Origin of the sequence: Emcibacter sp. SYSU 3D8 (assembly GCF_039655875.1) — a bacterium.
Classification (GTDB): Bacteria; Pseudomonadota; Alphaproteobacteria; order SMXS01; family SMXS01; genus RI-34.
The window spans coordinates 452,362-509,693 of record NZ_JBBYXK010000001.1 but is presented as its reverse complement, the minus strand read 5'-3'; the positions used below and the strand labels follow the sequence as shown (position 1 = coordinate 509,693).

52 protein-coding genes (1 of these 52 running past the window's edge) are annotated in these 57,332 nt (G+C 63.8%); 30 read left to right on the top strand and 22 right to left on the bottom strand.

Features of this window, described 5'->3' with window-relative positions:
• Positions 1–62: 62 nt before the first annotated feature.
• Entirely contained in the window at positions 63–1,073 is a 1,011-nt protein-coding gene (locus WJU21_RS02515; protein ID WP_346321798.1) for an NADP-dependent oxidoreductase, read from the top strand.
• A gap of 40 nt (positions 1,074–1,113) precedes the next feature.
• Here WJU21_RS02515 and WJU21_RS02510 read toward each other — a convergent pair whose 3' ends face one another.
• Together WJU21_RS02510 and WJU21_RS02505 are read right to left on the bottom strand one after the other, a co-directional pair.
• On the bottom strand, positions 1,114–1,506 hold the full coding sequence (locus tag WJU21_RS02510; RefSeq protein WP_346321797.1) for an MAPEG family protein: 393 nt from the start codon (positions 1,504–1,506) through the stop codon (positions 1,114–1,116).
• 85 nt (positions 1,507–1,591) lie between these two features.
• Positions 1,592–1,939, bottom strand: coding sequence for an antibiotic biosynthesis monooxygenase (locus tag WJU21_RS02505; RefSeq protein ID WP_346321796.1), 348 nt, complete (start codon positions 1,937–1,939; stop codon positions 1,592–1,594).
• 175 nt (positions 1,940–2,114) lie between these two features.
• Between WJU21_RS02505 and WJU21_RS02500 the strand changes: the two genes are divergently transcribed.
• The 3 genes from WJU21_RS02500 to WJU21_RS02490 all read left to right on the top strand — a co-directional run bounded on the left by WJU21_RS02500 (position 2,115) and on the right by WJU21_RS02490 (position 6,753).
• Complete coding sequence (locus tag WJU21_RS02500) at positions 2,115–3,350, top strand: cytochrome P450 (protein WP_346321795.1); 1,236 nt, start codon at positions 2,115–2,117, stop codon at positions 3,348–3,350.
• Positions 3,351–3,500: 150 nt separating this feature from the next.
• The gene (locus WJU21_RS02495; protein ID WP_346321794.1) at positions 3,501–5,069 is read left to right on the top strand and encodes a fatty acid--CoA ligase; all 1,569 of its coding nucleotides are present in this window, start codon (positions 3,501–3,503) and stop codon (positions 5,067–5,069) included.
• 118 nt (positions 5,070–5,187) lie between these two features.
• The gene (locus WJU21_RS02490; RefSeq protein WP_346321793.1) at positions 5,188–6,753 is read left to right on the top strand and encodes a long-chain-fatty-acid--CoA ligase; all 1,566 of its coding nucleotides are present in this window, start codon (positions 5,188–5,190) and stop codon (positions 6,751–6,753) included.
• A gap of 55 nt (positions 6,754–6,808) precedes the next feature.
• Here the strand turns inward: WJU21_RS02490 and WJU21_RS02485 are convergent, their stop codons facing one another.
• Complete coding sequence (locus WJU21_RS02485; protein ID WP_346321792.1) at positions 6,809–7,198, bottom strand: RidA family protein; 390 nt, start codon at positions 7,196–7,198, stop codon at positions 6,809–6,811.
• A gap of 233 nt (positions 7,199–7,431) precedes the next feature.
• Here WJU21_RS02485 and WJU21_RS02480 point away from each other — a divergent pair, with 233 nt between their 5' ends.
• From WJU21_RS02480 to WJU21_RS02450, 7 genes are all read left to right on the top strand, one after another.
• Positions 7,432–8,934: an aldehyde dehydrogenase family protein gene (locus WJU21_RS02480; protein ID WP_346321791.1), complete on the top strand. Its 1,503-nt coding sequence runs from the start codon at positions 7,432–7,434 to the stop codon at positions 8,932–8,934.
• Between the two features lie 43 nt (positions 8,935–8,977).
• Positions 8,978–9,823, top strand: coding sequence for an enoyl-CoA hydratase (locus WJU21_RS02475; protein WP_346321790.1), 846 nt, complete (start codon positions 8,978–8,980; stop codon positions 9,821–9,823).
• Positions 9,824–9,868: 45 nt separating this feature from the next.
• A complete protein-coding gene (locus WJU21_RS02470) occupies positions 9,869–11,173 on the top strand; it encodes an aromatic ring-hydroxylating dioxygenase subunit alpha (RefSeq protein WP_346321789.1) in 1,305 nt (434 codons plus the stop codon).
• A 99-nt stretch (positions 11,174–11,272) separates the two neighbouring features.
• Entirely contained in the window at positions 11,273–12,556 is a 1,284-nt protein-coding gene (locus WJU21_RS02465; protein ID WP_346321788.1) for an aromatic ring-hydroxylating dioxygenase subunit alpha, read from the top strand.
• 83 nt (positions 12,557–12,639) lie between these two features.
• Positions 12,640–13,944 carry an aromatic ring-hydroxylating dioxygenase subunit alpha gene (locus WJU21_RS02460; RefSeq protein ID WP_346321787.1) on the top strand — a complete coding sequence of 435 codons (1,305 nt, stop codon included), beginning with the start codon at positions 12,640–12,642 and terminating at the stop codon, positions 13,942–13,944.
• Between the two features lie 8 nt (positions 13,945–13,952).
• Positions 13,953–14,342, top strand: a complete 390-nt coding sequence (locus tag WJU21_RS02455; RefSeq protein WP_346321786.1) for a Rieske (2Fe-2S) protein — start codon at positions 13,953–13,955, stop codon at positions 14,340–14,342.
• A 101-nt stretch (positions 14,343–14,443) separates the two neighbouring features.
• Complete coding sequence (locus tag WJU21_RS02450) at positions 14,444–15,202, top strand: ThuA domain-containing protein (protein WP_346321785.1); 759 nt, start codon at positions 14,444–14,446, stop codon at positions 15,200–15,202.
• Positions 15,203–15,256: 54 nt separating this feature from the next.
• On the opposite strand, the gene WJU21_RS02445 is transcribed toward WJU21_RS02450, so the two are convergent.
• On the bottom strand, positions 15,257–15,622 hold the full coding sequence (locus tag WJU21_RS02445; protein ID WP_346321784.1) for a limonene-1,2-epoxide hydrolase family protein: 366 nt from the start codon (positions 15,620–15,622) through the stop codon (positions 15,257–15,259).
• A gap of 97 nt (positions 15,623–15,719) precedes the next feature.
• Between WJU21_RS02445 and WJU21_RS02440 the strand changes: the two genes are divergently transcribed.
• Both WJU21_RS02440 and WJU21_RS02435 read left to right on the top strand, forming a co-directional pair.
• Positions 15,720–16,292, top strand: a complete 573-nt coding sequence (locus tag WJU21_RS02440; RefSeq protein ID WP_346321783.1) for a carboxymuconolactone decarboxylase family protein — start codon at positions 15,720–15,722, stop codon at positions 16,290–16,292.
• 338 nt (positions 16,293–16,630) lie between these two features.
• Entirely contained in the window at positions 16,631–17,002 is a 372-nt protein-coding gene (locus tag WJU21_RS02435) for a hypothetical protein (protein WP_346321782.1), read from the top strand.
• Positions 17,003–17,323: 321 nt separating this feature from the next.
• Here WJU21_RS02435 and WJU21_RS02430 read toward each other — a convergent pair whose 3' ends face one another.
• Positions 17,324–18,418 (bottom strand): NAD(P)-dependent alcohol dehydrogenase, encoded by a 1,095-nt coding sequence (locus WJU21_RS02430; protein WP_346321781.1) that lies wholly within the window; start codon positions 18,416–18,418, stop codon positions 17,324–17,326.
• A gap of 125 nt (positions 18,419–18,543) precedes the next feature.
• Between WJU21_RS02430 and WJU21_RS02425 the strand changes: the two genes are divergently transcribed.
• The 3 genes from WJU21_RS02425 to WJU21_RS02415 are packed head-to-tail and all read left to right on the top strand — an operon-like array spanning position 18,544 to position 21,576.
• Positions 18,544–19,794 carry a cytochrome P450 gene (locus WJU21_RS02425; RefSeq protein WP_346321780.1) on the top strand — a complete coding sequence of 417 codons (1,251 nt, stop codon included), beginning with the start codon at positions 18,544–18,546 and terminating at the stop codon, positions 19,792–19,794.
• Between the two features lie 4 nt (positions 19,795–19,798).
• Positions 19,799–20,818 carry an alcohol dehydrogenase catalytic domain-containing protein gene (locus WJU21_RS02420; protein ID WP_346321779.1) on the top strand — a complete coding sequence of 340 codons (1,020 nt, stop codon included), beginning with the start codon at positions 19,799–19,801 and terminating at the stop codon, positions 20,816–20,818.
• A 2-nt stretch (positions 20,819–20,820) separates the two neighbouring features.
• Positions 20,821–21,576, top strand: coding sequence for an aldolase/citrate lyase family protein (locus WJU21_RS02415; RefSeq protein ID WP_346321778.1), 756 nt, complete (start codon positions 20,821–20,823; stop codon positions 21,574–21,576).
• Here the strand turns inward: WJU21_RS02415 and WJU21_RS02410 are convergent.
• Genes WJU21_RS02410 through WJU21_RS02395 form a run of 4 tightly spaced genes read right to left on the bottom strand, consistent with a single transcriptional unit; the run spans position 21,573 to position 27,159 of the window.
• Positions 21,573–22,592: an ABC transporter substrate-binding protein gene (locus tag WJU21_RS02410; protein WP_346321777.1), complete on the bottom strand. Its 1,020-nt coding sequence runs from the start codon at positions 22,590–22,592 to the stop codon at positions 21,573–21,575. The genes WJU21_RS02415 and WJU21_RS02410 overlap by 4 nt on opposite strands.
• Complete coding sequence (locus WJU21_RS02405; protein WP_346321776.1) at positions 22,589–24,784, bottom strand: fused MFS/spermidine synthase; 2,196 nt, start codon at positions 24,782–24,784, stop codon at positions 22,589–22,591. Before WJU21_RS02405 ends, WJU21_RS02410 begins: the two co-directional genes overlap by 4 nt.
• Before the next feature lie 28 nt (positions 24,785–24,812).
• Positions 24,813–26,009 carry an acyl-CoA dehydrogenase family protein gene (locus WJU21_RS02400; RefSeq protein ID WP_346321775.1) on the bottom strand — a complete coding sequence of 399 codons (1,197 nt, stop codon included), beginning with the start codon at positions 26,007–26,009 and terminating at the stop codon, positions 24,813–24,815.
• 25 nt (positions 26,010–26,034) lie between these two features.
• Entirely contained in the window at positions 26,035–27,159 is a 1,125-nt protein-coding gene (locus WJU21_RS02395) for an acyl-CoA dehydrogenase family protein (RefSeq protein ID WP_346321774.1), read from the bottom strand.
• Between the two features lie 192 nt (positions 27,160–27,351).
• On the opposite strand from WJU21_RS02395, the gene WJU21_RS02390 reads away from it, so the two are divergent.
• From WJU21_RS02390 to phoB, 7 genes are all read left to right on the top strand, one after another.
• Entirely contained in the window at positions 27,352–28,635 is a 1,284-nt protein-coding gene (locus tag WJU21_RS02390) for an ATP-binding protein (RefSeq protein ID WP_346321773.1), read from the top strand.
• A gap of 150 nt (positions 28,636–28,785) precedes the next feature.
• Positions 28,786–29,820 carry a substrate-binding domain-containing protein gene (locus WJU21_RS02385; RefSeq protein ID WP_346322440.1) on the top strand — a complete coding sequence of 345 codons (1,035 nt, stop codon included), beginning with the start codon at positions 28,786–28,788 and terminating at the stop codon, positions 29,818–29,820.
• A gap of 122 nt (positions 29,821–29,942) precedes the next feature.
• Positions 29,943–31,328, top strand: a complete 1,386-nt coding sequence (pstC, locus tag WJU21_RS02380; protein ID WP_346321772.1) for a phosphate ABC transporter permease subunit PstC — start codon at positions 29,943–29,945, stop codon at positions 31,326–31,328.
• A complete protein-coding gene (gene pstA / locus WJU21_RS02375; RefSeq protein WP_346321771.1) occupies positions 31,321–32,610 on the top strand; it encodes a phosphate ABC transporter permease PstA in 1,290 nt (429 codons plus the stop codon). Before pstC ends, pstA begins: the two co-directional genes overlap by 8 nt.
• Before the next feature lie 6 nt (positions 32,611–32,616).
• Positions 32,617–33,429 (top strand): phosphate ABC transporter ATP-binding protein PstB, encoded by an 813-nt coding sequence (pstB, locus tag WJU21_RS02370; RefSeq protein WP_346321770.1) that lies wholly within the window; start codon positions 32,617–32,619, stop codon positions 33,427–33,429.
• Positions 33,430–33,458: 29 nt separating this feature from the next.
• Positions 33,459–34,178, top strand: coding sequence for a phosphate signaling complex protein PhoU (gene phoU, locus WJU21_RS02365; protein ID WP_346321769.1), 720 nt, complete (start codon positions 33,459–33,461; stop codon positions 34,176–34,178).
• Positions 34,179–34,206: 28 nt separating this feature from the next.
• Entirely contained in the window at positions 34,207–34,899 is a 693-nt protein-coding gene (phoB, locus tag WJU21_RS02360) for a phosphate regulon transcriptional regulator PhoB (protein WP_346321768.1), read from the top strand.
• Here phoB and WJU21_RS02355 read toward each other — a convergent pair.
• From WJU21_RS02355 to WJU21_RS02345, 3 genes are all read right to left on the bottom strand, one after another.
• Complete coding sequence (locus WJU21_RS02355) at positions 34,872–35,117, bottom strand: hypothetical protein (protein WP_346321767.1); 246 nt, start codon at positions 35,115–35,117, stop codon at positions 34,872–34,874. The two genes, phoB and WJU21_RS02355, sit on opposite strands and share 28 nt — an antisense overlap.
• Positions 35,118–35,220: 103 nt before the next feature.
• On the bottom strand, positions 35,221–35,646 hold the full coding sequence (locus tag WJU21_RS02350; protein WP_346321766.1) for a YbaN family protein: 426 nt from the start codon (positions 35,644–35,646) through the stop codon (positions 35,221–35,223).
• Positions 35,647–35,775: 129 nt separating this feature from the next.
• Positions 35,776–39,414, bottom strand: coding sequence for a vitamin B12-dependent ribonucleotide reductase (locus WJU21_RS02345; RefSeq protein WP_346321765.1), 3,639 nt, complete (start codon positions 39,412–39,414; stop codon positions 35,776–35,778).
• Positions 39,415–39,856: 442 nt separating this feature from the next.
• On the opposite strand from WJU21_RS02345, the gene WJU21_RS02340 reads away from it, so the two are divergent.
• The 3 genes from WJU21_RS02340 to WJU21_RS02330 are packed head-to-tail and all read left to right on the top strand — an operon-like array spanning position 39,857 to position 41,210.
• Entirely contained in the window at positions 39,857–40,237 is a 381-nt protein-coding gene (locus tag WJU21_RS02340) for an NADH:ubiquinone oxidoreductase subunit NDUFA12 (RefSeq protein WP_346321764.1), read from the top strand.
• Positions 40,238–40,266: 29 nt separating this feature from the next.
• Positions 40,267–40,776: an outer membrane lipid asymmetry maintenance protein MlaD gene (gene mlaD / locus WJU21_RS02335; protein WP_346321763.1), complete on the top strand. Its 510-nt coding sequence runs from the start codon at positions 40,267–40,269 to the stop codon at positions 40,774–40,776.
• A complete protein-coding gene (locus WJU21_RS02330) occupies positions 40,773–41,210 on the top strand; it encodes a DUF2155 domain-containing protein (protein WP_346321762.1) in 438 nt (145 codons plus the stop codon). Before mlaD ends, WJU21_RS02330 begins: the two co-directional genes overlap by 4 nt.
• Here the strand turns inward: WJU21_RS02330 and aat are convergent.
• From aat to aroQ, 4 genes are all read right to left on the bottom strand, one after another.
• Complete coding sequence (gene aat, locus WJU21_RS02325) at positions 41,162–41,812, bottom strand: leucyl/phenylalanyl-tRNA--protein transferase (RefSeq protein WP_346321761.1); 651 nt, start codon at positions 41,810–41,812, stop codon at positions 41,162–41,164. The genes WJU21_RS02330 and aat overlap by 49 nt on opposite strands.
• Before the next feature lie 89 nt (positions 41,813–41,901).
• On the bottom strand, positions 41,902–43,245 hold the full coding sequence (accC, locus tag WJU21_RS02320; protein ID WP_346321760.1) for an acetyl-CoA carboxylase biotin carboxylase subunit: 1,344 nt from the start codon (positions 43,243–43,245) through the stop codon (positions 41,902–41,904).
• Positions 43,246–43,249: 4 nt separating this feature from the next.
• Complete coding sequence (gene accB, locus WJU21_RS02315) at positions 43,250–43,696, bottom strand: acetyl-CoA carboxylase biotin carboxyl carrier protein (protein ID WP_346321759.1); 447 nt, start codon at positions 43,694–43,696, stop codon at positions 43,250–43,252.
• A 16-nt stretch (positions 43,697–43,712) separates the two neighbouring features.
• The gene (aroQ, locus tag WJU21_RS02310; protein WP_346321758.1) at positions 43,713–44,168 is read right to left on the bottom strand and encodes a type II 3-dehydroquinate dehydratase; all 456 of its coding nucleotides are present in this window, start codon (positions 44,166–44,168) and stop codon (positions 43,713–43,715) included.
• A gap of 81 nt (positions 44,169–44,249) precedes the next feature.
• On the opposite strand from aroQ, the gene thiS reads away from it, so the two are divergent.
• Positions 44,250–45,224 (top strand): sulfur carrier protein ThiS, encoded by a 975-nt coding sequence (gene thiS / locus WJU21_RS02305; protein WP_346322439.1) that lies wholly within the window; start codon positions 44,250–44,252, stop codon positions 45,222–45,224.
• 148 nt (positions 45,225–45,372) lie between these two features.
• Here thiS and WJU21_RS02300 read toward each other — a convergent pair whose 3' ends face one another.
• The 4 genes from WJU21_RS02300 to WJU21_RS02285 form a co-directional block, all read right to left on the bottom strand.
• Positions 45,373–45,675: a hypothetical protein gene (locus WJU21_RS02300; protein WP_346321757.1), complete on the bottom strand. Its 303-nt coding sequence runs from the start codon at positions 45,673–45,675 to the stop codon at positions 45,373–45,375.
• A gap of 1 nt (position 45,676) precedes the next feature.
• A complete protein-coding gene (locus tag WJU21_RS02295) occupies positions 45,677–46,441 on the bottom strand; it encodes a DsbA family protein (RefSeq protein ID WP_346321756.1) in 765 nt (254 codons plus the stop codon).
• Between the two features lie 4 nt (positions 46,442–46,445).
• Positions 46,446–47,870, bottom strand: a complete 1,425-nt coding sequence (locus WJU21_RS02290) for a M48 family metalloprotease (RefSeq protein ID WP_346321755.1) — start codon at positions 47,868–47,870, stop codon at positions 46,446–46,448.
• Positions 47,871–47,968: 98 nt separating this feature from the next.
• Positions 47,969–50,449, bottom strand: coding sequence for a ribonuclease E/G (locus WJU21_RS02285; protein ID WP_346321754.1), 2,481 nt, complete (start codon positions 50,447–50,449; stop codon positions 47,969–47,971).
• A 560-nt stretch (positions 50,450–51,009) separates the two neighbouring features.
• Here WJU21_RS02285 and WJU21_RS02280 point away from each other — a divergent pair.
• The 3 genes from WJU21_RS02280 to prfB all read left to right on the top strand — a co-directional run bounded on the left by WJU21_RS02280 (position 51,010) and on the right by prfB (position 55,879).
• Positions 51,010–52,155: an N-acetylmuramoyl-L-alanine amidase gene (locus WJU21_RS02280; RefSeq protein WP_346321753.1), complete on the top strand. Its 1,146-nt coding sequence runs from the start codon at positions 51,010–51,012 to the stop codon at positions 52,153–52,155.
• 123 nt (positions 52,156–52,278) lie between these two features.
• Positions 52,279–54,720, top strand: coding sequence for a penicillin-binding protein 1A (locus WJU21_RS02275; protein WP_346321752.1), 2,442 nt, complete (start codon positions 52,279–52,281; stop codon positions 54,718–54,720).
• A 27-nt stretch (positions 54,721–54,747) separates the two neighbouring features.
• Positions 54,748–55,879 (top strand): peptide chain release factor 2 gene (gene prfB / locus WJU21_RS02270; RefSeq protein WP_346321751.1). Its coding sequence is split into 2 segments (ribosomal slippage): positions 54,748–54,816 and positions 54,818–55,879, totalling 1,131 coding nucleotides; the frame shifts between segments, so codons are not numbered across the junction.
• Positions 55,880–55,992: 113 nt separating this feature from the next.
• Here prfB and WJU21_RS02265 read toward each other — a convergent pair.
• Together WJU21_RS02265 and WJU21_RS02260 are read right to left on the bottom strand one after the other, a co-directional pair.
• Positions 55,993–56,457, bottom strand: coding sequence for a polymer-forming cytoskeletal protein (locus tag WJU21_RS02265; protein ID WP_346321750.1), 465 nt, complete (start codon positions 56,455–56,457; stop codon positions 55,993–55,995).
• Between the two features lie 46 nt (positions 56,458–56,503).
• Positions 56,504–57,332, bottom strand: partial view of a M23 family metallopeptidase gene (locus WJU21_RS02260; RefSeq protein ID WP_346321749.1) — the 3' portion only. It continues 476 nt past the right edge of the window; the window shows 829 of its 1,305 coding nt (coding positions 477–1,305); its start codon lies beyond the right edge, outside the window — the gene reads right to left on this strand; the stop codon is at positions 56,504–56,506.

Here is a 57,332-nt window from a genome sequence, read left to right as displayed (position 1 = left end):
CAGCCACTTTCGTGCTACGTTCCCGACCGGAAACAACAGTCACGAATGAAGGGGAGCGGGACATGTCCAACCGCAGCAATCGCCAGTTTCTGATCGCCGCCCGGCCGGAGGGCATGGTCAAGGAAAGCGACTTCAAATATGTCGAATCTCCGGTGCCCGAACCGGGACCGGGCGAGTTCCTGATCCACCAGGATATCGTGGCTGTCGAACCGGCTCTGCGCGGCCAGATGGAGAACCGCGCCAATTATGCGGCGCCCCTGCAGATCGGCGACGTGATGCGCGCGCTCGGCGTGGGCACCGTGGTGGAGTCCAACAACCCGGACTGGGCGGTGGGCCAGCGGGTGCAGGGCCTGTTCGGGTTCCAGGACTATATGGTTTCCGACGGCAAGGGCATGGTCAGCCGCGTACCGGACGGGGTTGCGGGCGAGGCCGCGCTCTATGTGTTCGGCGGCACCGGCTTCACCGCCTATTACGGCATGGCCGAGGTCGGCAAGCCCACGCCGGGATGCAATGTGCTGGTGTCGGGCGCGGCGGGCGCCGTCGGCTCGCTGGCCGGGCAGATCGCCAAGATACTGGGCGCGGGGAAGGTGGTCGGCATCGCCGGTTCCGACGAGAAGTGCCGCTGGCTGGTCGACGAACTCGGTTTCGACGCCGCCATCAACTACAAGAGCGAGGACGTCGCCGCGCGGGTCATGGAACTGTTCCCCAAGGGCCTTGATATCTATTACGACAATGTGGGTGGCGAGATCCTCGATATCGCGCTGGCCAACCTGGCCATGAATGCGCGGGTCGTGATCTGCGGCGGCATCTCGCGCTACAACAAGGCCGGCCCCATCGAAGGGCCGAAGAACTACTTCAACCTGGTCTATTCCCGCGCCACCATGACCGGCTTCATCATCGTCGACCATGCCCACCGCTACAAGGAATGGACCGAGATCATGGGCAAGTGGATCGCCGACGGGAAGCTGAAGTACCGCATCGACATGCTGGAAGGCTTCGAGAACCTGCCGAAGGGCCTGATCCGGCTGTTCACCGGCGGGAACATCGGCAAGCAGCTGATCCGCATCGGCTAGCACTTGTGGTGACGGGCGGCCACCGGCCGCCCGATCGGCCTCAGATCAGCTTGAGCACAAAGCCCACAAGCGAGCCCAGCACCAGGATATAGATCGGCGGCATGCTCAGCAGCAGGCCTTTGACGCGCTGCTCCGGCGCGGCGTAGTAGCCGAACGCGTACCACAACCTGCCCACCGGCCAGACCGCGCCGATACCGGCGGCCCAGAGCGGATCGACCGCCCAGGCAAACAGCCAGATGCCGGGCAGGAACAGCACCAGATGCTCCAGCGTGTTCTGATGCGCCCGGACATAACACTCATATTCGGGCGGGCCGCTATGGGAGGGCGCCTTGACCTTGAAGGTCGACCGGGCACGGCCGGCCTTGAACAGGGTGAAGTAATAGACGAGCAAACCAATGCAACTCACTATGCCAACGTAGATAAAGTCTTCCACGATATCTTCTCCCCAGGCAGCAGGCGCCGGCCGCAGGCGCTGCGTGCGCCCACGTTCCGGCAATGTGATCGGTGATCGATTGCGGCTATTTCTCGGTAAAGAAGTCGGCGCGCGGCTTGCCCTGCGGGTCGTAGACCGGCTCGGACAGGTCGACACGGTACTTCTTCACGTCGGCTGACTTGAGACCCGACTGCCCCAGATGGGCGGCCATGTCCGTGTACCAGTGATCGGCCAGGTGAACGGCCAGGTCTTCCTGGGTCGTCCATTCCTCGAACACATAGACGCGGCCCGGATTGAGCGGGTCCAGCGTCCAGGCATAATGGACGCAGCCTTTTTCGGTATAGGCGCCCTCGATATGCTTGCGTCCGCTGAGGATCGCCTGTTCGGCAGTGGCGGGATCGAACTCGAGTGTTCCGGCGACGATGACTGTCATTTGAAGCTCCTTTTCAAGCGCGGGTGCCTATTCCTGCACCAAGGCCGACATTGGACGCAAGAAGCCAGAAGGGCACGATCCTTCTGCGCGAGCGCACGCCGATTATGCAACGCAACGGATGGACCGGCATGATAAAAGCAGCAATGCCGAACTTAAAATCCGCCGGGAGCACGCGATGAACAAGGCCCTAGATGAATTCAACTTCTTCGATCCGGAGGTGATGAAATGTCCCTTCGCGTTCTACGAGAAGGCGAGGGCCGAGGCGCCGGTCTACAGGATGCCGGGCGCCGACGTCTATTTCATCACCCAGTACGCCGACGTGAAACTGGTCGCGCGCAAGCCGAAGCAGTTCTCCAGCGAGTTCGGCCGACTGATGCAGTCCGCCGAGCCGGACCCGAGGGTGGCGGCGGAATACGCCAAGGGCTATCCGGGTGTCGCAACCATGCTGACGCGCGATGCGCCGGCCCATAACCGCTACCGCGCGCTGGTCAATCCGGCGTTCTCCGAAAAGCGGGTGCGCGAGCTCAGGCCGCATATGGAAGAGATCGTCCGCGATCTGATGGCCAACCTGCCATCGAGCGGGCCGGTTGACTTCTTCGCCGCCGTCGCCGTGCCGCTGCCGGTCTGGGTGATCGCCGACGCGCTGGGCGTTTCCCGCGACGACCTGCCCAAATTCAAGCACTGGTCCGACTGCTCCGTCGCCCAGTTCTCCCTGGTCACCACGCCCGAGCAGGACATCTACATCGCCCAGCAGATCGTCGAGTTCCAGCGCTACTTCGCCGAGCGCATCGAGGAACGCCGGAGCAATCCGTCCGACGATGTCGTGTCGGCGCTGGTCCACGCGCAGATCGAGGGTGAGCGACCGCTCGACGTGCCGGAGATGCTGTCGATCATCCAGCAGATCCTGGTGGCCGGGAACGAAACCACCACGGCGACCCTTGCCGCCGGCATGGTGCATCTTGTCCAGCGGCCCGACGTTCTGGAGAAGATTCGCGCCGACCGGACGTTGGTCGACCGCTTCATCGAGGAAATCCTGCGCCTCGAATCCCCGTCGGCGGGCATGTGGCGGATCGCCCTGGAAGATACCGAGGTTCACGGCGTGATGATTCCCGCCGGCGCCAAGGTGATGATCCGCTGGGATTCCGCCAACCGGGACGAACAGGTATTCGCCTGTCCGAACGATGTGGACCTGCAGCGCGAGAACAGCCTCGATCATCTGGCGTTCGGTTACGGCATCCATATGTGCCTGGGTCATGTGCTGGCACGGCAGGAGCTGAACATCGCGTTCAACATCATTCTCGACGAACTCAAGAGCTGGAAACTGGCCAAGGGACACGAGGAACTGGTCTATCTGCCCAACGCGCTGCTGCACGGGCTGGGCGAGCTGCACCTGGAAATCGAAAAGTTCTGAGGGCGGGCTCCAGCCCGGCTGGACCCGGCGAACGGTGCACCTGTGACGCTCCCGATGGCTGGCGCCTTGCGGAATCGATGTGCTGCGTGTTGCCGCGGCATGGACGACTTCGTACAGTCGCGCGAGGGGAACACTACATGAGGACCGACCATGCCTATCGATGAGCTTCAGGTGCTCGCCGACATCCCGCGCCATTGGGCGGCCCACCGCCCGGCCAAGGCCGCGACCGTGTTCGAGGATGCAACCGTGTCCTGGAAGGACTTCGACCGCTACGCCAGCCAGGTGGCCAACGGCATCATCGAGGCAGGCGTGGAGCCGCAGACGCGGGTCGCCTATCTGGGCAAGAACTCGGACCTTTATTTCCAGCTGCTGTTCGGCGCCGCCAAGTCGAACACGGTGATGGTCGGCATCAACTGGCGCCTCGCGCCGCCCGAGGTCGAGTACATCGTCAACGACGCCCGCATCGAGGTGCTGTTCGTCGAGGAGGAGTTCTTCGGCCTCATCGGCGAGATCCGGGACCGGCTGCCGACGGTAAAGCTGTTCGTGGCCATGTCCGGACGCGGCCATGGCTGGGAGACCTATGCCGACTGGCGCGACGACCAGCCGGACGAGGACCCCATGCTGCCCATCGACGCCGAGGACATCTGTGTCCAACTCTATACCTCCGGCACCACCGGCCGTCCCAAGGGCGTGCAATTGCCCAACCGCGGTTTCATCGTCCAGCGCTACGGCGATGAACTGGCCGGCGACTGGGGCAAGTGGCATGACGACGACGTGATCATGATTCCCATGCCGGTGTTCCATGTGGGCGGCACGGGCTGGGGCTTCCAGGGCTTCTACAACGGCGCGACCCAGGTGATCCTGGGCCAGGCCGATCCGGGCCTGATCATCGAGACCATCCAGAAACACCGGGTCACCAAGGTGTTCGTGGTTCCCGCCGTGCTGCAGTTCATGCTGGCGCACGAGGCGTCGAAGACCGCCGATTTCTCCCATGTCCGCGTGGTGCTCTACGGCGCGTCGCCCATTCCCGAGGATGTGCTGGTCCGGGCGCTCGCCACCTTCAAGTGCCCGTTCGTCCAGCTCTACGGCATGACCGAGACCAGCGGCTCGGTCACCTTCCTGCCACCCGAGGTGCATGTGCCGGGCTCGAGCAAGCTGCGCAGTTGCGGCATCCCGTTCCACGGCATCGAGATCATCATCGGCGACGCCGACGGCAAGGCCCAGCTGCCCGGCCAGGTCGGCGAGATCATGATCCGGGCGCCCGGCATCATGAAGGGCTACTGGAACATGCCGGAGGCCACGGCCGAGGCGGTGCGGGACGGCTGGTACCATTCGGGGGACGCCGGCTACATGGACGACGAGGGCTTCATCTACGTCTACGACCGGGTCAAGGACATGATCGTCTCCGGCGGCGAGAACATCTATCCTGCCGAGATCGAAAGCGCCCTGTCCAAGCATCCGGCCGTCGCCGACATCGCCGTGATCGGCGTGCCCAGTGATCGCTGGGGCGAGGAAGTGAAGGCGGTGGTGGTGAAGGAGCCGGGCTCGCATGTCACCGAACAGGAGCTGATCGACTTCGCCCGCACCCAGATCGCCGGGTTCAAGACGCCCAAGAGCGTGGACTTCGTCGAGAGCCTGCCCCGCAATCCCTCCGGCAAGCTGCTGAAGAAAGAGTTGCGCGAGCCCTACTGGGCCGGGCGTGAACGGCGGGTAGGGTAAACATCAGCCGTCATCCCGGGATGACGATTTGAGTTTGGATCAGACACACGTGCCTATTGCCCATCCGGGAGGCTCCCCGTAATAGAGGCAAACTGACAATTCCCGCAGGAATCCTACGATGCTCATCGACGGCATCCATGTGCTCGCCGACGTTCCGCGCCATTGGGCGCGCCTTCGCCCGCAGCGGACATGCACCATCTTCGAGGACCGCTTGGTGTCGTGGGCCGAGTTCGACCGGTACTGCACCCGCGTCGCCACCGGCCTGATCGCCGAGGGCGTCGGGCCGCAGGGGCGGATCGGCTATCTGGGCAAGAACTCGGACCTCTATTTCCAGCTGCTGTTCGGCGCGGCCAAGGCCAATGTGGTGATGGTCGCCATCAACTCGCGCCTGGCGGCGCCGGAGATCGAGTATATCTGTGGCGACGCCCAGGCCGAGATCCTGTTCGTCGAGCCGGAATTCCTTGGCCTGGTGCGCCGCATCGACGCGGGCAGCGTCCGCAAGATCATCGTCATGGGTGCGGCGCAGGACGGCCTCGAGGAATATGATTCATGGCGCGACCGGCAGTCCGATGTCGATCCGGTGGTGCCGTCAGTGCCCGAGGATGTCTGCGTCCAGCTCTATACCTCCGGCACCACCGGCGTGCCGAAGGGCGTGCAGATCATGCATACCGGCCTGATCGCCCAGCGGCTGGGCTATCTCAGCACCGGCGAGGCCTGGGCCCAGTGGGGCGATGACGAGGTGGCGATGATCCCCATGCCGGTATTCCATGTGGGCGGCACGGGATGGGGCTTCCAGGGCTTCTATCACGGTGCGACGCAGGTGATCCTGGCGCAGGCCGATGCCGGCGCGATCATCGAGGCGATCCAGAAGTACAAGGTCAACAACGTCTTCGTGGTGCCGGCCGTGCTGCGCACCATGCTGTCGCACGAGGCGGCGAGGGGCGCCGACTTCTCTCATGTCCGCGTGGTCCATTACGGCGCCTCGCCGATCCCCGAGGACGTGCTGGTGCGCGCCATGGCCACCTTCAACTGTCCGTTCGTGCAGCGCTACGGCATGACCGAGGCGAGCGGCACCATCACCTACCTGCCGCCGGAGCAGCACGTGGCGGGCTCGCCCCGGCTGCGCAGCTGCGGTATCCCGTTTCCGGGGTCGCAGGTGATCATCGGCGACGGGAACGACGAGGAGCTGCCGCGCGGGCAGGTGGGTGAGATCCTCATCAAGGCGCCCTGGCTGATGAAGGGCTACTGGAACATGCCCGAGGAAACCGCCATGGCCATGCGGGGCGGCTGGTACCATTCGGGCGACGCCGGCTACATGGACGAGGAAGGATTCATCTACATACACGACCGGGTGAAGGACATGATCGTCTCCGGCGGCGAGAACATCTATCCCGCCGAGGTGGAAAGCGCCCTGTCGCACCACCCGGCCGTCTCCGACGTGGCGGTGATCGGCGTGCCCAGCGAGCGTTGGGGCGAGGAGGTCAAGGCCGTCGTGGTCCTCGAACCCGGCGCAGCCGTGACCGAACCGGAGCTCATCGCCTTCGCCCGCACCCGCATCGGCGGCTACAAGGTGCCCAAGTCGGTGGATTTCATCGACGTACTGCCGCGCAACCCCTCAGGCAAGTTGCTGAAGAAGGAGTTGCGGGAGCCGTACTGGGCCGGGCATGTGAGGCGGGTGGGGTAGGGCGCTCTACCTCAAATATCGTCATTCACGCGGGCGCGTGGATGACGATATTTTTTTAGTTGTACGCCGCCGTCGCCTTGATCTCGACGGCGATGCCCGGCAACGCCAGCTCCACCACGCCGATGGCCGTCCAGGACGGGAACGGCTCGGTGATGTATTTGGCCTTCACCTTCATGAACTTCCCCAGATGCGCCTGGAGACCCACATGGAAGGTGTGCAGGTCGACGATGTTGTCGAACGACAGGCCGGCCTCGTGCAGGATCTCGCCGATCTGTTCGAAGGCGCGGGTGAACTGGGCCTCCAGATCGGCGATGGCGTTGCCGTCCGGGCCGACGCCGATCTGGCCAGACAGGATCAGCAGGTCGCCGACGCGGGTCGCAGGGGCGAACTGGAACGCTTCGTAACTGCCCCGCATGCTGGCGGGAATGATGGGTTTGCCGACCATTGAACAATCTCCCCTAAATTTCCATTCACGATTGACTTTTGTAGTCCATGGCCTAGTTTGCCAAGGAAACCGGCGGCTACCATAGCAAGCCGGCAAGGCGATAAATATGGAATTTGCCCGGACCGGGCCGTAGACTGCCGCGCGAAGCAGGGTGGGGAGGGAAGACCCACGCCGGCTTTTCCAGACATTGGCACAGGGAAGCCTTGCCTTCCCGTATTGACGTGGAGAAGACCATGGCGGATGCAGCGCTCGAGCAGGCGGCGACCAACCCGAAGGTCGGCGCGTTCCTCGCCCAGAACCGCAAGAACCTGATCAACAACGAATGGGTCGACGCCCGCGATGGCGGCACCTTCGACGTGGTCAATCCGGCCACAGGGGGCGTCATCGCCCGTTGCGCCGCGTCCGAGAAGGCCGATGTGGACGACGCGGTCAAGGCCGCGCGCCGCGCCTTCGAGACGCCCGACTGGGCCGCCATGCCGCCGTCCAAGCGCGCCCGCCTGATCTGGAAACTGGCCGACCTGATCGAGGACAATATCGAGGAACTGGCCGAGTTGGAGACGCTGGACAACGGCAAGCCGTTCTCGCTGTCGAAGATGGTCGACGTCATGTCGTCGGCCGAGGCGTTCCGCTACTACGCCGGCTATTGCACCAAGATCGAGGGCAAGACGGTGACGCCGTCCAACCCGTTCCAGCAGTTCCACGCCTATGTCCGGCGCGAGCCGATCGGCGTCTGCGGCCAGATCGTGCCGTGGAACTTTCCGCTGCTGATGGCGTCGTGGAAGCTGGCGCCGGCGCTGGCGACCGGCTGCACCGTGGTGCTGAAGCCCGCCGAGCAGACGCCGCTGACCGCCATCAAGCTGGGCGAGCTGATCGTCGAGGCCGGGTTTCCGCCCGGCGTCGTCAATATCGTCACCGGCTTCGGCCACACCGCCGGCGCGGCGATCTCGTCGCATCCCGATGTCGACAAGGTCGCCTTCACCGGCTCGACCGATGTGGGCCGGCTGATCGCCGCCTCGGCCGCCCAGAGCAACCTGAAGAAGGTCACGCTGGAGCTGGGCGGCAAGTCGCCGACCATCGTCTTCGCCGACGCCGACATGAAGCGCACCGTGCCTGGCCTCGCCAACGCGGCGTTCTTCAACAGCGGCCAGGTTTGCATCGCCGCCACCCGGCTCTACGTCGAGAAGTCGGCGTTCGACAGCGTGGTCGAGGGCCTGTCGGCTGCGGCGCAGCAGTTCAAGGTTGGTCCCGGCATGGCGGCCGATACCCGCATGGGGCCGCTGGTGTCGCAGGAACAGCACGACAAGGTGTCGTCCATGATCCAGGCCGGCCTCGACGAGGGCGCCGAGATCGCCAGCGGCGGCAAGCGGGTTGGCAATTCCGGCTACTTCATCGAGCCGACCATCCTGGTCAACACCACCCAGGAGATGCGCGTCAACCGCGAGGAGATTTTCGGTCCGGTGATCACGGTTCAGCCGGTGGCCGACCTGGACGAAGTGGCGCGGCTCGCCAACGACACGCGCTATGGGCTGGCGGCCAGCATCTGGACCCGCGATATCAGCCGGGCGCACCGTCTGGCGGCGCAGATTCGTGCAGGCAGCGTCTGGATCAACTGTCACGGCGCATCCGACATGTCGCTGCCGTTCGGCGGCTACAAGGAATCCGGCTGGGGCCGGGAGATGGGCTTCGACGGGATCGAGGCCTATACTGAAGTGAAATCGGTGGCTGTCGCCCTCTGACGGGGATATTCGGCGTGCGGCGCTACATATTGGGAGTATGGGAATGAAGAAGGAATTCGAGACCGCGACCTACGAGGTCGTGGCGCCGCACATTGCCCGGATCATGCAGAATCGGCCGGCCCAGCGGAATGCGCAGAACAACCGGCTGACCTATGATTTGAACGCCTGCTTCGATCTCGCCGCGCGGGACGAGGACATCAAGGTGGTGCTGTTCGGCGGCGAGGGGCCGCATTTCTCGTCCGGCCACGACCTGCGGGGCTTCGGCCCGCGCGAGGACACGGCGATCGGCACCTGGGTGCCCTCGACCGAAGGCGGCGTCCACAGCCGCTACAGCTTCGAGCAGGAAGTGTTCCTGGGAATGTGCCGCCGCTGGCGCGATTTTCCCAAGCCGACCATCGCCATGGTGCAGGGCAAGTGCATCGCCGGCGGCCTGATGCTCGCCTGGGTTTGCGACATCATCATCGCCAGCGACGATGCCGCCTTCATGGATCCGGTGGTCAATATGGGCGTCTGCGGCGTCGAGTATTTCAACCATCCCTACGAGCTGGGTATCCGCAAGGCCAAGGAGCTGCTGTTCACCGCCGATTGGTGGAGCGCCGATGAAGCGCGGCGCCTCGGCATGGTCAATCATGTGGTGCCGCGGCCGGAGCTGGAGGAATTCAGTCTTGCCATGGCGAAAAGAATTGCGGAAAAACCGGCGTTCGCGCTTAAGTTAACCAAACAGGCGGTCAACGTCGCGCAGGACAACATGGGGCAGCGCTCGACCATGGACACGGTCATTGCCCTGCACCATATGTGCCATGCGCACAATTTCGAGATGGAGACGCGCGCCGTACGCCGTGAAGGGCTGCCGGAGCAGTTCAGGGAAGATATCAAGGCCGCCGAGTAAGCGGCTGGCCCCGCAAGGGGAAACGAGGTTCAGAAGGAGTTCAAGATGGTTGCGATTACCCGGGTCAAGGAAAGCGTTCATACGCCGGCCGAGAAGGCGCCCGAGCCCAATCTCGGCTCGGAGATCATTCCCAAGGAGCGCTATATTTCCAAGGAGTTCATGCAGCTCGAATGGGACCGGCTGTGGACCAAGGTCTGGCTGGTTGGCTGCCGCGAACAGGAAATCCCCGAGACCGGTGACTACATCACCACCGAGATCGGCCCGGAATCGCTGCTGATCGTCCGCGGCGAGGACGGCAAGGCGCGCACGTTCTACAACGTCTGCAACCACCGCGGAAACCAGGTGAAGTTCGACCAGTGCGGCAACTCCCGCACCCTGCAATGCGCCTATCATTTCTGGGAATATGACCTGACTGGCAAGCTGATCAGCGTACCGGACGAGCAGGACTTCACCCAGGGCTGTCCCAAGGACCAGCTCAGCCTGAAGGCCATCAAGACCGAAACCTGGGGCGGCTTCGTGTGGTTCAACATGAACCCCGACGCCGAGCCGCTCAGCGAATATCTGGGCGTGATCCCGCAGCACCTTGATCCCTATCACTTCGAGAACATGGCGATGGTGATGAACGTCACCGTCAAATGGGACTGCAACTGGAAGACGTCGGTGGACGCGTTCAACGAGGTGTATCACGTCCAGTGCATCCATCCGGAACTGTCCTATACGATCGACGACGTGGACATCCAGATCGACCTGTACGAGCGCCACAACCGCTACCTGGTGCCGTTCAAGACCTACAGCCCGCGTCTCAACGAGGACCTGCAGGAAGTGCCGGAAGCGCTCGCCGACGAGCTGCGGGCTATCGGCATGGATCCTGCCCAGTTCGAGGGCCGGGTGCCGGAAATCCGCCGCGCGGTGCAGGAATACAAGCGCGAAAACGGCGAGAAGATGGGCATCGACTATTCCGGGTTCAACGATGACCAGCTGTCGGACGATTATCACTACATGATTTTCCCGAACATCACGATGAACGTCATGGCAGAATCCATGATGATGTTCCGGCAGCGCCCGCACGAATCCGACCCGAACAAGATGTACTACGACGTGCAGATGTTCGTGACGATTCCCAAGGGCAAGCCGGTACCGCCGCTGCCTGACTACGAACTTGTCAATCACGGCGAGCGCTCGCTCGGCCTCGTCCTCGACCAGGATTCGGTCAACCTGCCGCATGTGCAGAAGGGCATGAATTCCGTGGCTTACAAGGGCCTGTGGATCTCCAGCCAGGAGCGCCGCATCCGCCACATGCACAAGACCCTGATGGATTACATCAACGGCGAATACGCCAACGACGCGTAAGCGCCGGCTTCATCGTCAGCAAATTCAGGCGGTCGGCCATCTGGTCGGCCGCCTGTTTTTTTGCGACAGTGGTCATGGAACGCAACGGGGAGACGGTTCATGGTCGCGATCACGCGCATCGAGAAGCTGGGCGGCACGCCCGTCGCGAAGGCGCCCGAGCCCGATATGGGCCATGCGATCATCCCGAAGGACCGTTACATATCGCCCGAGTTCATGCGGCTCGAATGGGAGCGCATGTGGACCAGGGTTTGGCTGGTCGGTTGCCGCGAGGAGGAGATTCCGGAAACGGGCGATTATGTCACCACGTCGATCGGCACGGAATCGCTGCTGATCGTGCGCGGCGAGGACGGCAAGGCGCGGACCTTCTACAACGTCTGCAACCACCGCGGAAACCAGGTCAAGTTCGACCAGTGCGGCAATTCACGCACGCTGCAATGCGCGTACCATTTCTGGGAATACGACCTGACCGGCCGGTTGGTCGCCGTGCCGGACGAACAGGACTTCACCCAGGGCTGTCCGAAAGATCAACTCAGCCTGAAGGCCGTGAAGACCGATACCTGGGGTGGTTTCGTCTGGTTCAACCTGAACCCGGATTCCGAGCCGCTGGGCGACTATCTGGGCATCATTCCCGAACACCTCGATCCCTACGAGTTCGGGAAGATGGCGATGGTGATGAACCTCACCGTCGACTGGGACTGCAACTGGAAGGCCTCGGTCGATGCATTCAACGAATATTACCACACGGCCTGCATCCATCCGGAACTGTCCTATCTGCACGACGACGTGGATGTGCAGATCGACCTTTATGACAGGCACAGCCGCTACCTGATCCCGTTCCAGCGGCCCGCGCCGAGGGTGGGCGAATTGCAGGAGGTGCCCGACATCATGGCCGCCGACATGCTGGCCCTGGGCATGGAGCCGGCCGCGTTCCGGGGCAGGGTGGACGCAGTGCGCCGCGCCTTCCAGGTCCACAAGCGCGAGACGGCGGAGGAGTTGGGCTATGACTACAACCGCCTCGGCGACGACCAGTTGTCGGACGATTATCACTATTTCGTCTTTCCCAACATCACGATGAACATCTTCGCCGACCGGCTGATGATGTTCCGCCAGCGGCCGCATGAGACCGATCCGAACCGGATGTATTTCGACCTGTCGATCATGCGCCGGCTGACGAAAGCCGAGACGCGCCCGCGGGCGCCGGATCACGAGCACATCAGACACGGTGACCGGTCGCTGGGTCTTGTGCTGGACCAGGATTCGGTAAATCTGCCGCACATCCAGAAGGGCATGCACTCATCTGCCTATCAGGGCCTGTGGATCAGCCATATCGAGCGGCGTATCCGGCATATGCATGAAACACTGATGAAGTATATCGCGATATAAAAAAGTTGTGTATGAATGAGGTTGCCTGATGCTGCCGCAGGCGGCACAAAGGGCACACGTCGCCAGATATTTGGAGTTTTCGAATGGTCGCGGTCATCAGGGTCAATCAAAGCACGGGCACGCCGGCGGAAAAGGCGCCCGAGCCCGATCTCGGCAATGCGATCATTCCGAAGGAGCGTTACGTCTCCAGGGAGTTCATGCAGCTCGAATGGGAGCGCATGTGGACCAAGACCTGGCTGATCGGCTGCCGCGAGGAGGAAATTCCCGAGACCGGCGATTACATCACCACCGAGATCGGCCCTGAATCGCTGCTGATCGTGCGCGGCGAGGATGGCAAGGCGCGGACCTTCTACAACGTCTGTAACCACCGCGGAAACCAGGTCAAGTTCGACAAGACCGGCAATTCCCGCACACTGCAATGCGCCTATCACTTCTGGGAATACGATCTGACCGGCCGGCTGGTCAGCGTTCCCGACGAGCAGGACTTCACCCAGGGTTGCCCGAAGGACCAGCTCAGCCTGAAGACGATCCATACCGATACATGGGGCGGCTTCGTGTGGTTCAACATGAACCCGGACGCCGAGCCGCTGCTGGATTATCTGAACATCATTCCCGAACACCTGGACCCGTACCATTTCGAGAAGATGGCCATGGTGATGAACGTCACCATCAACTGGGACTGCAACTGGAAGACGTCGGTGGACGCGTTCAACGAGGTCTACCATGTCCAGTGCATCCATCCGGAACTGCTCTACGACAACGATGACGTCGACGTGCAGATCGACCTCTATGACAAGCACAACCGCTATCTGGTGCCGTTCCACACCTACAGCCCGCGCCTTGGCGAGGAGCTGGACGAGGTGCCCGAGATCATCGCCAGCAAGATGACGGCGCTGGGCATGAATCCGGAAGAGTTCCGCGGCCGCGTCTCCGAGGCGCGCCGGGCCATCCAGGTGTTCAAGCGCGAGAACCAGGAAGCGCTGGGCGTCGACTATTCCGAGCTGAACGACGACCAGCTGACCGACGACTACCACTACAACATCTTCCCCAACCTGACGCTGAACACCTTCGCCGACCGGATGATGATGTTCCGCCAGCGGCCCCACGAATCCGATCCCAACAAGATGTATTACGACGTCTGGATGTTCGCGCGGATCAAGAAGGGCCAGCCGCGCCCGCCGCTGCCCGACCACGAGCATGTCAATCACGGCGAGCGTTCGCTCGGCCTTGTCCTCGACCAGGACTCGGTCAACCTGCCGCATGTGCAGCGGGGCAATAATTCGTCGGCGTTCAAGGGCCTGTGGATTTCCCATCAGGAGCGCCGCATCCGCCATATGCACAAGGCGTTGATGGGCTATATAAACGGTGACTACGCCAACGACGCGTAAGGCAGATCATGACCGAACAAGCCGCCGAGATTCCATTCCGCTTCGTGGCCAAGACCACGGACGTCGAGCCGGGCAAGACCAAGTGTGTTCCGCTGGAAGGCCGCAACGTGCTGGTCATCCACATGCCCCATGGCGGCTTCAAGGCCATCGAGAACCAGTGCTCGCACGAGAAGAAGTCCATGGAAGGCGGCCGTATCCGCGCGGGCAAGATCGTGTGCCCGCATCACGGCGCCAATTTCGACCTGGAGACCGGCAAGGCCATGAGCGCGCCGGCCGTGCTGCCGATTACCGTTTATCCGGTGAAGGTCGAGGGCGAGGACGTTCTGGTCCAGCTCGTCGAGCCGAAGAAGAAGCCCGGCAACCCGTTTGCCATCCCGGGCGCCAGCGGCTTCTTCTAGGCTGCGGACAAACCCGAGAAATCACTGGCCGCGCGGAACGCGCCGCGGCTAAAGTCGGATCACCGCCTCTGGGACGGCGGCTGCAAAAGGGGAGAGCGCGCATGGCCAAGAAAGGCCCAGTCCGGTTCCATCTCGTGGCGTCCGGCAAATATCACGACATCAATTTCGCGCGGGTCGAGCTCCTGAAGCTGCTGGCCGAGGACGAGCGCTACCTGGCGACCGTGTCCGTGGACTATGCCGACACCGCCAGCATCGCCGCCTGTGACGTGCTGATCACCTATACCTGCGACGTGCAGCCCACCGAAGACCAGACCGAGGCGCTGCACCAGTTCCTCCAGCGCGGCGGTAAATGGTTCGCGCTGCACGGCACCAACTCGGTGCTGCGTTTCGTCGAGGGCGGCGTGGCGACGCCGCGCGAGGCGCCGCGCTTCATGGAGATGATCGGCAGCCAGTTCATCGCCCATCCGGCTTTGCAGGACTTCCAGGTGACGGTCACGCCCGGCGAGGAGAACCATCCGCTGGTCAAGGGCATCGACGCCTTCACCGTCAACGACGAGATCTATTGCGCCGAATATTACGGCGACAACCGGGTGCTGCTGGAAACCCACTGGCACGGCACCTGCGACGGCTTCATCGAGGGCGACTGGACCGGCGGCACCGGACGCCATTACATGCTCTACACCAAGCAGCAGGGCGCCGGCGAAGTGGTGTACTGCGCCCTCGGCCATTGCCGCGGCAAATACGACATGATCCCGATCATGGACGAATGGCCCACCGTCGATCGCTGCGCCTGGGATCAGCCCGTGTTCTACGAAATCCTGCGCCGGGGAATCGCCTACTGCGCCGGGGATCTGGCGTAAGCATCAGCCATATCGTCATTTCCGCGTGCGCGGGAATGACGAATAAGGAGTTGATCACCCCGCCATCTGGCGCTGGAAGTCGCCCAGGTCGAAATAGTCCTTCCACTCGTAGATCTCGCCGTTCCTGATCCGGAAGATGCCCATCAGCGGGATGGCGACCTTCTTGCCGCCCATGGTCATGCGGTCGACCCGTTCGGTCATCACCACCTCGCCGTTCTCGGCGATGGCGAGCAGCTCCCAGTTCACGTCGGTCAGCGGGCCCATGGCCTTCAGCATGGCGCGGGACGCCTCGCGGCCCTTCACCGGTTCCATGGGGATGTTGTGGTAGAAAATGTCCTCGGACATCATGTCGCAGGCCTTGTCGATGTCGTTCTCGTTCCAGGCGGCGATGAAGTTCTTGACGATCTGGCTGTTGCTCATTCGATCCTCCCCATGAATTGCAATCCGTTGCCTTCTTAGCATATGTTCTGTGGTCATAAGTTTGAAGATTTCGTTCATTCGTCAGGGGAGACGGGACATGACCAATACGCTGATGAACCGGGTGCCGCGCGAGCAATTGTCGCCTGAGCAGCAGGCCGGCTGGGACCACGCCAAGGCGATCTGCGAAGACACCACCATTCTGGAGGTATTCGCCAATTCCCCCAAGGCGTCGAAGATGTTCGGCCAGCACTTCTACAAGGAACTGTTCTTCGAAGGCGATGTGCCGCGCCGCTACAAGGAACTGGTGCGCTACCGGCTGTCGCTGATCCATGGTTGCCATTATTGCAACCTGAACAACCGCGCATCCTCCAAGGAGGCCGGCCTGACCGAGGCCGAACTCGACGCCATGGAGGATTACGAGAACGGCCCGTTCTCGGGCGCCGACAAGGCCGCCATCGCGCTGGCCGAGCAGCTTGCCCTGACCAATATGGGCGGCTCGCTGACCCCGGCGCTCTATGCACGCCTCAAGGAGCATTTCAGCGACGGCGACATTGTCGAGCTGTCCATGGTCGGCGCCATCCTGGGCGGCATGAACAAGATGGCCTTCGTGCTCGACCTTGTGGCGAAGGAGGAATACTGCCCGTTCGTGCCCCAGCGCGCGGCGGAGTAATCACACTCACCAGGCAGCCAGCCTCGACGTGAAACCCGGCGGACCCGCGACGTCTTTGCCGAGTCGTCCGTATGTTTTGCCGGTCCCCTGCGGAGTATCCGAATAACTCAACCATGATCTGGTGCGCTATACTACTTTGAGGTGTATTTTTATTACGGTTTTTAATTAATTTATTAGCGTGTGTTTCTTGATGACAACAAAGTGATGAATATACCGTAACCAGTTACCATATGTCATGGACCCGATAATACTTCGATGCTAGCCTTTTTCTGCGTCGAACGTGGGCTAAGAGACGTTCGACTATGACGGGCATTCTTTCTTATGGGCAGGGCATATCAATGACTATCAAGAGCTTGATTCTGGCTGCCGCAGGCATCTGCCTGTTCGGATCGTCAGCCTTCGCAGAACAGTCGCAGGGCGCGATGCTCCTTTCCGACGCTCACATGGACAATGTGGTCGCGGGCGAGGTGATCGCCATTCTGAAAGTGCATGAAACCGGAAACGGCAAGATCATCGGTTTCCGGAATGACGGCGGCCCTGGCAAGCTTCTTGCCGGCGGCGGCAATGATACCAACGGCACCGATCCCTTGAACGGCGTGGTCTACTCGGACAGCACGACCTTGATCATCATACAGGATGGAACGATGGTCGGAGCGCCTTCCAACGGGAAGGGCAACTTCTTCTACACCCTGACAATGTCGACGAAGTAGGACCAGGCAAGGGCAAAGTTGCAGCGCAGCCGAAAACCTCGGACCGCAGAGCCACCGGCAATGACGGCGCCGGGTTTGCGGCATCCGGTCGCGATCCTCCAGATGGTGGCGATATGGCAAGATTCGCGGGTAGCGAACCGGGGGCGGATATCAGCGCGCCAGTTAATGAATTACACCGCCTGTCCAATCTGAAGCTCGCGCTTCGGGGTTATCGGTCGCACGGAAACGCTCGCGAATGGCCATTTTGACATGTTTTCTGCTGGCCCCCGAGCAGGGTGAGCCGGTGACGCAATTGCCGCTGCCGCTCGACGAGCCGCTGCTCTAGCGCGGCATCCGCAGGACCGGCTTGATCGTGCGGCCTTCCAGGCTGTCGGCGATAGCGTCGTTGATCTGGTCCAGATCGTAGAAGGTGACCAGCCGGTCGATGGGCAACAGGCCGTCCTGGAACAGCTCGACCAGATGCGGGATGAACGCGTCGATCTGGCTCTCGCCCTCGATCAGGCCGCGGATCCGGATGCCCTTCGACAGCAATTTGTCGAGCCGGATCGAGGCTTTGCTGCCGGGTGGCGGCGCACCGATTAAGCCGCACGTACCGCGCGGCGCCAGGCAGGACACGGCCTGCTCGAACACGTCAGGAATACCGGTGCACTCCAGGGTATGCAGCGCACCGGCGCCGGTCAGCCGCATGATTTCGGCCACCGGATCGGTCGACGTGGGGTCGATGGCGTGATGGGCGCCAAGGCTCAGCGCCATGTCGCGGCGGGCGGCGACCGGGTCGACGGCGACGATCGGCTCGCAGCCGATCAGGTTGGCCGCCATGATCGCCGACAGGCCAACCGTGCCGGCCCCGAAGATCACCAGCGCCTCGCCGGGCAGCGGCTCCAGCCCGTTCATCACCGAACCCGCGCCGGTCTGTACGCCGCAGCCCAGCGGCCCCAGCATTTCCAGCGGCGCTTCCTGGCGCACCTTGACCACGTTGGCCTGGTTGGCGAGCGCGTGGCTGGCGAAGGACGACTGGCTGAAGAAGTTGCCGAACAGGGGCTCGCCGTTACGGGTCAGGGTCGGCGTGCCGTCCGGCCGGGCACCGCTGGCGTTATGAGCATCGAAGTGGTGGCAATAATACGGAGAACCGGCGTCGCAGCTGGGGCACACGCCGCACGAGCCATAGGACAGCACCACGTGATCGCCGGGCCGTACCTTGCGTACATCCGCACCGACCGCCTCGACCACGCCCGCGCCTTCGTGGCCCAGCACAGCGGGCAGGGGCATCAGGTCGCGGAAATACATGTCGGTGTGGCATACGCCCGTGGCAACCAGCCGCACCAGCACCTCGTCGGACCGCGGATCATCGAGGTCGATCTGCTCGATGGCGAAGGGCTGGCCGGGGCCTTGCGCGATGGCAGCGGTGATCTTCATGCAGGAATGGTCCTGTCTCTCGTTGCTCGCCAATGGATAGCACGCAGCCATGCGGCTTGACTGCCTTTTTGCGCGGCCATAGCGTCATTGGCTAGGTCATGGGAGCCTGAAATGGGGAGAAGACGATGGATGCCATAGCGGGCGCGCCGGGCGACCGGTCCCTTGCCAACGTCGAGGTTCAGGAGAACCCCTACGATTATTACGACGTTTTGCGGGAACAGGCGCCGGTCTATTACGACCCCAACCTGAAGGTTTATATCGTCAGCCGCTACGATCTGCTGATGGAAGCGATCCGCAACACCGATGTGTTCTCCAACATCGGCAGCCAGGCGCCGGCCGAAATGCGCGCCCCGCCGCCCGAGGTGAGGGAGATCGAGAAGCGTGGCTGGCCCAAGGTCAACACCATGGTGACCAACGATCCGCCCAGCCACACGCGCTATCGCAAGATGGTGGATTACGCGTTCACGCCCAAGCGGGTCCGGGCCATGAAGCCCTATATGGACGAGATCGCCAATATGCTGATCGATGCCTTCATCGATCGCGGCGAGGTCGAGCTGATCCACGAATTCGCGGTGCCCGTGCCGCTCTATGTCATCGCCGACCAGCTTGGCGTGCCGCGCGATGACGCGCCGAAATTCAAGATATGGTCGGACGCGTCCGTGGCGCCGCTTGGCCTGATGCTGACCGACGACGAGTGGATCGACAGCGCCACCAAGTTGCTGGAATTCCAGAAATACTTCGTCAACGCGCTGGACGAGCGCCGCGAACGCCCCCGCGACGACCTGCTGTCGGCGCTGCTCGAGGTCCGCGACGACGATGGCAAGCCGCTCGATAATGGCGAACTGCTGTCGATCATCTCGCAGGTGCTGGTAGCCGGCAACGAGACCACCACCAACTCCATTGCCGCCGGCATGACCCTGCTGATCGACAATCCAGACCAGCAACGGCTGCTGCGCGAGAACCCGGCGCGGATTCCCACCTTCGTCGAGGAAACCCTGCGGCTCGAATCCGCGGTGCAGGGCCTGTTCCGGGTGGTGAAGCAGGATACGGAACTGGGCGGCTACGCGATCCCGAAAGGCGCGCGGGTCATGCTCCGTTATGCGGCGGCGAACCGGGACGCGGCCAAGTTCGGCTGTCCACACCAGCTCGACGTCGAACGCTCAAACGCCGGCGCCCATCTGGCGTTCGGCGCCGGCATCCATCATTGCCTGGGCGCCCAGCTTGCCCGCTACGAGATGATCGCCTCGTTCGAGGCGATCCTGGCGCGCATGGACAATCTGGCCTACGCCCCCGCCCGCAACAGTTTCGAGCACCATCCGCATCTGTGCCTGCGCGGGTTGAAGGAACTCTGGATCACGTTCGACAGGAAGGGATAGGAATTTGAAGGCCGCCGTATTCCGCGAGGCAGGCAAGCCGCTTGCCATCGAGACCATTCCCGATCCGTCGCCCGAGGCCGGCGAGGCGATCATCCGCGTGCGCCATTGCGGCGTCTGCGGGACCGACCTGCACGCCACCGAGGATCACGGCCGCAAGGCAGGTGGCATGGTCATGGGACACGAATTCTGCGGCGAGATCGTCGCGCTCGGCAAGGACACGCCGGCCGGCTGGAAGGAAGGCGATCGGCTGACCTCGCTGCCGTTTATCGGCTGCGGCAGGTGCGCCGCCTGCCTGCTCGGCAAGCCGTGGCAATGCGCCACCAAGCTGATCATCGGTCTCGGCGACGTCGGCGGCGGCTTTGCCGAATACACACGCGTGCATCTGAACTCGGCCGTTGCGCTGCCCGATCCGGTAAGCTGGAAATCCGGGGCGCTGGTCGAGCCGCTGGCGGTTTCGCTGCACGGTGTGCGCGCCATCAGGAAGGGGCTGGCGGGCAAGAATGTACTGGTGATCGGCGCCGGACCTATCGGCTTGACCACGGCGCTATGGTGCAGCTTCTTCGGCGCGCGCCATGTCATCGTCAGCGAACTGGATCCGGGCCGGGCCCAGATGGCCCTGCGCTACGGCGCCACCGGCCTGGTCGACGCGACCGGCGACGTGGGCGCCCAGTTCCGTGAACTGACCGGCGCCGAGCCCGAATTGATCATGGAATGCGTCGGCGTGCCGGGCATGATCGCCAAATGCACCGAACTGGCGCCCTATGGCGGCGAGATCATCGTCGTCGGCTTCTGCGCCCAGCCAGACACTTTCATGCCGGCCTTCGCCATGGCCAAGGAATTGTCGATGAACTTTGTCATTGCCCAGGACAAGGCCGACTTTCAGTTTGTCGTCGACATGCTCGCCGCGGGCCGGATCGACGTCGAGGGACTGGTGACGGACGTGCTCACCTTCGAGCAGTTCCCCGCCGCGTTCGAGGCGCTGCGAAAGCCCACCAGCCAGTGCAAGATATTGCTGGAGCCGTGACCATGCGGGAGAACCGGCTGAAGGCCATATGGGCGCGGGGAGAGGCCGCGACCAATTGCTGGATCGCCTCGGACAGCGCCTATGTGGCCGAGGCCATGGCGGCGCAGGGTTGGGATTCGCTGACCATCGACATGCAGCATGGCCTGATCGGGGTAAGCGAGATGCATGCCATGCTGGCGGCGGTGTCGGCATCGCCGGTCACGCCGCTGGTCCGGGTGCCGTGGAACGAGCCCGGCGTGATCATGAAGGCGCTGGATGCCGGCGCCTACGGCGTGATCTGTCCGATGATCAACACGCGCGAGGAGTGCGAGCGCTTCGTCGGCGCCTGCCGTTACGTTCCGGACGGATATCGCAGCGTCGGTCCGAACCGGGCGATCCTGTATGCGGGCGGCGACTACATGAAGTGGGCGAACGACGTGCTGCTGACCTTCGCCATGATCGAGACGCAGGAGTCGCTGGATAACCTCGAGGGCATCTGCGCCACCCCGGGCCTCGACGCGCTGCTGATCGGCCCGTCCGACCTGGGCCTGTCGCTGGGGGGCGAGCCGCGCCTCAACCAGTCCGATCCGGTCGTCATGGACGCAATCGACCGAATCCTGGAGACCGCCAGGCGGCATGGCCTGCGCACCGCCATCGTCAATAACGGCGTCGACTACTCGAAGCAGATGATCGCCAAGGGCTTCGACCTGGTGACCGTGACCTCCGACATGGGGCTGGTCCGTGCCGGCTTCGATCTGGTCCGGGAGATGAACGACTAGCCTTCGGGCAGGTCCCGCAGCAGGCTGGCGTCGACCACATCATTGAGGAACAGGACACCCGGCAGCAATCTCGCGGTGACCATCTCCTGCTGCATCCGTTCCATGGCCACCGTGTCGATCCGGCCGAAGGGCACGCCGCCGTCCGGTCCGGATACCAGCGGTTCCATGGCCTTCAGCTGATCCATCTGGTGGCCGGCATCCAGTTCGGGATAGCGTGAAACCAGCAATTGCACCGCGGCTTCCTTGTCGGCAAAGGCGGTCCGCCACCCATCGCGGGCGCCGTCGATGAAGCGGACCAGGGTGTCCCGGCGGGTCTCCAGCATCGTGTCGGTGGTGAACAGGCAGTCCGACGGCATGGCGACACCATATTCCGCGGGGCTGAGGATCTGCAGTTCCGATTCCGGATAGCCCTCGTTGCGCAGCAGGATCAGTTCATTGATGGTCGTCACCTGGCTCAGGACATAGCGGTCCTCCAGGAAGCCGGAAAGGGATTGATCCTGCCTGACGACCTTGAAATCGGCCAGGGTCATGCCCTGCTTGGCAGCCATGGCGGCAAACTCGGCCTCGTCGCCGCCGAGCCGTAGCCCGATGGGCTGGCCCGCAAGCTGGCGCAGCGAGAGGATGCGGTTTCGGGCCTTGAGCACGAAGCGGAAAATGCTGTCCTGCAGGGGCAGGGCGATGATCTTCACCGGCACCGACTTGGCGCGGGCGACGAACAACAGGCTCGACGGCCCGATGCCGATATGCGCGGCGCCGGTCGCCACCTCGGCCAGGGCCGGATGGTCCGGGCCGCCGGGAAGAATGGTCACGTCGAGCCCGCGTTTGCTGAACAGCCCCAGTTCCCTGGCGACCAGATAGCCGGCGAATTCCGCCTGGGGCAGCCACTCCAGGTGCAGCACCAGCTTTTCCGAGGCGGCGGCGGCGAGCGGCTGGGCGACGGCGAGGCCCGGAATCGCGGCGGCGGCCATGGCAGCCATGCCGCCGCGCAGCACGGTTCTGCGGTCTGGCGCGGTCACTTGTTCAAATCCGGCTGGACGCTGAGCAGCTCGAACAGGCCGGACTTGTCATCGGTCCAGAGCAGGTCGCGGTCGGGCGTGAGCACCTGCCATCCGGGGCGCGCCAGCACCGGCGCCAGGGTTGCCGGGTCGCGGGCCATCACCGCCCAACGGCTGGAATGGATGATCCGGTCGGTGACCTCGTCGAAGCGGCCGAGCACTGTGAATCCAAGACGCTCGGCGAGTGCTGCCAGCACTGGGTTCAGGTTGACGAACTTGTTCGAGATATTGATCACCACCATGCCGTCGGGCTTCAGCTTGCTGAAATAGATCTCGAACGCTTCCAGGGTCAGCAGGTGCATGGGAATGGCGTCGGAACTGAAGGCATCCAGCACGATCAGATCGAAGCGCTGGTTTTCCCGGGCCAGCAGCAGGCGGCCGTCGCCGGTCAGCACGCGCGCATCGGGCTGGCAGTCGGCGAGGAACGAGAAGAACTGCGGGTTGCGCGCCATCTCGACCACGACCGGGTTGATCTCGAAGAACGTCCAGCGGGCCTCCGGCGGGCCTGAGCAGGCGATGGTGCCGGTGCCCAGGCCGATGGCGGCGATGTCGCGGGCGCGTCCCTGGGCGGTGCGCACGGCGATGACGTCGCCATAGGGGCCGCGCGCGCCGTAATAGCTGGTCAGCACGCGGCGCTTGTCCGGCGCGCGGAGCTGGCCGCCATGGGAGGTCGAGCCGTTCACCATCAGGGTCATGTCATGGGGTGCGTCATAGAGCACCTTGACCACGCCGAAGAAGTTGCGTTGCTGATCGAGTGGGGGCTCGGCCAGCCGAGGCGCGGTACTGAGCAGGAAAGCGGCGGCGAGGCCGATGGCGAACCGGACCGGGTTCCCCGCCAGGGCGACCAGACCCACCGCGAATACGAGCCCGATGATTCCGGTCACCATGCGGACGTGGTCCGGCGGGGTTTGCAGCAGGACGGCAATTGCGATGGCGCCGGCAGCGACCGGAATCGCCACGTCCAGGCCCCAGCGGATGCGGCCCGGACTCTGCATGGGGCGCAGCGCGACCGCCAGCACCAGCGCCAGCGGATATTCGGTGACGCCGATGAACAAATTGGGCGCAACCACCGCATTGAATGCGCCGCCGAGGAGGCCGCCCAGCGCGATCATCAGGTAGAATTCGCTCGAGCGCTCGGGACCGGGGCGGCTGTCGGCCAGGCGGGCGTGGCAGATATAGGCGGACAGGAACAGCAGGACGACCGTCGCCGCGACCATGTCCCATGCGCGGATCAGTTGCTCACCGCCGAACATGACGATGATCAACGGCGCCAGCGCCACAGGCTGCAGCATCAGCACGAGTCGCATGGGCAGGATGCGCCACCGGGCGAAGGCCAGCACGAAGGTCAGCAGATAGAGCGCCAGCGGCACCACCCAGAACAGTGGCCCGGCGGCGATGTCGGTGGTGATGCGGGTGGTGGTGCCTGACAGCAGGCTTGACGGTACGGCGGCCAGGAGGAGCCACATCCAGCGCTGGCCAGCGCGGCGGGCAGGGGGCGCTGCCGCAATATCCGTCGCCCCGGCGGCTGGCGCCGCCGGCTTCACCGGGCGTCCCAGGACGATACAGCCGCCGATGACCACCGCGAACACGGCGCATCCGATGGTCCACAGCCGGGCCTGCTCGATCAGCCCTATATGGGGCTCGATCAGCACCGGATAGGCAAGCAGCGCGCCGAGGCCGCCCACATTGCTCGCGGCGTAGAGGAAATATGGATCGTGCGCGTTGCGATGGCCGGTGCGCGAGAACCAGTGCTGGGCCAGGGGCGCGGTGGCCGACAGGGCCAACAGTGGCAACCCGGCGCCCACCGTCAGCATGAACAGCACCTGCAGCACGGGCGAGGCGGTGCCGGCTTCCATGCCGGGCAGCCCGGGCGGCAATGCCACCGCCGCGAGCGCGAGCAGCGCCACGTGCACGGCGGCCTGCACGCGGTACGGCGCCCAGCGGGTCAGCACATAGCAGTAGGTGTACCCGAGCAACAGGATGGCCTGATAGAACATCAGCGCCGTCACCCAGGTGGCCGGCGTCCCGCCCATCAGCGGCAGGATGGCCTTGGGCAACATGGGCTCGAGCCAGAAGATCAGCACGGCGCTGAGGAAAATGGCCGAGGTATAGACCACGGAAATCAGCAGGCCCGGCGTCCGGTCCGTTTTCAAGGCGCCCCCAATTCCGACGGCATTCGCCTCAGATGCTCAGCAGCACCTTGGCGATGACGTCGCGCTGGATCTCGTTGGAGCCACCGTAGATGGTCGCGGCGCGCCCATAGAGGAAGTCGAACATGGCGCCGCCGGCCTCGGTCGGCCCGACAGGCGGTTCGTTGGAGCCTTTCGTGTCGCGGAAGCCGTCATAGGGAAAGCTGTAATAGCCCGCGATTTCGATGAACAGCTCGGACATGCTCTGCTGCAGTTGGGTCGCGGCCACCTTCATCATGTTGGCCTCGGTGCCCGGCGCATGTTCGGTCTTCTGGCCGGACAGGAACCGCAGTTCGGAATATTCCAGCGCCATCAGCGCCACTTCGGTCTCGGCCAGCCTGCGTTGGTAACCGGCCTCATCGGCCAGCTTGCCGCCGTTCATGTCGGTTTTGTCGGCGAGTTTGCGGATGCGGCGCAGCGTGTGCTTCTTGTGGCCCACCTGGGCGATGCCATTGCGCTCGTTGACGAGCAGGAACTTGGCGTAGGTCCAGCCCTCGTTTTCCTTGCCGATCAAATTCTTCTTCGGGGCGCGCACGTCGGTAAAGAACACCTGGTTCACCGTGTGGTCGCCGTTGATGATGATCAGCGGGCTGACTTCGATGCCGGGCGTCTTCATGTCGATCAGCAGGAAGGAAATGCCTTCCTGCTTCTTGCCGGTGTCGTCGGTGCGCACGAGGCAGAAAATCCAGTCGGCATCGTGGGCGCCGGTGGTCCAGATCTTCGAGCCGTTGACGATGTAATCGTCGCCGTCGCTGACCGCCTTGGTCTTGAGCGAGGCCAGGTCCGAGCCCGAACCCGGCTCGGAATATCCCTGACACCACCAATCCTCGCCGCTGAGGATGCGCGGCAGGAAATGCGCCTTCTGCGCCTCGTTGCCATAGGTGTAGATCACCGGGCCGACCATTTTCAGCCCGAAGGCAGGCAAGTCGGGTGCGCCGGCCAGCGCCATCTCGTTGGCATAGATATAGCGCTGGGTAGGCGTCCAGCCGGGCCCGCCATATTCGACGGGCCATGCCGGCGCGATCCAGCCCTTGGCGGCCAGGATCTTCTGCCAGCGCAGCAGGTCGGGCTTGTACAGCTTCTCGCCGGCCTCGACCTTGGTGCGCAGGTCGGCGGGGAAATTGTCCGCCATCCATGCCCGCACTTCGTTCTGGAAGGCAATCTCGTCGGGCGTGAACGACAGGTCCATGGTCTATCCCCGTTTTCTTCCGTACTCAGGCCGCGGCGCTGAACTGCTTCAGGTGATGATCCACATTCCCGAACAGAATGTCGATCATGGTCAGCCGCTTGAAATAGTGGCCCACCGACAATTCGTCGGTCATGCCCATGCCGCCGTGAAGCTGTACGGCCTGCTGGCCGACGAACCGGCCGCTCTTGCCGATCTGGACCTTGGCGCCCGAGACCGCCTTGCGGCGCTCGATCGGATCTTCGCTGTCGACCTTGAGGGCGGCGACGAGGGCCATCGACTTGGCCTGCTCGTATTCCATCATCATGTCGGCCATGCGATGGCGCAGCACCTGGAACTTGGCGATCGGCTGGCCGAACTGCTCGCGGGTCTTGGTATATTCGACCGTGGTGTCGAGCAGCACCTTCATGGCGCCGACGGCCTCGGCGCACAGCGCTGTAATGGCATTGTCGGAGACCTTCTCGAGGATGGCGAGGCCCTGGTCTTCTTCGCCCAGCAGCGCGTCCGGACCGACCTGGACGCTGTTGAGGAACAGCTCGGCGGCGCGCGATCCATCGACGGTCGGATAGGCGCGGCGCTCCAGGCCGGAGGCACCGCGGTCGATGATGAACAGGCTGATCCCGCTCCTGTCGCGGCGATCGCCCGAGGTGCGGGCCGAGACGATGATCTTGTCGGCGCTGTCGCCGTGCAGCACGACGGCCTTGTGCCCGTCGATAACCCAGCCATTGCCGTCCTTGCGGGCGGTGGTGGCAACGTCGAACAGGTCGAAGCGGGCCTGCGGTTCGGCATAGGCCACCGCCAGCAGCAAGCTGCCTTCGATGATCTGGCCGATCAGGTCGTCGGCGCCGCCGGCGGCCTTCAGCGCACCGCCGCCCATGACCACGGTGGTCAAATAGGGCTCGAGCAGCAAGCCGCGGCCGAAGGCTTCCATCAGCACATTGGTGTCGACGGCGGTGCCGTCCAGCCCGCCCTGGTCCTCGGTGAAGGGCAGCGCCAGCCAGCCGAGTTCGGCCATCTGCTTCCAGTAATCGCGGCTGAAGCCTTCTTCGGAGGCGCGCATCTTGCGGAGATTGTCGGCGCCGCAATTGGCGTCGACGAAGCGCTCGGCGCTGTCGCGCAGCATGATCTGTTCATCGGAGTAGGACAGGTCCATCCTTCAGAAATCCTCTTGTTTTGTATCCGGCAGGCGGTTTGGCTGTCGTTTTTGCGCCATTTCCCGCGATCAGGCAAGACCTTGTCACGAGACTGCGGTTGCATGCTCGAGGAATTGTATGGTTGTTGTGATTCTGTGCCCGGGTCCGGGACGGGGAGCGGGTTTTGGTGCAATGAATCGATGGGCGTCGCCGTGAGAAAAGTCTTCAAAGGTTGGGGGCAGGCTGCGCCCGTGTTGCCGGTTGCCGCCCTCGTCGGCCTTGTCCTGGCGGGTTATGTGCATCTGGCCCATGCGGTGCTGCTCGTGGCGGCCAGCGCGCCGGCGGCGTGGCTACTGTTGCGGGCAAGCCGGACGGGCAATGCGAATGTCGAGGCGAGACCCGATGGCAAGATGTCGGCGGCAGCGGTCTCCGTCGAACGTTCGGTGATCGACGTCCTGCCGGATGCGCTCGTGCTGCTCGATGCGAGCCGCCGGGTCGTCGAGGCCAATGCCGCGGCGCGCGAGTTGTTTGGCGTCCGTCTGGTCGGGCGGGACTTCTCACAGGTGTTGCGGCACCCGTCCGCTATCGGCGCCATGGACCGGGTTCTGTCCAGCAAAGCGGTATCGCGCGAGGAAATCACCCTGCTGAGTCCCGGCGAACGGCACTTCATGCTTGCGGCGCTGCCCATCGAAGGCGAGCGACCGGCGGCGGGAGAGGCGATGCCCGCAATGGCCATCGCCCTGCATGAAATAACAACCCTGAAGCGATCCGAGCAGCTGCGCGCGGACTTTGTCGCCAATGCCAGCCACGAGTTGCGTACGCCGCTGGCCAGCATCATCGGATTCATCGAAACCCTGCAGGGCCCCGCCAGGGGCGATCCTGCCGCCCAGGACCGCTTCCTGGAGATCATGGCGCTGGAATCGGCCCGCATGGCGCGGCTGATCGACGATTTGCTGTCTCTGTCGCGAATCGAACTGGACGAGCATGTGGTGCCGTCGGACAGCGTCGATCTCGCGCATGTGATCGACGGCGTGGTCGAGGCCCTGTCGCTGGCTGCCCGTGACCGCGAGATGAGCATTGCCGTGGATATCGATGCCGGCATGCCGGCGGTCGTGGGCGATTCCGACCAGCTGACCCAGGTGTTCCAGAACCTTGTCGACAATGCGATCAAGTACGCGCGCATCGGCACGGCCATCCGGATCGATGGGAAGCAGATCGAGCGACTGCCTGAAACCGGCGGCCCGGGCGTGGTGGTCAGGGTAACCAATGACGGCGAGGGCATAGCCCGCGAGCATCTTCCGCGCCTCACTGACCGGTTCTACCGGGTCGATCCCGCCCGGTCCCGGCAAAAGGGTGGCACGGGCCTGGGCCTTGCCATCGCCAAGCACATCGTCAACAGGCACCGGGGCCGTCTGGTGTTAGAAAGCGAACTCGGAGTCGGCACCACGGTCAGCGTCTATCTGCCGGCCCGCGCGGGATCCCAGAACGCCAAGTAGTTGATTCAGGTCACGGCGGTGGCTTGTAACAATACTGTAACTTAACTGACTTATAGCTTTCACCACCCATCCATAGGGTGCGACCCACGGGTGCCGGCGAGGCCGCGCCCAAAGACGTGGCTCACCACTGATGATCGGAGAAACATCGTGATCAACAAGACACTCATCGGCCTGGCGACCGTCGCCGTGGTCAGCGCCGCCGCTTCGGGTGCCGCCCATGCCCGCGACCGCATCCAGGTGGTCGGTTCCTCGACCGTCTTCCCCTACTCCCAAGCCGCCGCGGAAGAATTCGCCAACAAGTCGGGCAAGCCCGCGCCCGTCGTCGAATCGACCGGCACCGGCGGTGGCATGAAGATATTCTGCCAGGGCGTTGGCCCGGACCATCCGGATGTGACCGGCGCGTCGCGCGCCATGAAAAAATCCGAGTTCGAGCTGTGCGCGAAGAACGGAGTGACGGACGTTTCCGAGGCGCTTATCGGGTATGACGGCCTGTCCATCGCGGTTTCGCGCAAGGGCAAGGACATGGACCTGACCAAGAAGCAGATTTTCCTTGCTCTTGCCGCGCAGGTGCCCGGTAAGGATGGGAAGCTGATCGCCAATCCCTACAAGAACTGGAAGGAAATCGATACGTCGCTGCCCGACCTGAAAATCCAGGTGTTCGGCCCGCCGCCGACTTCCGGCACGCGTGACGCGTTCGTGGAACTGGCCATGCGCGAGGGGTGCAAGGAGATCGATTTCTACAAGAAGATGGAAAAAAAGGACATCAAGGCGAACTGCGACCGCATGCGTCAGGATGGCCTTTTCGTCGAAGCGGGCGAGAACGACAACCTCATCGTTCAGCGTCTCAACACCGATCCGACCGCCCTTGGCATCTTCGGTTACTCGTTCCTCTATGAGAATCAGGACAACCTGAAGGCGGTGAAAGTTGCCGGCGTCGCCCCCGTAGCGGACACCATCGCGGATGGAAGCTATGGCATATCCCGTCCTATCTTCTTCTACGTGAAGAATGCGCATCGGAGGGCCATTCCGGGTCTGCAGGATTTCCTGAAGGAGTATGTGAGCGCCGAAGCGATGGGCAAGAACGGCTACCTGATCGAGCGTGGCCTGGTTCCGCTGTCTGATGCCAAGTTCAAGGAAGTTCAGGCGGCCGTCCTTGGCGGCACCAAGATGGCCGCTCCGAAATAAGCAGTATCGGACGACCATAGCGAAAGGCCGGTCGGCCAGGCGCTCGCACGGGATCGTCGCGCCTGGCCGTCCTCCGCCTCTTTCCAGGGCGCGTCCCCGACGCGCAGTGCCAGGGCCAACTCATGTCTACGATCACGATCGCCTTTCTCACCATCCTCGGACTCAGCCTGTCCGGGTTCCTGCTGGGTGCGGGTCGCGCCTCGCGGCTGCGGACGACCTCCGGGCAGCATCTGCATTCCCTGCCGTCACAGCACGCCGCGTTCGTCGCGCTCTGGATCGTGCTGCCGGCGCTGTTGATCCTGATCATGTGGTTGCTGTTCCAAGAGTCCATGGTTCAGCGTTTCGTCCTTGCCGCCATGCCGGATTCGATCACGGCAGGCCTCGACCAGGCGCAACGCGACCTGCTGCTCAGCGAAATCGTCAACGTCAACGCCGGCCGGATCTTTCAGGAGCCGCGTCCTGAGGTCACCGAAGCCGCGCGGCATTACGGCGCCCTGACCGAAACGGCCAACTGGGCGCTTGTCGGCGTCGTGGCGGCGTCATGTCTTGCCGCACTCGCATGGGCCTGGACCCGCATCAATCCACAATTCCGCGCGCGCAACGGTGTCGAGCGCATCCTGTCGGGTCTGATGATCATGTGTTCGCTGATCGCGATCCTGACGACGGTCGGCATCGTCCTCTCGCTGTTGTTCGAGGCATTCCGGTTCTTCCAGCGGGTGCCGCTGACCGAGTTCTTCTTCGGCCTGCGGTGGGAGCCCCAGATCGCCATCCGCGCCGACCAGACCGCTGGATACGGCGCATTCGGCGCGGTTCCCGTCTTCACCGGCACGCTGCTGATCAGCGCCATCGCGCTTGCGGTCGCCATTCCCATCGGCCTGTTCTCGGCGGTCTATCTGGTCGAGTACGCCAATGACCGGGTGCGCAATATCGTCAAGCCGATCATGGAACTGCTCGCCGGCATTCCGACGGTCGTCTACGGCTTCTTCGCCGTGCTCATCGTCTCGCCGGCGGTGGTCGGGGGCGGCGGCGTCATCGGCGTGGACGTGGCGCCCACCAGTGCCCTGGTCGCCGGCGCGGTGATGGGGATCATGATCATTCCGTTCATTTCGTCCATGTCCGACGACGCGCTGACCGCCGTGCCGCGCTCGCTGCGCGATGGGTCATATGCCATGGGCGCGACCAAAGGGGAAACGATCACCAAGGTGCTGCTGCCCGCGGCCCTCCCGGGCATCGTTGGAGGCATTCTGCTGGCCGCCAGCCGCGCCATCGGCGAAACCATGATCGTCGTCATGGCGGCGGGTCTGATCGCCAATCTGAGCCTGAATCCGCTCGAGGGCGTGACCACGGTTACGGTGCAGATCGTCTCCCTGCTGATCGGCGACACGGAATTCGACAACCCAAAGACACTCGCGGCCTTCGCGCTTGGCCTTGTCCTGTTCCTGATAACGCTCGGGCTCAACATCATCGCGCTGCGCGTGGTCCAGAAGTACAGAGAGCAATATGACTGATGCCCCCACTTCGCTGCCGGTCAGCCACTGGTCGTCCGACGCAGCGCGAAAGAACCTCAGGCGGCGATATGCGGCCAACACCAGGTTGAAGCTCTATGGCCTCGCGGCCGTCGTCACCGCCGTTGGCCTGCTGGCCATCCTGCTTGGCTCGCTGACCGCCACGGGCTACAAGTCCTTCGTCCAGACCCACGTGACATTCGACGTGTTCGTGGATCCCGCCGAGGTGGACACAGCCAACCTGTTCGACGGCAATTACCGCGGCATGGTGCGCGAGGGTTTCCTGGGATTGTTTCCGGATGTCCCAAGGGGGCCGCAGCAGCGCCAGCTGTTCGACATCCTCAGCAGCGGCGCCCAACTGAAGCTGCGCGAGATCGTCGCCGACGATCCCTCGCTGGTGGGAAGCACCGTGAGGATCAGTGTTCCGGTCGCCGATTCATTCGACCAGTTCCACAAGGGGGTGATCCCGCGCGACGTCCCCGAGGAACAGCGGCGCGTCAGCGATCGCCAGATCGCCTGGTTCGACAAGCTGGACGCGGACGGCCGCATCGCGACGCCCTTCAACTGGACGCTGTTCTTTTCGGCCGACAGCCGCTTTCCGGAACTGGCCGGCCTTTCCGGCGCCCTGGTCGGATCGTTCTACCTGCTGCTGGTCACCTTCGTGCTGAGCTTTCCGGTCGGCATCGCCGCGGCGATCTACCTCGAGGAATTCGCGCCCAAGAACAGATGGACGGATCTGATCGAGATCAACATCAACAACCTGGCGGCAGTGCCGTCGGTGGTGTTCGGCCTGCTGGCGCTGGCGGTGTTCCTCCAGGTGTTCGGCCTGCCGCGGTCGGCACCCTTGGTCGGCGGCATGACGCTGGCGCTGATGACGTTGCCGACGATCATCATCGCCACCCGCGCCGCGCTCAAGGCTGTGCCGCCCTCCATCCGGGAAGGCGCCCTGGGCATCGGCGCGTCGAAACATCAGGTGGTGCTCCATCATGTGCTGCCGCTCGCCATGCCGGGCATCCTGACCGGCACCATCATCGGACTGGCCCAGGCGCTGGGCGAGACCGCGCCGCTGCTGCTGATCGGGATGAATGCGTTCATCACGTCGGACCCCGGCGGCATTCTCGACCCGGCGACCGCGCTGCCGACGCAGATATTCATCTGGTCGGACAGCCCGGAGCGGGGATTCGTCGCACGCACGTCGGCGGCCATCCTGGTGCTGGTCGGCTTCCTGCTGACGATGAACGGAATCGCGATTTATCTGAGACGACGTCTTGAACGCAAGTGGTGATCGGATATGAAAATGGCTGAAGCTGACGTTGAAGCGAGGATTCGGGTGTCGACCGGACAAGACAAGATCAAGTTTTCGAACCGTGACGTCCACGTGTTCTATGGCGAGAAGCAGGCGATCAACGGCGTGAGCCTCGATATCTACGATAACGAGGTCACCGCCCTGATCGGTCCGTCGGGCTGCGGAAAATCGACGTTCCTGCGCTGCCTCAATCGGATGAACGACACGGTCGACAGCGCCCGGGTCACGGGCACGATCCTGCTGGATGGCACCGACATCTACGACAGGAAGGTCGACGTGGTCCAGCTCCGTGCCCGGGTCGGCATGGTGTTCCAGAAGCCGAACCCGTTCCCCAAGTCGATCTACGACAACATCGCCTATGGACCCAGGCTTCACGGCCTCGCAGCGAAGAAGCCCGACATCGACGCCATCGTCGAGACGAGCCTGAAGAAGGCTGGCTTGTGGAACGAGGTGAAGGATCGCCTCGAGTCGGGCGGCACGTCCCTGTCCGGCGGCCAGCAGCAGCGCCTGTGCATCGCCCGCGCCATCGCGGTCAGCCCGGAGGTGATCCTGATGGACGAGCCGTGCTCGGCGCTCGATCCGATCGCCACCGCCAGGGTCGAGGAGCTGATCGACGAGCTGCGCGAGAACTATGCCATCGTCATCGTCACCCATTCCATGCAGCAGGCGGCCCGCGTGTCCCAGAAGACCGCCTTCTTCCACCTGGGCGATATCGTTGAGCATGGCAACACCGAGCAGATTTTCACCAATCCGCGCGAGGAGCGCACCCGGGATTACATCACCGGCCGCTTCGGTTAACACCTTCCACCTATCAAGGGCCGGACATCATGCCTAGCGATCACATCGTTTCTTCCTACGACAAGGAACTGGAAAATCTGCGGTCCAGCATCGCCCGCATGGGCGGTCTTTCAGAGACCCAGATCGCCGGCGCCGTCGATGCGCTCTACAAGCGCAGCGCCGAGCGGGCCCAGCAGGTCGTCGATGGCGACAAGACCCTCGACGAGCTTGAAATCGTCATCGAACGGGATGCCATTTCCATTCTGGCCCGGCGCCAGCCCATGGCGTCGGATCTGCGCGAGATCGTCTCGGCGCTGAAGATGTCGAGCATTCTCGAGCGTATCGGCGATTATGCGAAGAACATCGCCAAGCGGGTTACCGCGATCAATGAAACGGACAATTTCCGCATCGTTCGAACCCTGGGCGACATGGCCCATCTGGTGCAGAAAATGCTGAAGGACGTGCTCGATGCCTATATCGACCAGGACGCGGTCAAGGCGATCGATGTCTGGGAGCGCGATGCCGCCGTCGATGAATTGTACAATAGCTTGTTCCGCGAATTGCTGACCTACATGATGGAAGATGCACGCTCCATCACGCCGTGCACCCACCTGTTGTTCGCGGCCAAGAATGTCGAGCGGATGGGAGATCACGTGACCAACCTGGCTGAAATCGTGTTCTACCTGGTCAACGGTGAAATCCTCGAGGACAAGCGTCCCAAGGGCGATCGCACCAGCTACACGGTGCTGCGGCCGAACGAAGACGATTGATGGTTCGAGAGTGACGGGAAAATCCGACATGAAGCCGACTGTTCTGCTGATCGAGGACGATCTGAGCCTCGTCGAACTTGTACGGTACAATCTGGACAAGGAAGGGTTCGATGTCATCCACGCCGCCGACGGCGAGGAAGGCCTGGTGATGGCCAAGGAACACGCACCCGACCTGATCCTGCTCGACTGGATGCTGCCCTTCGTGCCGGGGATCGAGGTCTGCCGCCGGCTCCGCAAGTCGCCGGAGACGGCGGGCATTCCGGTCATCATGCTGACCGCGCGCACGGAAGAGGGCGACCGCATCCGGGGCCTGGATACGGGCGCTGACGACTACATCACCAAGCCCTATTCGCCGCGCGAGCTGCTTGCGCGCATCAACGCGGTGCTGCGCCGCGTGCGACCGGCCTATTCGGGGCAGGTGCTGACCTATGCCGACATCGCCCTGGACGCGACCGCGCACAAGGTGACCCGGGGTGGCAAGCCGGTGCGGCTTGGCCCGACGGAATTCCGCCTGCTGCGGCATTTTCTGGAAAACCCGGACCGGGTGTTCTCGCGTGAGCAATTGCTGGATTCGGTCTGGGGCCACGACGTCTATGTGGAGCCGCGCACGGTCGACGTGCACATCAGGCGCCTGCGCAAGGTGCTGAACGACGGCGGCGCCCAGGACGTGATCCGCACCGTCCGCTCGGCCGGCTACGCCCTGGATTTGGAAACGGTCTGATCTGAGCCCGGCTCGCGGTTCGCCGTGTGCTCGTGATAATTCTCGGTCTGGTTCCAGCGGCCGTCCTGGCCGCGCCCGGTCTTGCGCGAGGCCTTGTCGCGGTTGGACAGCACCTCGTTTTCCGCGATCTCTCCGGCGGGCAGCTGCGTCGCCGCGCCCGAGCCGTCGCCCTTGCCCTTGACGCCGGCGCCATGAGTTTTTCTGCTCGCATTCGCCATCATCGTTCTCCTTGCCTTGTTCCCTATCAAGGAGACAACCGGTTGAATCCGGATATGTTCCGGCGGGCTTGCGCCCGCCACGCGGCTGCGGGCGCCTCAGGGTTCAGTTCGACGGGGGCGCATGCGGCGCCCGGCTGGGCCGCGTCAGTATGAACGTGGACACCGCCACCTCGATGGCGCCGACGATGAGAGGCACCCAGAAGGATGTGGCGACATATATGGTCAGGAAGAGCCAGCCGACAGTCATGGTGCCGATCGCCAGCACCTTGGCGCGGGGCGGGATGACGCCGTGCTTGTTCCAGGCGACCAGGTACGGCCCGCAGGTCTTGTTGCGGTAAAGCCACCTGTGCAGCCGACGCGAACTCTTCGACCATGCCCAGGCGGTGATCAGCAGGAACGGCACCGTCGGAAGGATCGGCAGAAACGCGCCTATTGCGCCGATCGCCAGGAACAGCCAGCCCACGGCCAGCAGGATGTAACGCCAAAACGGCGAGACGGTTATCTCGGTGGGATTGTCCTGCGGGTCCATGACAGGATGATGGGGCCATCGACGCAAACTGCAAGCGGCTGCATCGGTCAAGCGCGGCAGCACCAGCCCCGGCAACGGCCGCAGCGTCCGGATGCTGCCGGCCCCGAGCCCGGATTCAGGCGAAACCGATCACGAACAGCCGCTGGTGCCGCCGCAGGTGTTGCACTTCATGCAGGTACCGTTGCGGACCAGGGTGAAGTTGCCGCAATCGCCGCAGGCGTCGCCCTCATAGCCCTTCATGCGGGCTTCCTTGGCGAGTTCGACTGTGGCGGTCATGGCCGCTTCCGCGCGGGTCAGCAGCAGGGCGTCGCCGGTCTGGCCAACGGCGATGTCGCTTGTCCGCTCGACCACCACGGAACGGGCCACGGTTTCCTTCTTCGCGGTCATGCCGCCTTCGACGACGGTCAGCTTGTTGCGGACATAGCCTGACGACGCGACCTCGCGAATGGCGGCGATGGTCTGCTGGGCGGTGGTCGTCCTTGTGGCCGGTTCCTCGCCCTCGCTCTGGCCCTTGCCGAGCGCGTCGAAGCGGGTCTCGTGCGGCTCGACATGCGCCAGGTCGTAGCGGCTGAGATAGGACACCGCCAGTTCGCGGAACACGTAGTCGAGCAGCGAGGTCGCCATCTTGATCGAATCGTTGCCCTCGACCAGGCCCGACGGCTCGAACCGGGTAAAGGTAAAGGCATCGACATATTCCTCCAGCGGCACGCCGTATTGCAGGCCGATGGAAATGGCGATGGCGAAATTGTTCATCAGCGAGCGGAAGGCGGCGCCTTCCTTGTGCATGTCGATGAAAATCTCGCCCAGGCGGCCGTCGTCATATTCACCGGTGCGCAGGTAGACCTTGTGGCCGCCCACGACGGCCTTCTGGGTGTAGCCCTTGCGGCGATGGGGCAGGCGGCCGCGTGCGGCCGGCGCGATCTTCTCGATGATCCGCTCGACGATCCTGTCGACGGGCGCGGATACCGGCGCAGGCGCGGCGTCTTCCTCGTCCAGGTCGGCATCGTCCAGCAGCGACGAGTTCAGCGGCTGGCTCAGCTTGGAGCCGTCGCGGTAGAGCGCATTGGCCTTCAACGCCAGGCGCCAGGACAGTTCGTAGGCGCTGAGGCAATCCGTCACCCTGGCGTTGCTCGCCATGTTGATGGTCTTGGAGATGGCGCCCGAGATGAAGGGCTGGGCAGCCGCCATCATGCGGATGTGGCTCTCGACCGACAGGTACCGCTTGCCGATGCGGCCGCAGGGATTGGCGCAGTCGAACACCGGCAGGTGCTCGTCCTTCAGGCGGGGCGCGCCCTCCAGGGTCATGGCGCCGCAAACGTGCAGGTTCGCCGCGTCGATTTCTGCCCTGGTGAAGCCAAGCTGGGCCAGCATGTCGAAGCCGAAATCGTCGAGCTGCTCGGCGGTGAAGCCAAGGCCGTGAATGCAGAATGTCTCGCCCAGGCTCCACTTGTTGAACGCGAACTTGATGTCGAAGGCGCTGGCCAGGTTCTCCTCGATGGCCTCGATCTCCAGCGGGCCGAAGCCCTTGGCGGCCAGCGTCTCGTGGTTGATGCCGGGGGCGTTCTTCAACGTGCCGAAGCCCACCGCATAGTCGATGATCTCGACGATTTCGAATTCCTGGTAGCCGAGCTTGCGCAGCGCGGCAGGGACCATCTGGTTGATGATCTTGAAATAGCCGCCGCCGGCCAGCTTCTTGAACTTCACCAGCGCGAAGTCGGGCTCGATGCCGGTGGTGTCGCAATCCATCACCAGGCCGATGGTGCCGGTGGGCGCGATCACCGACGCCTGGGCATTGCGGAAGCCGTGCTTTTCGCCCAGCGACAGCGCCTCGTCCCATGCGTCGGCCGCGGCCTCCGTCAGGGCCGCATCCGGACAGCCCGCAATGTCGAGCGGTACCGGCGGCGTGTTCAGGCCCTCGTAGCCCTTGGCCTCGCCGCGGGCGGCCCGGCGGTGATTTCGGATCACCCGCAGCATGTGTTCGCGGTTGGGTTCATAGCCCGGGAAGGCGCCCAGTTCGGACGCCATTTCGGCCGAGGTGGCATAGGCGACGCCGGTCATCAGCGCGGTGATGGCGCCGCACAGGGCGCGGCCTTCGGTGCTGTCGTACGGCAGACCAGAGGCCATCAGCAGGCCGCCGATATTGGCAAAGCCCAGACCCAGCGTGCGGTAGCGATAGCTGCGTTCGGCGATCTCGCGCGACGGGAACTGGGCCATCAGCACCGAAATCTCCAGCACGACCGTCCACAGGCGCGTGGCATGCTGGAAGCTTTCGATGTCGAAGTTTCCGTCGGCCTTCAGGAACGTCATCAGGTTCAGCGACGCCAGATTGCAGGCCGTATCGTCGAGGAACATGTATTCGGAGCACGGGTTGCTGGCGTGGATGTCGCCCGAGGCCTTGCAGGTGTGCCAGTCGTTGATGGTGGTGTGGAACTGCAGCCCCGGATCGGCGCAGGCCCAGGCCGCGTTGCCGATCGAGTCCCAGAGCTGGCGGGCAGGGAGCGTCTCGGCGATCTGGCCGTCGGTGCGGCGGATCAGGTTCCAGTCGTCACCGGCCGCGACGGCCTGCATGAACTCGTCGGTGACCCGCACCGAGTTGTTGGAATTCTGGCCGGAGACGGTCAGGTAGGCCTCGGAATCCCAGTCTGTGTCGTAAGTGCGGAAATCGATGTTGGTATAGCCCTGGCGCGCAAACTCGATGACCCGCTGCACGTAATTCTCGGGCAGCATGGCCTTGCGGGCGCCGATCACCGCCTTTTTCAGGTCCTTGTTGCGCCGGGGATCGAAGCGGTCTTCTTCCGTCAGGTCGTCGTGGGCGGCGCAGGCTGCGATGATCTCGTTGAGGTGCTTCTCGGCAAGACGCGAGCCGGCGACCAGCGCCGCGACCTTCTGCTCCTCGACAACCTTCCAGTTGACGAACTTCTCGACATCCGGATGGTCCACGTCGACCACGACCATCTTGGCCGCGCGGCGGGTGGTCCCGCCCGACTTGATGGCGCCGGCGGCGCGGTCGCCGATCTTCAGGAAGCTCATCAGGCCCGAGGAGGTGCCGCCGCCCGACAGGTTCTCGCCTTCGCTGCGGATGCGCGAGAAGTTGCTGCCGGTGCCCGAACCGTATTTGAACAAGCGCGCCTCGCGCACCCACAAATCCATGATCCCGCCCTCGTTCACCAGGTCATCGGCGATGCCCTGGATGAAGCACGCATGCGGCTGGGGCCGTTCGTAGGCGCTGTCCGACGGGACTGCCTCGCCGGTGGACGGGTCCACATAGAAATGTCCCTGGGCCGGACCGTCGATGCCATAGGCCCAGTGCAGCCCGGTGTTGAACCATTGCGGCGAATTGGGCGCGCACATCTGGTTGGCCAGCATGAAGCACAGTTCATCGCAGAACGCCTGCGCGTCGGCCGGGCTGTCGAAATAGCCACCTTTCCAGCCCCAGTAGGTCCAGGCTCCGGCCAGCCGGTCGAAAACCTGCTTGGCGCTGGTTTCACCCATATTGCCCGGATCGCCGGAAGGCTCGCGCCGCCACAGGAATTCCGGCACGCCCTCCTCGGCAACCGGTGTCGCGGCGACGGGGACGCCCTTCTTGCGGAAATATTTCTGGGCGATGATGTCGGTCGCCACCTGGCTCCATGCCTCGGGCACCTCGACATCCTCGAGCCGGAACACCACCGAGCCATTGGGATTGCGGATTTCGCTCACGGCCTTGCGGAAAGCGATCGCCTCGTAGGGCGACTGACCTTCTTTCGTATAGCGGCGTTCGACTCGCATGTGCTTCCCCCTGAACCTTCAGTAGACTTCGACCCGGAAAAGTCCGCCATTTCCTGCACATACATATGGTATGAGCGGCGAACCGTGACACAAAGGGTAGGGTTTTGAATCGGACGCTATCAAGCTGGAATTTGCTACATTTTGGAAAAAATATCCTTGCAAACACCAAATGTTGTGGATTGCAACGATTTAGACCCGCTATTTCATACGGGGCTGCGGCATTCTCGGCCCAGCAACGGAATCACGTTGCGGAATCTGTCTGGAATCGCAACAGGCTGCCGTCCGAGTCTCACCCGTTGGGGTAACCCATGGCCATGTGCCCGATGCGCGTCGGGGCCGCCGATGCGGCGAAAATGCACGACGGGTGCCGCGAGCATCGGGGCTGGACGCGCCCGGTAGCGGGTGCCATATTCCGCCCGGCGCGCAACAGCACGGAAATGTTATGGGTATCCTGAGTTCGGTATTCACCTGGTGGAATGGCCAGACGGTCGGAACCTGGCTCCACACGGCGCTGCACGGCAAGCCGGTGGGCGACGATGATCAAGGCAACAAGTACTATCAGGACAAGACCGGCAAACGGCGCTGGGTGATCTATAACGGCGTCGTCGAGGCGTCTCGCGTGCCGCCCGAATGGCACCGCTGGCTCCATCACACCGCCGAGTTGCCGCCGACGAAACAGCCGCCGCTGGTGAAACCTTGGGAGAAGGAACACGTTCCCAACCTGACAGGCACCGTCGGCGCCTATTTCCCGCCGGGCAGCCTGAACGCCCGCGGTGAACGCGTCGCGGTGACAGGCGATTACGAGGCTTGGCGTCCCGAATAGGGCCCACAACCGAGGCGACTCGATAGCTCATGCGCGGCACTCTCGTTGAGACACTGATCGGCAGCGCCGTCTTGTTCGTGGCCGCGTGGTTCCTGTACTTTGCCTATTCCCGCACCGAGATGGGTCCGGTTGGCGGCTATCAGGTCAGTGCGCGGTTCGACAAGGTCGGCGATCTGGCCAATGGCGCCGACGTCAAGATCAGCGGTATCAAGATCGGCACCGTGACGGCCCAGAAGCTGGACCCGAAAACCTACGAGGCTGTCGTCGAGATGGGCATTCAGACCGACGTCGAGTTGCCCGAGGACACCACCGCGAAGATTGCCGCCTCCGGATTGCTCGGCGGCAGCTATGTCAACCTTGAGCCGGGCGGCTCCGAGGAATTGCTGAAAAGCGGCGACCGGATCAGCTACACCCAGGGCGCCGTCGACCTGATGGGGCTGCTGGGGCGGTTCATCTATGGCTCGACCGACACCGACGGCAAGGCGCCCAGCGAGGACGCGGCGCCGGCGGCACCCTCGGCCGAGGAGGCGATCCCGTGACTCGCTTGCGGGCGCGCTCGGCGTTTGCCCTGGTCATGCTGGGCCTGATGGCGGGACCGGCATTTGCCGAGGATCCCCAGGAGGCTCTGGCGATGATGGCGCGCCGCGAGGCCGCCGCGCCGAAGGATCAGGTCGTCACCCTGCGGGGCGTCGACAAGATCACCGCGCAGGTCACCGACATCAAGGCGCCCATGAACCAGCCCCTGCGCTTCGGATCGCTGGAGATCACGCCCCGTACCTGCAGCAAACGGCCCCCGGAGGAGACGCCGGAGGTGACGGCGTTCCTCGAGATTGCCGACGTCAAGCCTGACGGCGAGAAACAGAAGCTGTTCAGCGGCTGGATGTTTGCATCCAGCCCCGCGCTGTCGGCGCTGGAACACCCGGTCTACGATGTCTGGGTGATCGACTGCAACGCCATCGCGCCTGGGATGTGAGCGGGCAGCTTCAGGAAATTTCCCTGGACCGAGAGAGCCTGCCCGAGCAGCCGGTGGTAGACCGTGCGAGGCACTTCGATCGCGCCGAAGCCCGACAGGTGCGAGGTGACGAACTGGGTGTCCAGCAGGGTGTACTCGCCGGCGATCATCCGGGCTACCAGATGGACAAGGGCAACCTTGCTGGCGTCGCGCTCGCGCGAGAACATGCTTTCCCCGAAAAACGCGCCGCCCAGTGACACGCCGTACAGTCCGCCGACCAGCTCCCCGCCGCGCCAGCATTCCACCGAATGGGCAGCGCCGCGTTCGAACAGGTCCACGAACAGGCGAAAGATTTCCTCGTTGATCCAGGTTGATGGCCGCTCGGGCGTGGGTTCGGCGCAGCCACGCACCACATCCTGGAATGCCCGGTTGACCCATACATCGAAGCGGTCCGAGCGTACGGTTCGCGCCAGGCGCTTGGGGACATGAAATCCCTGCAGCGGCAGAATGCCGCGCCGCTCCGGATCGACCCAGAACAGGGTCGGCGTGTCGGCGCTCTCGGCCATGGGGAAAACCCCCGACGCATAGGCCGAGAGGACGATTTCCGGTGTGAGCTGCTTCATGGCTTCCGCGCGGCCCTGATCATACCGACGGGATGATCGCTACGATTACACCATAGGCAGCGCAGGCGCTGCCTATGGTCTGCAACAGCTTATTCTTTTTTGGCCAGAAACTCTTCAAGCCAATGGATGTGATAGACCCCGTCGATGAAGCCGGGGTTCTGGATCAGCCGTGCATGGAGCGGAATTGTGGTCGACACGCCGCCGACGACGAATTCCTCGAGCGCCCGGCGCAACCGCATCAGACAGGCGTTGCGGGTCTTGCCATGCACCACCAGCTTGGCGATCAGGCTGTCGTAGTTGGGCGGTACGGAATAGCCGGCATACAGCGCCGAATCGACCCGCACGTTAAGGCCGCCTGGCGGATGGTATTCGGTGATCTTGCCCGGTGTCGGCGAGAAGGTGACCGGGTCCTCGGCATTGATCCGGCACTCGATGGCATGGCCCTGGAAGACGATGTCCTGCTGGCTGTTTTCCATAGGCAGGCCGGCGGCAATGCGGATCTGTTCGCGGACGATGTCGATGCCGGTGATCATCTCGGTCACCGGATGCTCCACCTGCAGCCGGGTGTTCATCTCGATGAAATAGAACTCGCCGTCCTCGTACAGGAATTCGACCGTGCCCACGCCCAGATAGCCCAGCTTTTTCATGGCATCCGAGACAATGCCGCCGATCTTCGTGCGGTCCCTGTCGTTGAGCGCGGGCGAGGGCGATTCTTCCAGCACCTTCTGGTGCCGGCGCTGAAGCGAGCAGTCGCGCTCGCCCAGATGAACCACGTTGCCGTGGCTGTCGCACATCACCTGGATTTCGATGTGCCTCGGCTTGTCCAGGTACTTTTCCATGTAGACCGCGTCGTCGCCGAACGCCGCCTTGGCTTCGGCGCGGGCAGTCGAATAGGCCTGCTCCAGTTCGCTCTCGGACCGAGCAACCTTCATGCCCCGGCCGCCGCCGCCCGAAGCGGCCTTGATCAGCACCGGATAGCCGATCTTCTTCGCGGTCGCCAGCGCATCCGCGGCGGTCGTCAGCTCGCCTTCCGAGCCGGGCACACAGGGAATGCCCAGGCTGCGCGCGGTGCGCTTGGCCTCGATCTTGTCGCCCATCACCCGGATATGCTCGGGTTTGGGACCGATGAAGGTTATGCCGTGGTCGCCGACGATCTCGGCGAAATTGGCGTTCTCCGACAGGAAGCCGTAGCCCGGGTGGATCGCGTCGGCGCCGCTGATCTCGGCCGCGGAGACGATGGCGGGAATGTTCAGATAGCTGTGCGTGGCCGAGGGCGGGCCGATGCAGATGGCCTCGTCGGCGAGGCGCACATGCATGGCGTTCTCGTCGGCTTGCGAGTGCACCGCGACGGTGCGGATACCCATTTCCCGGCAGGCGCGGTGGATGCGCAGGGCAATCTCACCGCGGTTGGCAATCAGGACCTTTTCGAACATGGCGTTATTCGATGATCAGCAGCGGCTCGCCATATTCGACGGGCTGCTCGTTGCTGATCAGGATGCGGGTGACCGTGCCGGCCTTGCTGGCGATGACCGGGTTCATGGTCTTCATCGCCTCGACGATCAGCAGGGTCTGGCCCACGGTCACCTTGTCGCCGACGCGCACGAACGGCGGCGCACCCGGTTCGGCCGAGGTGTAAATCGTGCCGACCATGGGCGAGGCGACCAGGCCGGGATGGCCATGGACGCCGTCGCCGGCAGGGGCGGCAGCAGCGCTCGCCGTGGCCGAGGCCGCTGCGGCGGGCGCCGCGGCCTGGACGACAGTGCCGCCGCGCGCCACGCGGACGCGGACGTCGTTGTCCTCGATTTCGATTTCAGTCAGCCCGGTTTCGTCGAGCAGCGCCGCCAGCTGGCGGATCATTTCCTTGTCGAGCGTCAGTTTGCCCATCGAGCCTAGCCTTGTTTCAGGAGCGGGCGACTTTATCCGCAACAGCGTCGAGCGCCAAGAGATACCCTTTAGCGCCCAGGCCGCAGATGACGCCGGTCGCCACGCCGCTGATGTAGGAATGGTGCCGAAACGTCTCACGCCGGAAGATGTTCGACAGGTGCACCTCGACGATCGGGCCCTTGAAGGCCTGCAAGGCGTCGAGAATTGCCACGGATGTGTGGGTGTAGCCGGCGGCGTTGATGATGATGGCAGACGCCGTCAGACGCGCCTCCTGGATCCAGGTCACCAGCTCGCCTTCCGAATTCGACTGCCGGAAATCGACAAACAATCCAAGGTCGTGAGCCCGATCCTTCACCGATGCCTCGATGTCGATGAGCGTGTGGGCGCCGTAAATCTCCGGTTCGCGAGTCCCCAGCATATTGAGATTCGGCCCGTTGAGTACGAGGACGGTCGGGGCTGCTGCGCTTGCCATGGTCTGATCCCGCCTATATTAGAGGGAGACCTTGTAAATCCCTTGGACTACCAAGTCAAAAGCGCACGGAAGGAGCCTGTGATTCACGTCACCATCAATGGCGAGGACCGCCAGCTCAACGCGCCGCTCCGGCTCAATTCACTGCTCGAAGAACTGGGCATCGATCCCCGGAAAGTGGCGCTTGAGCGCAATCTCGAGATCGTACCGCGTTCGACCTATGGCGACGTGGTCGTCGGCGACGGCGACCGGTTGGAAATCGTTCATTTCATCGGCGGCGGCAAGGACGAGCCGGACAGCTTCGAAGTGGCCGGGCAGCGATTCACGTCGCGGCTGATCGTCGGGACCGGCAAGTATAAGGACTTCGACGAAACCCGCGACGCCATCGCCGCCTCGGGCGCCGAGATCGTCACCGTGGCCGTGCGCCGGGTGAATATCTCGGATCCCAAGCAGCCCATGCTGATGGATTATGTCGATCCGAAAAAATACACCTACCTGCCCAACACGGCCGGTTGCTACACCGGCGAGGATGCTGTGCGCACCCTGCGCCTGGCGCGCGAGGCGGGTGGCTGGTCGCTGGTGAAGCTGGAAGTGCTGGGCGACCAGAAGACGCTTTATCCCAACATGGTCGAGACGCTGCGCGCCGCCGAGATGCTGATCAAGGAAGATTTCCAGGTGATGGTCTATTGCTCGGATGACCCGATCATGGCCATGGAACTGGAGAAGATGGGCTGCTGCGCCATCATGCCGCTCGCCGCGCCGATCGGCTCGGGCCTGGGCGTCCAGAACCCGGTGACTTTGCGGATCATCATCGAGAACGCCAAGGTGCCGGTTTTGGTCGACGCTGGCGTCGGCACGGCCTCCGATGCGGCGGTGGCCATGGAACTGGGCTGCGACGGCGTGCTGATGAACACCGCCATCGCCCAGGCCAAGGATCCGATCCGGATGGCCAAGGCCATGAAGCTGGCCGTGGAAGCGGGCAGGCTGTCCTATCTGGCCGGCCGCATGCCGAAGAAGCTCTACGCCGATCCGTCTTCGCCGCTGGGCGGGCTGATCTAGCGGCGTTTCGCCTTGTATTCGCCGCCGCGGCGTGGAGGGGAGGCGCCCTATGCGCCACGACCATCGTCGCGCCTGTTCACCAGCCTGAGCGCCGGCAGCAAGACCGTCGGCGATGTCAGGCCCGAGCCGCCGTCGCTCCAGGACGGCGCTACAAGCAGCCGCGCGCCTTCAGGCTCTGTTGTACCTCGACCGTGGTCTGAGTCTGCTGAAGGTAGCGGCCAAGGGCGATGCACTGCTGCTGGTTGAGCCTGTTGCCGACACCGCGGCTCAAATCCTCGTCCTGATAGTCCTCGCCGGTCATGCCGTCCGAGCTGTTGAGCGGCGCGCCGACGAACTCGTCGCGGCTATCCTGTCCAGGCGTTGGCGCGTTGCGGACTTCTTCGGCGTTCTGGGCCATGGCGTTGGCGGGCAGCGCCAGGGACAATGCGATCGTCAAAATTGCCAGTCTCATTTCACCCCTCCACCGGCTTGAGAGATTTGGTCTTGCGCGCCTTCTCCACATATTCGGTCAGCGTCTCGTAAGGCACCATGCCTTGCACCAGCTGGGTGCCGATAATGAAGTTGGGCGTACCCTCGATGCCAAGCTTGTCTGCGAGCTCGTGGTTTTCGGCAATCACCTCGTCGATTGCTTCGTCCTTCATGTCCTGTTTCAGCTTTGCCACATCGAGGCCGACCTCGCCGGCGACGCGGTACAGGACGTCGTCGTTCAGCGCCTCTTCGAGGCCCATCAGGGCCATGTGGAATTCGACATATTTGCCCTGTCGCGCCGAGGCGATGGCCGCACGCGAGGCCGTGATCGATTGCGGGCCCAGCACCGGATATTCCTTGAACACGACGCGGACGTCAGGATCTTCCTCCAACAGGCGGGCCATGCTGGGTTGGGCCATGCGGCAATAGCCGCAGCGGTAGTCGAAGAATTCCACCACGGTCACATCGCCACTCGGGTTGCCGGCAACCATCGCGCCGTCGCTGCCAAGGACGGCGACCTTGTTGGCGATGATCTTCTTTTCGGCGTTGATGGACGCTTCGCGGGTGTTGTGCGCCTGGAGCCGGTCGATCATCTCCTGCAGAACCTTGGGGTTGTTCTTCAGGTAATCGCTGATGATCTGCTCGACCTGCGCCTTGTCGCGTTCGGACAGGGCGAGCGCCGATTGTGCAGCCGTGACCGTGCACAGGACGGCGAGCGCCACAGTCAGCGCCTTCAATAAACGGGTCAAATCATCATCCTCCGGTTTTCTCGTTCAGGCTGCCCGGCGAAACCTCGGGGTCGTCATTCGTCGGCGGCTCCTTGCCGCGTCGGCGGTAGCTGTCCTCGACGGCAGCCCGCGCAATCATATAGAGGTCCTGGGCGCGGAACCATTCCGGCGATTGCGGCTTCAGCTTGTCGACGGCGATCTTGGCCTGTCGCGCCGCCCGTGGCGCTTCGCCGGAGACGGTATAGCGCTCGGCGGCCGAGAGCGCGGCCATGGCGACGTCGTCCTTGATGGTGTAGGCGAGGGCGAGCTGGTGCCAGGCGAAGCCGTTGTCGTTTTCCAGCCGGTTGGCCGCGACCAGATGTTCGATTGCCTCGTCGGCAAGCGCCTTGTCTTCCTTCGCCAGCAGCGACTGCGCCAGCGATACGCGGATCAGGGGCTCGTAAGGCGCGGCGGCTACCGCGGCGCGATAGGGCTCGATCGATTCCTCGATCTTGCCGCTTTCGAACAGGATCTGGGCCTTCAGCTCCAGATAATATGGATCGTGCGGCGCGTCGGCCAGCAGCGCATCCAGCTCGGCCATCGCCTGGGTCTCCAGCGCCTGCCGATGATACGCGATGGTGCGGGCGTAACGGGCGTAGGGGCTGGTGTCGCCGAGCGGGTAGGTCTGGAACACGATGGTCGGGTGTTCCAGGAAGCCGATCAGCTTGGCCTTGATGCGGTTCAGCCGCTCGATGTCCTCGGGCCGTGCCGGCGTGTTCCAGTACGGACTTTTCTCGGCATCGGCGCGCAGCCGCTCGATGCGTTCCGAGGTCATCGGGTGGGACCGCACATAGGGATCCTTGTTCTCCGTCATCAGCGCTTCCTGGTCGCCGAGATATTCGAAGAAACTGATCAGGCCGCTTCCCGACTGTTCCGAGGCCGTCAGAAAGCTGAGGCCGGCCTGGTCGGCGGCGGATTCCTGGGTGCGGCTGTAGATCAGGAACGAGCGGGTGGCGAACTCGCCGCCGCTGCCAAGAATGGCGGCGCCCGCCGCCGGCGCGCCCGCCGCCATGGCTGCCGCGCCCAGCACCAGGCTGAGGATCGAGATGGTCGAGGCGCCCTTCAGGCCATCCTGGAAACGGGCGAGATGGCCGCCGGTGATATGGCCGGTTTCATGCGCGAGCACCCCGATTACCTGCAGCGGGTCCTCGGCGACCTTGAGCATGCCGGTGAAAACGAAGATGCGTTGTCCGGCAGCGACGAAAGCGTTGATCGAGTCGTTGTTCACCAGGTGGACGCGGACCACATTCGGATCAAGTCCCGCGGCATGCCATATGGGCGTCGCGTAGATCTTGATGTCGCGCTCGATCTCAGCGTCCCGGATGATCGATATCTGCTGGGCATGCGCCGGCCCGATGGCCGAGACAACGATCAGCAGGGCGCAGAGCGCAGACTGGAGGGCGTGCCGCATCGTGCCTCGTGAAGCCATTGAGACAAAGGTAGGTGCCCGGTGACCTTGGGTCAACGCGGGCAGCCTGCCAATCGTCTCCGAAGTCACCCCCGGTTGTGTCAGCCCCGGTTCCACCATCCCTGGCGGCGCGGAGGCTTGGCGGTCCCGGCCGGCCCGGCATCCGCCGTCACCGGCTCCGGTTCGGGTGCAGCAGCAACTGGTGCCGCGACAACGGCTTCGGGCTGCGCCACTGCCGTCTCGATCAGGGTGTCGGCCACGAATGGCTCGGGCTGATCGTCGATTTGCAGGTTGGCGCTCTGTGCCGCCGGGGCAACGACAGGCTCGGACCAATCCACCGGGGCAGGGGCCGACTCTTCCACCATGGTCGCGTATTCCGGCTGCGGTGTGTCGGTTGAATAATGCTCGGCCGTATCGCCCTCGGCCGGCTCGTTACCGGTGTCGGCGCTGTCCTCATCGGCCCAGTCGCCCTGGTGCTCACCGCTCTCGCCGGATTCGGCATTGTCATTCGTATCGGCCTGGCCATCCGCGCGCTGCTTGCGCCGACGTCGACCGCCGCGGCGACCCCTGCGACGCTTGGCGCGCTGCTCGTCGCTGCCTTCGGCGCCATCCGCGGCCTGATCTGCCGGGGTGTCACCCTGCGTGTCAGCATCGGTGTCGGCGTCCGCGTCGGAATCGGCATCGGCATCGGCATCGGCATCGGCATCGGCTGCCTGCACCGGCTGCGCTTCACTCTTGGGGCGATCGCGATCGCGGCCCCGGCCACGCCGGCGGCCCCGGCCTTCGCGGCGCGATTCCTCGTCACGGGCTTCCGCCTCGTCGGCGTCCACCTCGTCAGCTTCCGCCTCCGTGGCCTCGACGTCGTCGGTTTCCGCCTCATCTTCGATGATATCCGTGGCGGCTTCGGCGGCCTCTTCGTCCTCGGCAACCATGAAGCTGTCCTGGGTGATCACCCGGGTCTCGTGCTCGGCGTCCTGCTGGCCTTCGCGGCGCAGCAGGTAATGCGGCCGGTGCATGGATGAATCGCCGGAGATCTGGACGTTGATGTGGAAGCGTTCCTCGATGGCGTTGAGGTCATGACGCTTGTGATTGAGGATGTAGAGCGCCACGTCGAGCGGCACGGTAAGATGCACGGTCAGCGCCCGGCCCTTGATGCCCTCTTCCTCGATTACCCGCATGATCTGCAGGGCGCTGGATTCAACGGAACGAACCGAACCGGCGCCGGCGCAGACCGGGCAGACCACGGTGCTGGATTCCAGCAGACCCGGCCGCAGCCGCTGCCGGGACATTTCCATCAGGCCGAAGCTGCTGATCCGGCCCACTTGCAGACGGGCCCGGTCGGTCTTGAGAGCGTCCTTCATCCGGCGCTCGACGGCGCGGTTGTTGCGGCTCTCCTCCATGTCGATGAAATCGATAACGACGAGGCCGGCCAGGTCGCGCAGCCGGAGCTGGCGCGCAACTTCGTCGGCCGCTTCCATGTTGGTGCGGAAGGCGGTGCGTTCGATGTTGCGCTCGCGGGTCGACTTGCCCGAATTGACGTCGATCGAAACCAGCGCTTCGGTCGGATTGATCACCAGATAGCCGCCCGATTTCAACGGCACGGTGGCGTGGTACATGGTCTCGAGCTGGCTCTCCACCTGGAAACGGTGGAAGAGGGGGATCGGATCCTTGTACTGCTTCACCTTCTTGGCGTGGCTGGGCATCAGGAGTTTCATGAACTCCTTGGCGTCCCGGTAGCCGTCATTGCCCTCGACCAGCACCTCGTCGATGTCGCCGATATACATGTCGCGGATGGCGCGTTTGACGAGGCTGCCTTCCTCGTAGATCAGCGCAGGCGCGATCGACTTGAGCGTCAGATCCCGGATGGTGCTCCACAAGCGCAGCAGATAGGAGTAGTCGCGCTTGATCTCGGCCTTGGTGCGGCTGGCGCCTGCCGTCCGGATGATGCAGCCCATGCCTTCCGGCACGTCGAGTTCGCCAAGCACCGACTTCAGACGCTTGCGGTCCGTGGAACTGGGGATCTTGCGGCTGATGCCGCCGCCGCGCGCCGTGTTCGGCATCAGCACGCAATAGCGGCCGGCCAGTGACATATAGGTGGTGAGCGCCGCGCCCTTGGTGCCGCGCTCTTCCTTGACCACCTGGACCAGAAGAATCTGGCGGCGCTTGATGACTTCCTGGATCTTGTAGCGCCGCTGCAGGGGCGAGCGCCGCACTTCGGCGGCATCGTCGTAGCCGTCATCGGCGCCGACATGCTCGACATCGTCGCCGTCCTCGCCGTCGCCGCCGTCGTTGTGGCTGCGGCTGCGCGGTTCGTCGTTGAATTCGTCGCGGCGGCTGGCATCGTGGGCAGCCTGCTCGGCGAGCAGGGCGCGCCGGTCTTCGACCGGAATCTGGTAATAGTCGGGGTGAATTTCGGTGAAGGCGAGGAAGCCGTGGCGATTGCCGCCATATTCGACGAAAGCGGCCTGAAGCGACGGTTCGACTCGCGTGACGCGAGCCAGGTAGATGTTGCCTCTTAATGAAGCCTTGTTCGCGGCTTCAAAGTCGAATTCCTCAATGCGGTTGCCGCGGACGACAGCCACCCGGGTTTCTTCCGGGTGGGCCGAATCTAGAAGCATACGTGTGGACATTAAAGTGGGCTCCAAACCCATTGGCGTCGCGTCTTGAGGGCGCGTCCTGCCTGGGTGTGTTGTGGGGGAATACAGCCCGGAAGGACGCTTCGTTCTGAAGCGCCACGCCTTGATTCAATGGGGAATCTAGGTCAGGGACGGGCCGCGGGTTCATCAGTATCCTTACGATCTGTCTTCATTCCGCGGTTAGCGATCAACCGGCGTTTCATCGGCGCTGACAGGCCTGGCACCGTCCGTGGACGGCCTCCGCTGCTGCATCCGGAAAACCCGCTTCGGTTTGCCGCGAAAGACGAGAGCACGCGAACCATAGCGTGACAAGCCTCTGAATTGCAATGAAAACCAGCGGCTGCCGCCATTCCGGCGATCTCGCTCTGGCCAAGCCGCGCCATGATGATTACCTTTCGCCCATGGGGCTATCCAATGATGTGTCGATGACAGGGATTGGGAGTGGGCGCGCTCGCCGCGCCGGCGCAATTCTGTTTGTGTTTACCGTGCTTTTCGCTGTTTTCGGAGTGGCGTTTGCCCAGCCGTCGGTGACCGGGGTGCGGATCGGCGCGCATCCGGATTCCACGCGTTTCGTGCTCGACGTATCAGAGAATATCGCGGTCAGCGTGTTCACGCTGGCCGATCCTTACCGGGTCGTCATCGACATGCCGGCGCTCGACTGGAAGGTCGGCGATGGCGGACAGGGCGAGGCGGGCGAGACCCAGGGGCTGGTCGAACGCTATCGTTTCGGCCTGTTCCAGCAGGGCAATACCCGGCTGGTGCTAGACCTGCGCAAACCGGCTGTGGTGCGGCAGGCTTTCGTCCTGCCCCCGCAGGGCGCCTATGGCTACCGCTTCGTCGTCGATCTTGAGGCGACCGACCGCGCCCGCTTCATGAAGACGGTCCAGTCGCCGCCGGCCGCGCCCGCATCGCCGCCGGCAGCCATCCAGTCGGCGCCGCAAAAGCGCGGTGACAGCCGGCGCACGGTGGCGATCGACGCGGGCCATGGCGGCGTCGATCCGGGTACCATCAGCGGCGACGGAACCTACGAGAAGTCAGTGACGTTGAGCGTGGCGCTGGAGTTGAAGCGCCAGCTGGAACGGACAGGGCGCTACAACGTGATTGCCACCCGTCAGAACGACATCTTCATCCCGCTCGGCGAACGGGTCGAGATCGGGCGCCGCGGCAAGGCCGACCTGTTCATTTCCCTGCACGCGGATTCCATCGCCAACGGCAGCATCCGGGGCAGCACCGTCTATACCCTGTCCGAGACGGCCTCGGACAAGGAAGCTGCGGCCCTCGCCAGCAAGGAGAACAAGGCCGACATCATCGCGGGTGTGGACCTGGGCAAGCAGTCGCCCGAAGTGACCGGCATCCTGATCGATCTGATGCAGCGCGAGACCATGAACTATTCGATCGAGTTCGCGAGGCTGCTCATCCCCAAGCTGGAGCAGGCTGCGGAAATGCGCGACAACCCGCATCGTTTCGCGGGGTTCCGGGTGCTGAAGGCGCCTGACGTGCCGTCCGTGCTGGTCGAAATGGGCTATCTGTCCAATGCTCAGGATACCCGGTACCTGAAGTCGGCAAGAGGACAGCGTGAGATTGCCGCGGCGATCGCGGCTTCCGTGGACGGATACTTCCAGCGCCACGACGCCCGTCTGTCGGCGCAGTGAGACGCGCGACCCCGGTGCGACCAATGGCGGCTTGTCCCGGCGTGTCCGGTGCCATATTTTCCGGATACCTCGCGGCCTGCCTGTCGGCGGGCAAGAGCGCAAAGGCCGATGGCTCAAAGTGACATGAACCGATATCTGAAGATCGCCGCGGGCGCCATCGGCGCCGTCGTCATTGCCGTCGTGATCGTCGTGGTCGTTGTGCTGTACAGGTTTGGCGCCGCGTTGCCGGACGTGGATCAGCTGCGCGACTACGAGCCGCCGGTCACGACCCGCATCCACGCCGCCGACGGCGAACTGGTGGGAGAATATGCGCGCGAGAGACGGCTGTTCGTGCCGCTGGCGGCCATACCCGAACAGGTGATCCAGGCGTTCATGGCGGCGGAGGACAAGAACTTCTACGACCATGGCGGCATCGACTATCTGGGCGTGATCCGGGCCGTCTTCGAGAATGTTTACAACAAGATCACCGGCCATCGGCTGGTGGGCGCCTCGACCATCACCCAGCAGGTGGCGAAGAACTTCCTGCTGACCAATGAGGTCTCGTATTCGCGCAAGATCAAGGAGGCGATCCTCGCCTACCGTATCGAGCGGGCCTTCGACAAGGACCAGATCCTCGAGCTGTATCTGAACGAAATCTATCTGGGGCAGGGCATGCATCCGCAGGGGTCCTACGGTGTCGCGGCGGCGGCCCAGTCGTATTTCGACAAGGCCCTGTCCGAACTGGACCTCGCCGAGGCCGCCTATCTGGCGGCGCTGCCCAAGGCGCCCAGCAATTATCATCCGGTCAGGCATCCGCGGGCGGCGAAGGGCCGGCGCGACTGGGTGCTCGGGCGCATGGCCAGCGATGGTTTCATCACCCGCAAGGAGCGCGACGCGGCTATCGCCGAACCGCTGCAGATGCGCGCGCCGCAACGCGAACGGGTGTTCACGGCCGACTATTTCAACGAAGAGATCCGCCGCGAGATCGCCGCCCTTTATGGCTACGACGCGCTGTATGACGGCGGATTGTCGATTCGCTCCACGCTGGACTCGCGGCTGCAGGCCATCGCCGAGACGGCGCTGCGGCATGGCCTCGTGACCTATGATCGCCGGCATGGCTGGCGCGGTCCGATCCGCCATATCGAACTTGCCGGCTGGAAGGATCAGCTCGCCGCCCTGAAGATATCCACCGGCCCCCGTGAATGGCGGCTGGCCGCGGTGTTGTCGGTTGATGCGTCCGGCGCGGGGATCGGCACCATCGATGGCGACCGCGGCACCATTCCGTTCTCGCGCATGTCCTGGGCACGGCCCAACATGAAGGAACAGAATGTGGGGCCCGCGCCGTCCAGGCCCTCGGACGTGGTCAAGCCAGGCGACGTCATCGTGGTCGAGAAGGTCACGGGCGAAGGTGCCGGCGCCGATGAATACAGCCTGCAGCAGATTCCCAAGGCCGAGGGCGCGATCGTCGCCCTGGATCCGCACACCGGCCGCATTCTGGCCCTGGTAGGCGGCTTCGATTACAACGCCAGCCAGTTTGACCGCGCCATGCAGGCCGCCCGCCAGCCGGGATCGGCGTTCAAGCCGTTCGTGTATGCCGCCGCGCTCGACAGCGGTTTCACACCGTCGGATCTGGTGCTCGACGCGCCATTCGTCATGGATCAGGGGCCAGGCCTGCCCAAATGGCGGCCGCAGAACTATTCCAACGAATTCTACGGCCCCAGTACGCTGCGCATGGGAATCGAGAAGTCGCGCAATGTCATGACGGTGCGCCTGGCGCAGCAGGTAGGCATGGAAAAGGTCGCCGCCTACGCCGACAAATTCGGCATCACCGAGAAGATGCCCAAGGTGCTGGCCATGTCGCTGGGCGCCGGCGAGACCACGGTGCTGAAGCTGACCAACGCGTACGCCATGCTGGTCAACGGCGGCAAGCGGATCACGCCCAGCCTGATCGACCGCATTCAGGACCGCTGGGGGCGGACGGTTTACCGCCACGACAAGCGGCCGTGCCTGGGGTGCACCGGCGTGAGCTGGAGCGGCCAGCCCGCCCCGGTCATCGAAGATACCCGCGAGCAGGTGGTCGAACCGGCGACAGCCTACCAGATGGTCTCCATGCTGGAAGGCGTGGTTCAGCGTGGCACCGGGGCGCGGGTTGGCGCCATCGGCAAGCCGCTCGCCGGAAAGACCGGCACGACCAACGACAATTTCGACAACTGGTTCGTTGGCTTCGCGCCCGACCTGGCGGTGGGCGCCTATGTGGGCTTCGACAATCCGCAGACCCTTGGCAGCCGGGAGACCGGCGCCAGCTCGGCCGCGCCGATCTTCAAGGAATTCATGGAAAACGCACTGAAGGATCAGCCCGCGATACCCTTCCGTATTCCACCCGATATCAGGCTGGTGCGCGTCAACAGCAAGACCGGGCTGCCCACGTCGCCCGAAGATCGCAATGTGATCCTCGAAGCGTTCAAGCCCGGTACTGAGCCCAATGCGCATCGCACCGTGCTCGATGGATCGGGGGTTGACGGATCGGATGGCGGCATGCCATTGCCTGCACGATCAGCGCCGGTCGGTACCGGTGGGCTTTACTAGACGCATAAATCGAAGGTTGTCAGAACGATGCGAGCCGAAATTCAGACGCAAGTTGACTCAATCGAGCAGTCGTTGGAACTGCTGAGGAGGTCTCTTTGACTGGGACCGGGCGCTCAGACGACTGGACGAACTGAACCAGCTTTCCGAAGATCCCAATCTCTGGAATGACCCGGGCAAGGCGCAGAAACTGATGCGCGAGCGTACCCGGCTGGACGAGGCGATCACCGCCACCAAACAGATCGAGTCCGGCCTGGCCGAGAACCTGGAGCTGGCCGAGATGGCCGAGGCCGAGGGCGACACGGCCATGGTCGACGATGCCCAGCAGGCGCTTGCCGACCTGGCTGTGCTGGCCAACGCCAAGCGCATCGACGCGCTGCTATCGGGCGAGGCGGACGGCAACGACACCTATCTGGAGATCCACGCGGGCGCCGGCGGCACCGAGAGCCAGGACTGGGCCTCGATGCTGCTGCGCATGTACACCCGCTGGGCGGAATCCAAGGGTTACAAGACCGAGCTGATGGAAAACAGCGACGGCGAGGAAGCCGGCATCAAGTCCGCCACCATCCAGATCAAGGGCGAGAACGCCTTCGGCTGGCTGAAGACCGAGGCCGGCGTGCACCGGCTGGTGCGCATCTCGCCCTATGATTCCAATGCGCGGCGGCACACCAGTTTCGCCAGCGTCGCGGTCTATCCGGTGGTCGACGACACCATCGAGATCGAGATCAACGACAAGGATTTGCGCATCGACACCTACCGGTCCTCGGGCGCCGGCGGCCAGCACGTCAACACCACCGACAGCGCCATCCGCATCACCCACATCCCCACCGGTATCGTCGTGCAGTGCCAGAACGAGCGCTCCCAGCACAAGAACCGCGCCACGGCCATGAAGATGCTGCAGAGCCGTCTCTACGAGGCCGAGCTGCGCGCCCGCGAGGAAAAGGCCCAGGCCGCGGCGGCGTCAAAGACGGACATCGCCTGGGGCCACCAGATCCGCTCCTACGTACTGCAGCCGTACCAGATGGTGAAGGACCTGCGCACCGGCGTGGAATCTTCCCAGCCCGACCTGGTGCTCAATGGCGGCATCGACGACTTTGTCGCCGCCGCGCTTGCCGCCAAGGTGGACGGCAAGGCGGGTGAGGCGATCGAGGATCTGAGCTGACCCGAGGCTGGCCTTGTCCGGTTAAGGCGATGCAGGGGCATTTTCACGGAAAACGAAAAGGGCGGCATTTCTGCCGCCCTTTGCTTAACTGAACAGGTCGAACTGGCTTTTCTTCAGTTCGCCGGCGTCGTAGGGCGGGCCGGGGCACCGCCGTTGGTCGGCGCCTCCGCCGTGGCTGGCTGCGCGCCGGGCGTACCTGCCTGCTTGACGACCGGACGGCCGGGGGCGGATTCCAGCGGGTTGTCCACATGGACGAACTGGCCCTCGATATGGGCGCCGGCCTCGATGGAAATGATTTCATGCCAGACGTCGCCCTGCACCTTGGCGGTGCGCTCCAGGCGCACGCGGCGGGCGCGGATGGTGCCCTTCAGCTTGCCGTGAATGATCACAGTTTCAGCGACCACGCTGCCGGTGACTTCGGCGCTTTCGCCGATCGTCAGCGAGCCGCAATGCAGATCGCCTTCCATGCGGCCGTCGAACTGGACTTCGCCGGTGGTGACAAGGTTACCTTTGAGCTGGACGTCGCCGCCGATGATCGACGGCGTGTTCGCGGCGGAGCGGTTCGGATTGGTGGACACTACGTTGCCTTCCCTTTCTTTGATTGGCTGCTTGCCGTCGCGGGGGTCAGATTGCCTGAACATGCTGTGCTGCCTTGAAGACCTTCACGGGATTAATAGGCGTGCCGTTGAAGCGCACTTCATAGTGCAGATGGGTGCCGGTACTGCGACCGGAACTCCCCATGACACCGACTGCCTCGCGCAAGGCGACACGTTGGCCCTGTCTTACCATGATCTTGCTGAGGTGCCCATAGCGGGTCACGAAACCGTTGCCGTGATCGAGTTCGACCATCATGCCGTAAGCGCCGTCGCGGCCGGCGAACGAGACCTTGCCGGGGGCGGTGGAAAAAATGGGCGACTTGTCCATGTGGCTGCCCAGATCGACACCGGCATGAAAAGCGGGGGCGCCGTTGAACGGGTCCGAGCGGCCGCCGAAGGTGCTGGAGATGTAGAACTCCTCGACCGGCAGCGACAGCGGCGCACGCTCCAGCGTCTTGTAGATCAGGCTGAGCCGGTCGACGTTCTGCATCAGCGAGATCAGCGCCTTGGTCTGGCTTTCGTCGTCGAAGGCGGTAAAGCGCATGGGCAAAAAGGGACCGCCCATGCCGGCGGCGAGGCGGCGCGGTCCGGCGGCCAGCACCTTGTCGGTGGTGAGGCCGGCGATCTTCAACGCCTGCTCGTAGCGCCGGATGGTGTCGCGCACCTGGTTGTCCATGCGGACGATCAGCACGCTCTGCATGCCTTCGAGGTCGTCGAGCTTGCTGCCCAGCGGGTCGCTGGCATCGGAGGTGCGCTCGCCGCGAAGCACGATCGGCATCCGCTGCTGGTTGCGCTTGCGCTGGTCCGGGGTCAGGCCGATGCGCGGCACCAGGCTCGGCGGCGCGTCGGTGGTTTCG

What these genes read in the sequence shown, in the direction of transcription:
- WJU21_RS02355 (WP_346321767.1), bottom strand. Translation starts at nt 35,117, where the DNA reads ATGGCGAATGCGAGCAGAAAAACTCATGGCGCCGGCGTCAAGGGCAAG.
- aat (WP_346321761.1), bottom strand. Translation starts at nt 41,812, where the DNA reads ATGAAGCAGCTCACACCGGAAATCGTCCTCTCGGCCTATGCGTCGGGG.
- WJU21_RS02515 (WP_346321798.1), top strand. Translation starts at nt 63, where the DNA reads ATGTCCAACCGCAGCAATCGCCAGTTTCTGATCGCCGCCCGGCCGGAG.
- accC (WP_346321760.1), bottom strand. Translation starts at nt 43,245, where the DNA reads ATGTTCGAAAAGGTCCTGATTGCCAACCGCGGTGAGATTGCCCTGCGC.
- pstB (WP_346321770.1), top strand. Translation starts at nt 32,617, where the DNA reads ATGAAAATGGCTGAAGCTGACGTTGAAGCGAGGATTCGGGTGTCGACC.
- WJU21_RS02345 (WP_346321765.1), bottom strand. Translation starts at nt 39,414, where the DNA reads ATGCGAGTCGAACGCCGCTATACGAAAGAAGGTCAGTCGCCCTACGAG.
- WJU21_RS02300 (WP_346321757.1), bottom strand. Translation starts at nt 45,675, where the DNA reads ATGAGACTGGCAATTTTGACGATCGCATTGTCCCTGGCGCTGCCCGCC.
- WJU21_RS02400 (WP_346321775.1), bottom strand. Translation starts at nt 26,009, where the DNA reads ATGGACCTGTCGTTCACGCCCGACGAGATTGCCTTCCAGAACGAAGTG.
- WJU21_RS02500 (WP_346321795.1), top strand. Translation starts at nt 2,115, where the DNA reads ATGAACAAGGCCCTAGATGAATTCAACTTCTTCGATCCGGAGGTGATG.
- WJU21_RS02435 (WP_346321782.1), top strand. Translation starts at nt 16,631, where the DNA reads ATGACTATCAAGAGCTTGATTCTGGCTGCCGCAGGCATCTGCCTGTTC.
- WJU21_RS02465 (WP_346321788.1), top strand. Translation starts at nt 11,273, where the DNA reads ATGGTCGCGATCACGCGCATCGAGAAGCTGGGCGGCACGCCCGTCGCG.
- WJU21_RS02450 (WP_346321785.1), top strand. Translation starts at nt 14,444, where the DNA reads ATGGCCAAGAAAGGCCCAGTCCGGTTCCATCTCGTGGCGTCCGGCAAA.
- WJU21_RS02495 (WP_346321794.1), top strand. Translation starts at nt 3,501, where the DNA reads ATGCCTATCGATGAGCTTCAGGTGCTCGCCGACATCCCGCGCCATTGG.
- WJU21_RS02475 (WP_346321790.1), top strand. Translation starts at nt 8,978, where the DNA reads ATGAAGAAGGAATTCGAGACCGCGACCTACGAGGTCGTGGCGCCGCAC.
- WJU21_RS02445 (WP_346321784.1), bottom strand. Translation starts at nt 15,622, where the DNA reads ATGAGCAACAGCCAGATCGTCAAGAACTTCATCGCCGCCTGGAACGAG.
- WJU21_RS02395 (WP_346321774.1), bottom strand. Translation starts at nt 27,159, where the DNA reads ATGGACCTGTCCTACTCCGATGAACAGATCATGCTGCGCGACAGCGCC.
- WJU21_RS02460 (WP_346321787.1), top strand. Translation starts at nt 12,640, where the DNA reads ATGGTCGCGGTCATCAGGGTCAATCAAAGCACGGGCACGCCGGCGGAA.
- WJU21_RS02425 (WP_346321780.1), top strand. Translation starts at nt 18,544, where the DNA reads ATGGATGCCATAGCGGGCGCGCCGGGCGACCGGTCCCTTGCCAACGTC.
- accB (WP_346321759.1), bottom strand. Translation starts at nt 43,696, where the DNA reads ATGGGCAAACTGACGCTCGACAAGGAAATGATCCGCCAGCTGGCGGCG.
- aroQ (WP_346321758.1), bottom strand. Translation starts at nt 44,168, where the DNA reads ATGGCAAGCGCAGCAGCCCCGACCGTCCTCGTACTCAACGGGCCGAAT.
- WJU21_RS02480 (WP_346321791.1), top strand. Translation starts at nt 7,432, where the DNA reads ATGGCGGATGCAGCGCTCGAGCAGGCGGCGACCAACCCGAAGGTCGGC.
- pstA (WP_346321771.1), top strand. Translation starts at nt 31,321, where the DNA reads ATGACTGATGCCCCCACTTCGCTGCCGGTCAGCCACTGGTCGTCCGAC.
- WJU21_RS02485 (WP_346321792.1), bottom strand. Translation starts at nt 7,198, where the DNA reads ATGGTCGGCAAACCCATCATTCCCGCCAGCATGCGGGGCAGTTACGAA.
- mlaD (WP_346321763.1), top strand. Translation starts at nt 40,267, where the DNA reads ATGCGCGGCACTCTCGTTGAGACACTGATCGGCAGCGCCGTCTTGTTC.
- WJU21_RS02430 (WP_346321781.1), bottom strand. Translation starts at nt 18,418, where the DNA reads ATGAAGATCACCGCTGCCATCGCGCAAGGCCCCGGCCAGCCCTTCGCC.
- WJU21_RS02275 (WP_346321752.1), top strand. Translation starts at nt 52,279, where the DNA reads ATGAACCGATATCTGAAGATCGCCGCGGGCGCCATCGGCGCCGTCGTC.
- WJU21_RS02440 (WP_346321783.1), top strand. Translation starts at nt 15,720, where the DNA reads ATGACCAATACGCTGATGAACCGGGTGCCGCGCGAGCAATTGTCGCCT.
- WJU21_RS02455 (WP_346321786.1), top strand. Translation starts at nt 13,953, where the DNA reads ATGACCGAACAAGCCGCCGAGATTCCATTCCGCTTCGTGGCCAAGACC.
- WJU21_RS02340 (WP_346321764.1), top strand. Translation starts at nt 39,857, where the DNA reads ATGGGTATCCTGAGTTCGGTATTCACCTGGTGGAATGGCCAGACGGTC.
- WJU21_RS02290 (WP_346321755.1), bottom strand. Translation starts at nt 47,870, where the DNA reads ATGCGGCACGCCCTCCAGTCTGCGCTCTGCGCCCTGCTGATCGTTGTC.
- WJU21_RS02350 (WP_346321766.1), bottom strand. Translation starts at nt 35,646, where the DNA reads ATGGACCCGCAGGACAATCCCACCGAGATAACCGTCTCGCCGTTTTGG.
- WJU21_RS02415 (WP_346321778.1), top strand. Translation starts at nt 20,821, where the DNA reads ATGCGGGAGAACCGGCTGAAGGCCATATGGGCGCGGGGAGAGGCCGCG.
- phoU (WP_346321769.1), top strand. Translation starts at nt 33,459, where the DNA reads ATGCCTAGCGATCACATCGTTTCTTCCTACGACAAGGAACTGGAAAAT.
- pstC (WP_346321772.1), top strand. Translation starts at nt 29,943, where the DNA reads ATGTCTACGATCACGATCGCCTTTCTCACCATCCTCGGACTCAGCCTG.
- WJU21_RS02505 (WP_346321796.1), bottom strand. Translation starts at nt 1,939, where the DNA reads ATGACAGTCATCGTCGCCGGAACACTCGAGTTCGATCCCGCCACTGCC.
- WJU21_RS02490 (WP_346321793.1), top strand. Translation starts at nt 5,188, where the DNA reads ATGCTCATCGACGGCATCCATGTGCTCGCCGACGTTCCGCGCCATTGG.
- phoB (WP_346321768.1), top strand. Translation starts at nt 34,207, where the DNA reads ATGAAGCCGACTGTTCTGCTGATCGAGGACGATCTGAGCCTCGTCGAA.
- WJU21_RS02470 (WP_346321789.1), top strand. Translation starts at nt 9,869, where the DNA reads ATGGTTGCGATTACCCGGGTCAAGGAAAGCGTTCATACGCCGGCCGAG.